We start from the raw sequence: 50,683 nt of genomic DNA on the forward strand, positions 1-50,683 counted from the left end.
TCAAATCATTGCCCTAGTCCAAAACCAATTTCTTTGTAATAGAAATCTCTTTTTTTAGGAACATACTTCTCTAATCGATTCTCTGCTTTAATCTCATCTAAAAACTTTTGTTCTTTAAGGTCTTTGTCATTATCTTCTTTAGCTATTTTAAAAGTGATTTTGTCAAAAGTGAACAAGTTAGGGTCATAAGTTTTCCTAGTCTCTGTTTGAGTTTTAGTATCTTGTTGGTTAGTGATGTTCTTAGGTGTTGGATTAGGTTGAGAGATTGGAATTGGTTGATTTTTTCTTGCTAATAAAGAGCAAGACGCTGCTGTTATTGTTGTAGTTGAAATTACTGTTGTTAGTAGTAAACTACTAATTAATATTTTTCTAGCCTTTGTCATAATCATTTATAAGTTATCTATTCTTATAAATATTAAACCACAAACCAAACAACATCTAATTAATCAATACTATATTATTGTTTATTTCTAGAATAAATATTTAAGAAGTTAAGGCATCTGTTAATCAATTATTTGTTTAACAATTTGGACAGTAGGTCATCGCACAAACTCCTTCCTTTATTACTAACAATATCATTGTTTTAAACATGATTTATTTAGAAACACTAAACAAACAAGGCCCTAACTAACTAACTAACTAACTAGAATCAAAAAACTAATGATCAAAGATCATTAGTTCTACTCATTTTCTCTTTATCTCTAATAGTCTTATTAATAATTAATCTTTAAAATAATTTAATAGTAAATAAATACTACTAAGTTTGCCAACTCCATTAGGAGTTGTTATATAGTTAATATTTTTATTAGCTATATAAGTGTTTATATCAAATGATCCAACTAAAGAGTTATTATAATGAACTGTTGTTCCATCTATTAAATAACTATTATCTTTAAGATCTTTAAAACTAAAGACATTAGCTTGATTAATAGTACTTATTACTACATCATAAGCTTTAAGTTTAGTGTTGATGTTATTTGTTTTAGAATCAAACAAATATACATCATACTGATTATTAACTAAGTAGTTATAAATATATAATCCATAAGTTGTTGATTTACCAATTACTACTATTTTTAAATCTTTATTTAAATTAATTAGTTTAACTAAATCAACAACTATTGATCCAGCTATTGGTAAATAGTTAGATAAGTGTTTAGTTTGATCACTATATAAAGCTGCTTCTAGATCAATATCAAATGATAGATATTGGTTTAAATTAAGTTGTTTATAATAACTAGATAATGGGTGTTCAAAATATAAGAAATGATGATTAGTTTTAATATCATTAAATTGATCAACTAACTCTTTTATTGAATAATCATTAAGATCTCTTATGATTAATTCAATATTAAATTGTTTAGTTAATCGTTGTTTAGATCTTAAAAAGATACTGTCTTTAAAGATTGATCTACTATCATAATAAACATATATTATTCGTTTAGTTTTTTTAGTTTTAGCTAAGTTTATTAGTTCATTAGATTTAGATCAATATAGTTGATCTAAGATTGATTGTAAACTTGTTTTCATTAATACAAACAAAAAACCAGAAATTAATCCTGGTTTTATTTAATAGTTTTATTTAGCAACTTTTACAGTTGCATACTTAATTACTTTATCTTGGTATTTAAAACCAGTTTCAACAACTTCTACAATTGTTAAACTATTATAGATTGGTGAATCAACTAATTCAACTGCTTCCATACAACTATCATCAATTAATGAACCAACTGTTGGAATAATCTTGCTAATTTCTAAATCAGCTAATCCATCGATCATTTGATTAGCAATCATTCTAAATCCTAAAATAAAAGCATTTAGTTTTTCATCATCATATTGATTATCAACTATTTTAGAGAAATGATTAATAGCTACTAATAAAGCATCAAATTTTTGAGAGAAGATTTTATAAACAGCATCGACTACTTTTTGGTTGTGATTTTGTTCAAGCTCATTTAGTTTTTGGTTTAATAATTCTTTTGCTTGATTAGCTTTAGCTTGAACTTGGTTAATAAAATCATCATTAAGTTTGTTAATTTGTTGTTCAAGTTGAGCAACTTTAAAAACCAGTTGTTGATTAATTTGTTTTTGTTTATTAAGTTCGATTTCTAAAGGATTGATTTCTTTTTGTTCTTGCTCTGTATTAGTTTGATCAACAACTTGGTTTTGTGTTTGCTGTTCATTAGCTTGTTGGTTTTGATCTTGCTTTTTGTTCTTGTTTTTGCTCATCCTATTTAATCTCCTTTAATAATGTATTTCTGTGTTCTTCAACTTCGTGATTAGTTTTCTTAGTTAACTCTTTTAAGAAAGCTTTTTCTTGTTCAGTTAAATTAACTGGTTTAGCATAGTTGATTGTTGTATAGAAGTCGCCCCGTTTTTTAAGTAAACGGTTGTTTTTAGATTCAATACCTGCTCCTGAAATCTTAAATCGTTTTCCAACTGGTGTGTTTGGTGGGATAATAATTGTTTTAATACCATTAGTTGTAACAACTTCAACAGTTCCCCCAATAATTGCTAAGATGGGGTCAATAATTGTTTCTGAGTAAATATCAAGTCCATGACGTTCAAAGTAACGAGAACGTTCGATTTGGATGTGTAAATATAAATCAGTCCGTTGTCCTTTAATTACATTTCCTTTATTTTTAACAACTAATACTTCACCATCATCAACTCCGCTTGCAATCTCAACGGTCAATTCAACACTTTCAACCATCAATTTCTTAGCTTTACAAGTCTCACACTTAGATTTAAAACTCTTACCTTCACCTTTACATGAACTACAAGCTTTTTCTTGTTTCATTTCACCAAATGGTGTTCGTACAATTTTAACTTTTCTACCACGTCCTTGACATGAAGTACAAATAATAACATCATTTGGATCTTTACTTCCAACTCCATTACAAGCAGTACAGTCAACATGACGGTTGAACTTAATCTTTTTAGAACATCCTTTAACTGATTCAATAAAGCTAATTCTTAAACCTAGATTAATATCATCAACATTACTTTGAGCTTGATTAGCAAACCCTGCTCCACCATTGAAGAATGATCCAAAGATATCATCAAACATTGAACCAAAACCATCAAACCCACCAAAACCAGCACCATTTTGGAATTGGTTAAAATCAGAGTGTCCAAATTGGTCATAATGAGCACGCTTGTTAGCATCGCTTAATACTTCATATGCTTCATTGATTTCTTTGAATTTCTCTTCAGCATCAGCTCCCTTATTTTTATCTGGGTGATATTCTTTAGCTAGTTTTCGAAAAGCTGATTTAATTTCAGCATCAGTTGCATTTTTACTAACTCCTAATACTTCATAATAGTCACGTTTAGCCATTATAAACCTCCATTAAACACAATGGTTAAATTATATAATAAAATAAAAAAGTTAGCAATCTCTTTAAATGATTGCTAATAAATAATATAAATAAATGAACTAATAATTAGTTTTAAATTACTAAGTTAACAATTTTATTAATAACAACAACTTGTTTTTTAATTGGTTGGTTGTTAATAATGTTTTTAATTACTTCATCTTCTAATACAAGTTTTAGTAATTGTTCTTGATCTAAGTCTCTTTGTACATTAATTGTATGTTTTAGTTTACCATTAATTTGGATTGGGATAGTAACTGTATCTAGTTGAAGTTTAGATTCATCATAAGATGGGAAAGTAGCTAAACAAACTGATGTATTATGGTTAATACTATATAATTCTTCAGCTAAATGGGGACTAAAACAAGATAATAAAATTAAGAAGTTATCTAATAGTTCATAGTTAACTACTTTATGTTTATACATAACATTAATAAATACCATCATTTCAGAAATAGCAATATTTAAAGCATATTCCTTCATTGCTTTTTTGTAGTTATGAATTAGTTTATGGTATGCATATATAATTTCTTGATCTAATTGATCAACATTATCAACTACTTTTAGATCATTTAAGTTCATATATAATCGATGAACTCGATCTAATCATTTACGCATTCCATCAATCCCATCATTATTTCATGGTAATGTGGCAGTAATTGGTCCCATAAAGACCATATATAAACGTAAAGCATCTGCTCCATGGCTTTGTACTAAATCATCAGGATTAATCACATTTCCTTTTGATTTAGACATCTTTTCATTATTTGCAGCTAAAATCATTCCCTGATTGATTACTTTAAAGAATGGTTCTTTATTAGGAACAGCTTTAATATCATATAAGAATTGATATCAGAAGCGAGAATATAATAAGTGTAAAACAGCGTGTTCTTGTCCACCAATATATAAATCAACTGGCATTCATCGACTAAATCGATCATAAGCTTCAGCTGAATTAAGGGGTGTGTATGTTCCATCTCTGTTTTTTAAAATATAAGCTAGAAAATATCAAGATGAACCAGCTCATTGGGGCATTGTATTAGTTTCACGACGATATTTCTTATTATCAATCATTGCATATAATCACTCAGTTGCATTTGCAAGAGGTGATTCCCCAGTTCCTGATGGTTTAAAATCATCTAGATCTGGTAGTTGTACTGGTAAATCTTCTATGATTGCAATTTCATTTTGTTCATTAAATAATACTGGGAATGGTTCACCTCAGTATCGTTGACGACTAAAGATCCAGTTTCTTAGTTTATAGTTTTGTGTTACTTTTCCTAAGTTATTTTCAACTATATAAGCACTTAATTTAGCAATACTATCAGCTATATTTAAACCATTAATTAATTCTGAATTAATGTGTTTACCATCATTTAAATAAGGTAAAGGTTGATTCGTTTGTATAATACTTTTAATAGCTAAATTATATTTGCTTGCAAAAGCAAAATCACGCTCATCATGTGCAGGTGCTCCCATTACTATTCCTGTTGCAAAAGACATTAGTACATAATCACTAATTCATACAGGAATTAATTCTTTAGTAAATGGGTTAATCACATAACTTCCAGAGAAAACTCCAGTTTTATCAACTTTAGCGATTCGATCTAAATCACTACTTAGTTTAGCTTTAGAAACATATTGTTCAACAGCTTCTTTATATTCTTGTTTAGTTAAAGAAGCTACTAATGGGTGTTCAGGACTTATAACTAAATATGAAACTGCATAAATCGTATCAATTCTAGTTGTAAAAACAGTTAAGTTAAGATCTTGATCAGCAACTTTAAAATCTAAATTAACTCCTTCAGATTTACCAATTCAATTAGTTTGTAATAATTTAATTGATTCAGGAAAATCAATATCATTTAATCCTTCTAATAATTTATCAGCATAATCAACAATTTTAAGGACTCATTGTTTCATTGGTTTTTTAACAACTGGGTGTGAACCTCGTTCACTAACTCGATTCCCATTTGCATCAACTAACACTTCTTCATTACTTAAAACTGTCCCTAATTTTTCACACCAGTTAACATCAATTTCTTGAATCTCAGCTAAATTGTGTTTATATAGTTGTACAAAGATCCATTGTGTTCATTTATAAAAATCAGGACTTGTTGTATCTACTTCTTTTTTATAATCATAATCAAACCCAACACTTTGTAGTTGTTTTCTAAAAACTTCAATGTTTTTTTGGGTAAATTCATTAGGATGATTGTTTGTATCTAAGGCATACTGTTCAGCTGGTAAACCAAAAGCATCTCACCCCATTGGGTGAAGTACATTATATCCATTTAAACGATGATAACGTGAAATTACATCAGTTGGTACATAACCTTTTAAATGACCAACATGGATTCCTTTCCCACTTGGATATGGGAACATATCTAAAATATAGAATTTTGGTTTATTATGATCATCTACAAATGCAAAAGTATCGTTTTCTTTTCAATACTTTTGTCATTTCTTTTCGATTTTATTATGGTTATACATATTCTCATCCTTTAAGTTATTATCTTTGGTTTAAATAGCTCTCTAAGATTACAACTGCACTCATCTTATCTTTTATCTTTTTAATCTTAGCAGCTTTAAGATTACAATCTTTAAGTCGTTGTGTTGCAATCCTTGTACTAAAGCGTTCATCCATATATACTATTTTTAGATCAGTAAAGTGTTCTTTTAGTAATGAATAAAAAGCTTCAATATATAGTGTTCGTTCATTTTTAGAACCATCATATACATTAGTTGGATATCCAAGTATGATTGTATCAACTTGATTTTGATATTGATTTAATCAATATTTGATTCTTTCAATTACTGAAATTGTATTTAACTCTTCATAAGTGAAGTTTTCAAGTCCTGATGCAATAATTCCTAATTCATCTGAAATTGCAAAACCACAAGTTTTAGTGCCTAAATCTAAACCAAGTTTACGCATTAAATTTTAAATTCCTTACTAATTGCTAAGAATTGATCAAGAGCATTGTTTGAAGAACAACCCCCTTGTACAAAATATGGTTTTCCCCCACCTTTTGTGTTTTCTACTACATTTAAGTTTTTAGCTCAACTGTTTAAATTAATGTTGTTATTTTTAGCAAATTGTTCATTAGTTGCTAATAAGTATTGAACCTTAGCTTCATCGACAACATTAAAACTAATAAAGACTGTACTTAAGTTTTCATTAATTAATTCGGATAAAGCATTAAAGATAATTTTATTATCTTCATTCTTAAATGTTTGAATCCGGATCTGATCAGTTGATTGATTAAATGCTTTTTTAATTGCTAATAAGCTATTTTTAGCTTCTTGTTTATCTTGTTCTAATTTTAGTTTTAATAATTCTTCTTTAAGATTATTAAACTGATCAGTTAATTGATCTAATTGATCAATATTGATTTCATCTTGATTAATAAATTGATTATATTGATCTAAAACAGAACTATTAGTTAGATCAATTAACTGACTTAATTTAGTTAGTTCATGTTTAAAGTTAGTTTGTTGATCAATAGCATACTTATTAAGGTTTTCATTTCTTGTGATCATTGTGATCCGTCAAGATCCTGATCCTTTTGAACTAAAATCAATAATTTTAACTCGTTCTATATCTTCTGTATTATGAACGTGTGTTCCCCCACACAACTCTAAAGTTGGTCCAATGCTCATAACACGCAACTTACCTTTAATTTCTTTATATTTTTCACCAAAAAAAGCCATTGCCCCCATTTCTTTAGCTTCTTTTAAGCTTAAGTGCAATTCTTTTGCTTCATGGTGTTCAGCTACAATTTGATTCATTGCGTTTTCAACTTCAATGATCTTCTCTTTAGTTAAGGGTTCATGGTGTGTAAAATCAAACGTAACCTTATAAGGGTATTTAGCAGCCCCTTCTTGTTTAATATCTTGACTAATTACTTTTCTTAAACAATATTGTAATAAGTGTTCAGCTGAATGGTTAGCTGTAATATTGATTCGATCTTGTTTATTAATTTCTAAACGAACAATTTGATCTAAAGCTAATTTAGCTTCAATAGTATGGTGAACATGTTGAAGATTAGGTGCTTTAATTACATCATCAACAAAATATTTTTCATTATCAGCAATGATATAACCTGTATCATTGACCTGTCCCCCAGATGTTGCATAAAAACAGGTTTGATCAAAGACAACATATCCATCTTCATATTCAAGTTGATCAACTTCATTAAAGTTTTGATCATATAACTTAATTACTTTAGCTTGATCAATACTAAAAGTGTGATAGTAGAATTTAGATTCTAAATCAAGTTTAAGTAAACTTTCATTTTGTTGTTCAAGAGCAGTAATTGATGTGTTTTTGTTTTTTGAAATCAATTGGTGTTGTTTAAACATTTCTTCAAATGCTTCTAGATCAATTTCAATATTTTTAGCTTTAGCTAATTCTTTAATTAATTCAATTGGAAATCCATAAGTATCAACTAATTTAAAAGTAATGTTTTTATCTAAACTATTATTTTTAGTATTAGCTTCAAAGACACTTAATCCTTGTTTAAGTGTTTTCTCAAATAAATTAATTTCCTTATTTAAGATTAGTTTAACTTTATCAATGATTTTTGTTCTTAAATAAGAATAAAAATCACCCATTGATAAAACAACCCCATCGATTGCCGCATTAACTCAAGCTGGATCATTAATTTCTAGTTTTTTAGCTAAAACAGCAGCTCTTCTTATTAATCTTCTTAAGATATAGCCCCGTTCTTTATTACTAGGTACAGCTCCATCTGCAATAGCAAACACTGCAGCTCTAAAGTGATCTGCTATTACTTTATATGCAAAGTTAATTTCACTTTGTTTTTGATCTTTATTAAAGTAGTTATTAATATCGTATTTAAAAGTAGAGAATTGTTCAGTTGCATGAATAATTGTTTGGAAATTATCAGCATCAAAGTTAGTAGGAACATCTTGAGAAATAGAAGCTATTCTTTCAAGTCCTGCTCCTGTATCAATGTTTTTACGCTTAAGTTCAGTGTAATTACCTTTACCATCATTATTAAATTGAGAAAAAACAATGTTTCAGATTTCAACAAACCGATCGTTTTCAATATCTTCTAAAATTAGTTTTTCACCAATCTTTAAAGGATCGTATTTTTCACCCCGATCATAGTGAATCTCTGTACAAGGTCCACAAGGTCCAGAACCAATATCTCAGAAGTTACGATCTCTTCCACATCTTAGAATTCGTTCATCTTTAATGTTATATTTTTTTCAATAACTAATTGTTTCTTCATCATCTTCATAAACAGTGAATCATAATTTATTAATATCAATTTCTAATTCTTTAACTAAAAACTCATAAGCTAGATCAACTGCTTTTTCTTTGAAATAATCACCAATTGAAAAATTACCTAACATTTCAAATAATGTATGGTGTCGACTTGTTTGACCAACATTAAAGATATCATTAGTTCTTATTGCTTTTTGTGAGTTAACTAATCGGTTAGCTGGTGGATTTTCTTTTCCTGAGAAATAGTCTTTAAGAGTAGCTACACCTGAGTTAATTCACAAAATCGATGGGTCATTTTCAGGAATCAATGAAGCTGGTTCAATAAACATATGATCATGTTTTTTAAAGAACTCAATTCATTTATTACGAATCTGACTTGTGCTAAGTTTTAACATAGATTCTCCTTTTATTCAATAACTTTAATAATGATTGGTAAAACTGTTTTTGGTTTTTGGTTATAAACTAAATTATTATAGAATCGTTCACATACTGATTCATTGATTGGATCAGAAGCATATAATGTTGCTATATGATCTCCAACTTTTAGATAATCATTTGTTTTTTTATGTAAATAAATTCCTGCATGATAGTCAAGTTGATCTGTTTTTGTTTTTCTACCTGCTTTTAGATCAACATTGATCATTCCTAATTCTTTAGTTGAAACAAAATCTAAATATCCTTCTTCTTTAGCATATAAATCAACTTTATATGCTGGATTGAAATAAGTATCATTAAGTAATGAATCAACATCCCCATTCATTCATCGTACTCATTCTACAAACTTATCAAACCCTTTTTTAGAAGCTATTACTTCACTTATTAAAGCTTGTGCTTCTTGTTGATTATTAGCTTTTTTAGTAGCTAATAAAATATCAATTAAGAAAGTGTTAATTAAATTGTATAAATCATCAGATACTTTTTTACCTAATAAGTAATCAACACTTTCTTTAACTTCAATAGCATTACCAATTGCTTGCCCTAGTGGTTGATCCATATTTGTTAAATGAATTATTGTTTTTCGATTAAATTGTTTAGATAATTGAATCATTTTATTAGCTAATTGTTCACCTTGTTGTACAGTTTTACAAAAAGCTCCATCCCCAACTTTAATATCTAAGAAGATATAGTCTGTGATTAATGCTAATTTCTTAGACATAATGCTTCCAGCAATTAAATCAAAAACATCAGAAGTTCCTGTTACATCACGTAAAGCATAAATCTCTTTATCAGCTACTACCATACTATCACTTTGCCCAGTTAACAGTAAATGTGTTTGCTCTAGTTGTTGTTTGTAAGTATTTAAATCAAAGTCCAAGTTTAATTTAAGGGATTCTAATTTATCAATCGTTCCCCCAGTATGACCAAGTCCTCGTCCACTCATCTTACCAACACATAATCCAAGTGCTGCTAGTAATGGTGTCATAATGATTGATACCTTATCACCAACACCCCCTGAAGAGTGCTTATCAACTACAATTTCATTTTCTAATCTTAAATCAATTGTTGTTCCTGATTCAATCATTGCTTTAGTAGCAAAGTATTGTTCTTGATCATTATATCCATTAAAGTTAACAGCCATTAAAAAAGCTGCCATTTGGTAGTCTTTAATTTCTTTATTTACAAATCCTTCATAAACATATTTAATTTCTTGTTCACTTAAAGGTTGGTTATTTTTCTTTTTAGTAATAATTTCAACAATATTTAACACAATAGCTAATTTCCTTATTGCATACGTATCTAATATTTTAACAAAGTTAAGATTAAATGCCAAAACTAAAACTATAAACAACGGTTATATTTTTGATTTCTTATGATTAAAACTAAGTCTATGGATTTGTGTAATCCCATATTGTTCTATTGCATTAAAATGGTTTTTGGTTCCATATCCAACATTCTTAGCAAATCCATAAGATGGATATAGTTGATCATATTCAACCATTAATTGATCTCTAAAATCTTTTGCTACAATACTAGCTGCTGCAATACTAAAACTAGTTTGATCACCCTTGATAATTTCTTTTTGATTAAGATCTAAATCAACTTGTAGTGCATCAATTAATAATAAATCGATATTAACTGTCTCTAAAACTTGTTCAACTGCTTTTAGCATTGCTAATTTTGTTGCATTCAGGATATTGATTTGATCAATTGTTTGTGAATCAACAACTCCAATTCCATAAGCAACACAGTTTTGTTTAATTAAATTTGCTAAACTACGATAATGTTTTTTAGCTACTTTTTTAGAATCATTAACTAAAGGATCATAAAATCCTTTTTTAAGGATTAAACAACAAGCAACAACCGGTCCTGCTAAAGCTCCTCTTCCTACTTCATCAACCCCAGCAATATATCTAATTTGATCATTATAAAGAGCTTGATCATACTCATAAAGTGAGATGTTATTTTGCTTAGGTTTTATTACTTTAGTTTTTGTTTTGTTGCTTTTGTTCATAGTTTTTAGGTTTTATATTTCTTTTTAATGTTAAAATTGTATTATTAATTTATAAATAAAAATAAATTGATTTAAATCAACAAACATTTAGAATTAGTATCAATTTTAGTAGGAGATAGAAAATGGCATTTGACAGAAAACATGATCCCCAAGTAAAAGAATTATTAGAATTAAGAAAAGTTGCTAATCAAGTTAATTTACTAAAACAACGTCTTAATGATATCGAACACAAGCAATGATGCGACTATCATGCTGCATTATATGATGCTAATACTAATGACAATGTCAAGGAATACAACTACATCGAACAAGAAATCTTAAAACCAAATGTAGTTTTAGATTTAGAAGTTAATACTTCAGACAAACCTCAAGTAATTGAAAAGATTGTAGAAGTTGAGAAGATAGTAGAAGTTGAAAAACCAGTTTATGTAGAAAAAGTGGTTGAAGTTGAAAAACTTGTAGAAGTAGAAAAACCTGTTTATGTTGAAAAAGTAGTAGAGGTTGAAAAACGTGTTGAAGTAGAGAAACCAGTTTATCAAGAAAAGATTGTTGAAGTTGAAAAAGTGGTTGAAGTTGAAAAACAACAAGATCCAATTATTGTTGTTCAAGAACCACCAGCTCCAGTTAGAAAGAAATCTGAAGGTAAATATGTTCGTTATCGTAAACTTCGTAATGAAGGAATGAGTGAAGCTGGTTGAAAAATGTTTAACCTTGTAAAACAAACACAAGCAAACAAGGATGAAGCTGAAAAGAAGTTCGAGCAAATGCAAGCTGAACGTGAACGAATTCGAGAACAAAAACGTCTTGAAAAAGAACTTAAAGCTAAGAAATAAAATTGAACCTAATAACAAAAGCAAAACATTAAACTGTGTTTTGCTTTTAGTTTTAAATTTAAGAAGAGTAGGTATTTATGCAAATTAAAATCAAAGATATTTATAGTCAATGTTCATCACTTTATGAACAAGAATTAACTATTAAAGCATGAGTTAAATCAAATCGTGATTCTAAAAAACTAGGTTTTTTAGTACTTAATGATGGAAGTTGTTTTAATAATTTACAAGTTGTTTATAAGCAGGATTTAATTAGTAATTATAATGAAGTAGCAAGTGCGCGTATGTGAACAGCACTTGAAGTTAAAGGTATTTTAAAAAGTACACCAAATGCTAAACAAGCATTTGAATTAGTAGCTAATCAAATTACTATTCTTAAAGCAAGTGATGAAGACTTCTTAATTGCTAATAATGACTTAAGTCTTGAAGTATTAAGAACTAATGCTCACTTAAGAGTTCGAACTAATTTATTTCACAGTATTATGAAAGTTCGTTCAACTTTAGCTCAAGCCATTCATGAATATATGATGAACCATGATTTCTTATGAGTAGCAGCTCCGCTTTTTACAGGGAATGATGCTGAAGGGGCTGGAGAAACATTTAGTTTAGAAAAAATTGATAATGAACACTTCTTCTCTAAACCAACCCATTTAACCGTAACTGGACAACTACAAGCTGAAGCATATGCTCAAGCTTTTGGTAATGTTTATACTTTTGGTCCAACTTTTAGAGCTGAAAAAAGTCATACAAATCGTCATTTAGCAGAATTCTGAATGATGGAACCAGAAATGGCATTTACAAACCTATCACAAATGCAAGATCACATTGAAGATATGATTAAATATGTAATCAATAAAACTTTAACTATTAATAAAGTTGAACTTGATTTCTTAGCTTCTAAATATGATGCTAATTTAATCCAAAAACTAGAAAGTGTAGTTAATTCTGATTTTAAACGAGTTGAATACAGACAAGCGATCTCTATTTTAGAAGAAGCTGTAAAAAATGGCTATGAATTTGAAAACAATACAATTGCTTTTGGAATGGATTTAGCAAGTGAACATGAACGATATTTATGTGAAAACCATTACAAAAGCCCTGTGTTCTTACAAAACTACCCTAAAGACATTAAAGCTTTTTATATGAAACTTAATGATGATCAACAAACAGTTGCTTCAACTGATTTATTAGTTCCAGGTATTGGTGAATTAGTTGGTGGTTCACAACGTGAAGCTTGTTATGATAAATTATTAAACCGAATCAATGAATTACATTTACCATTAAGTAATCTACAATGATATTTAGACTTACGTCGTTATGGTTATTATATGTCTTCAGGTTATGGACTTGGATTTGAACGTTTAGTAATGTATGTAACAGGGGTTAATAACATTAAAGATACAATTCCATTCCCAAGAAGCCATGGGCAAATCGAATTCTAATTATTATGTCTTTATCAATTCAAACTAATGAAAACAAAACAATTAAAAAACTAATTGATCCTAAGATCCAAAAGAAATGAAAATATGTTCCTAACATCATTACATCATTTCGCATCATTTTAGCTTTTTTAGTAGTTATTTTACTTTTAGTTAATTTATATGTTGCAATCCCTGGCAACTTTCCAGGATATGCTTATTTTTTTAGTGTTAAAAATAACCAAAATATTTTCATTAACCAAATGTATATAGGGATTACACATTTTCGAATGTGAGCTGGTATTTTATTCATAGTTGCTGCATTCTCAGACTTTTTAGATGGTTATATTGCACGAAAATATCAAGTTGTTTCAGCTTTTGGTAAAATCTTTGATCCAATAGCTGATAAATTATTAGTAAATGGGGTATTAGTTTGTTTAGCTGTTGATCAAACTACTTTTGTTTACTTAGTAGTTTTAAATATTTTTAGAGATATTTTTGTTGATGGATTAAGAATGTATGCAAGTGCTCATAAACAAATTATTCCAGCTAATTGATTAGGTAAAATCAAAACCGTAATTTTGTTTGCAAGTATCATCTCTTTACTTTTTTGTTATGATCCATTACATACATCAAACATTAGAATTACATATACTTATGGAATTAATGCTAGTTTATATTTAGCTACATTAATTAGTTTAATATCTGGAATTATCTACTTTAGTTTATATTACAAACAATATCTAAAAAGAAAAAAGAATCAAGAAGATGAAAAAACAACTAAGTATTAATCAAACCCAAAAAGCGATTGTTGCTATTAAAAACCATTTCCAAGCTAACTTAGCTCATGAACTTAATTTATATCGAGTTAGTGCTCCTTTGTTTGTTGATCAACAACTAGGAATTAATGATCAATTAGATCATAAACAAGCACCTGTTAGTTTTTATGTCCCTAAACTAAATAAAACACTTGAAATTGTCCAATCATTAGCTAAATGAAAACGTTTAGCTTTAGTTAAGTATGAGTTTGAAACTTATGAAGGACTTTATACTGATATGAATGCCATTCGTGCACATGATGATGTTGATAGTAAGCATTCAATCTATGTAGACCAATGGGATTGAGAACTATTAATTAATGATACAGATCGTAATCTAGCTTTTTTGTTTTCAATTGTTAAAAAGATCTACCAAGCTCTTAAATCAACCTATTTAGCTATTAAGTTACAATTTAATCTAGATTATGATCTATTAAATGAAGATATTGTGTTTATAAGTTCACAAGAACTAGAAGATCTATATCCACATCTAGATCCAGATCAAAGAGAATATGAATTTGCTAAAATCCATAAAGCAATTTTTATATATCAAGTTGGATATCCACTTAAATCAAATTTAATCCAATCAAGCAGATCACCAGAATATGATGATTGATTATTAAATGGAGATCTTGTCGTATATCATCCAATTAATGATTTTGCTCTTGAACTCTCATCAATGGGAATTAGAGTTAATAAAGAAAGTTTTATTAAGCAAACTAAGTTTGCTAACATTGATCCTAATACCCATTCTGATTTATATTATGATTTAATGTTAAATGATCAACTACCATCAACTATTGGGGGAGGAATTGGTCAAAGTCGTTTATGTATGTTCTTGTTACAATGTGAACACATTGGTCAAGTCCAAGTATCTGTTTGAGATGATGATACAATTAATCAATCTAAGAAGCAGAAGATCTATTTATTATAATTCAATAGAAGGAGATAAAATATGAACCAAATCAAAACATTAATTAATGGACAATTCATTAATACTAAAAATAGTTTAGAAGTGTACAACCCAGCTAACAATGAACTATTAGCACTAGTTCCTAATATTGATGATGAAGCACAAATCAATGATATTTTTAAACAAGCACATAATGCTTATTTAAAATATAAAGATAGTTCAATAGAAGATAGAGTTGCTTTATTAGAAAAGTTTGCTAGCTTAATTGAATCTAATAAAGAAGAGTTAGCAACAATTATTATGAATGAAGTTGCTAAGGGATATAAAGATAGTTTAGTAGAAGTTGAACGAAGTGTTGAATATATGCGTGCAACTAATGTTGAATACTTAAAACTAATTAAAAATCCAACTGTGTTTGATCAATCAATTCATGGAGTTAAAAATAAAGTAGCAACTTATTATCGTTTACCAGTTGGTGTAGTTTTAGCTATTTCTCCTTTTAATTATCCAATTAACTTATTAATTTCAAAACTTGCTCCTGCTCTTGTAGCTGGAAATAGTGTTGTTTATAAACCATCAACACAAGGAGCAATGATTGGTATTAAATTAGCTGAACTAGCACATCAAGCTGGATATGCACCTGGAGTAATTAATTGTTTAACAACAGATGCTCGTAAATATGGTGATTTATTAGTAACTAATCAATATGTGAAAGCATTAAGTTTTACAGGTGGACCTAAAGTAGGAAATAGAATGGCTCAGATCACATCTAAAATCTCTTTAGTGCTTGAATTAGGGGGAAAAGATCCTGCTCTTGTATTAGATGATGCTGATTTAGAATTAGCAGCTAATGAAATTGTTAAAGGGGCGTTTAGTTATAGTGGTCAACGTTGTACAGCAATTAAACGAGTCTTTGTATCATCTAAAAACCATGATCAACTACTAACTTTAATTAATCAAAAAGTAAATCAACTAACTGTTGGTTTACCAAAAGATAATCCAACTATTGTTCCTTTAATTAATAACAATACTGTTAAATATAATATTGATTTATTAGAAGATGCTAAAAGTAAAGGGGCAGTTTGATGTCAAGAACTAAAAGTAGATCACAGCCATAATCTACTTTATCCAATGGTTGTTGATCAAGTAAATGAACAGATGCGAATTGCTTGAGAAGAACCATTTGGCCCAATTCTTCCAATTATTGTATATGATCATTTAGATCAAGCATTAGAATTAATTAATCGATCTGAATATGGACTTCAAGCTAGTGTTTTCACATCTAATTTAGATAATATTGAACAATTAGCATTACAAATTGAATCTGGTACAATTAATATCAACCGTTCAAGTTCAAGGGGTCCTGATATTCTTCCTTTCTTTGGAGTTAAAGACTCAGGTTTTGGAATCCAAGGAATAGTTGATGCTATCTTATCAATGACAACAATAAAGGGTGTTGTAATTAATAAATAGGAGTTAATATGCTTAAAAAGAATCAAATTAAAAAAATGTTATTAATTACATCAACTAGTTTAGTTTCGCTTGGAATCGTAGTTAGTGCAGTTGCTTGTTCACAACGTTCAATTGATCCAGTTACATATCAACTCTATAAAACTAAAGATCAACAACTAGTTGAAATTGTTTTTAAATCAGATCAAAAGCTCTCTGAAAAAGAATTAGCAAACACTAGTTTTGATTTTCAACAAACAAGTCCACAACTAAAAACAAGAGCTAGTTTTAAACCAACTAAAGTGGTTTTAGATTCAGTTAATAATCAGATCAAAATTACTTTTGATCTAAAACTAGCTTTTGAACCAAATCAAGCTTTTTTAGTAGTTCCTTCTAAGTATTTTAAAAGTTTTCAATTACTAATTACTGAACTACAAATTAAAGCAGCTAAAACAATCTAAAATCAGTAAAATAACTAATTTTATTAATTAATTTAATCATTCTATAATAGGTTTTTAATTATCATATTGTTAAATATTTTAATTATTAAACCCTATTTTTAAAAATCAATTTAAAAGCTATTAAATTTATTGACAATATAAAAATCTTTGCTAAAATATTACACCTAATTAATAATATTTAGATCATTTATTAATATATAAAATGAAATATTTTAGTATATAATACTAAATATAATTCAACTAAAGGATCTTTATGAAACTAGTACATAAACTTGCAATCGGAATTGCAGTCAGTTCAGCAATTGCAGCTACAGCAATTGCTTTAGGTATCACATTTGGTGGTAATGGGTTAGATATTAAAGATTCTGTTCGTGGAGTCATTTATAAAACTGAACAAGTTGAAAAAATCGAAGATAATAAGCAATCTCCAAAACCAGATAATACTGAAAAAGAAGATCAAAAAGTTCCTGAAATCAAAGCTCCTGAAGTGATTCAAGATCCAAAAGAACAACCTAAACCAGAAAAACCAAAAGAAGAACTAAAAGAATCAGAACCAGCCCCTGCTCCTGAACCAGTGCCTCAACCAGCCCCAGAGCCTGCACCTGCTCCAGCTCCTGAACCTGAGCCGCAAAAAGATGAAACTTTAAAACCAAATGTTGCCGAAGAACCTGTTGAACCACTTCAACTACCACCAGTTGAAGAAAAAGAGTCTGAAGCAATTCCTGAACTTGAAGGTTTAAAAGTAAAATATAGACAACAGCAACAACCAAAACGTGTATATTTTAAATCATGAGAAAAAGCAGGGATTACAAACCCAAAGGGTGCAGATTGATATAAAGCAGTTATAGTTCCTGAAGTTTTAGGCTTAGAATTCACTGAAGCTGTTAGAAAAGCTAATGTTGAAAATGTTAAAAAAGGATTGAGTACATATCATTTTCCAAAAAGTTTAAGTGATAGTGTAAAAGAATTAAGTGATGATAATTTAGAAGCTTTTGCTAATAATAACCCTGATCATTGAAAGCGAGTTTTTGAGCGATGAAAACCATTATTTGATAATGGCGATAAAGTTCTTGATTTTTTAACAGATGAAGGAAAAGCAAAATATCCTGAAATTAAAAAATTATCTGGAGCACCAAAATATTTAAGACTTCTTCAATATCTTGATATGTCTAAATTTACAGTACTAACTCCTGAAGCTGAAAAAAATATTAAAGAAGGGTTTATTATTGATCCTAGAAACTTATATGTTGATGAAAATGGTCGTCTATCATCAAATACATATAGTCCATTACCAGGGCATAATAAAGTAACTTCTCGTCTTGAACGTGATAACGAACAATACCGTACTTTTGGACATAAAACTCCTTTTAATCGTCCGCCAAGTTCTGTTGGAACTGGTGATTATTATGGTTGAAAAAAATCTTACGTTACTACCCAATATAGTAAATATGGTGCAGATGAAAGGGATGGAGTTACTTTTTGAAAGTATGAGCGTGAAGAAAAATCAGATAAATATAGAAATGAAGGTATTGTATTAGAAATTAATTTTGCTAATAAATCAGGATATCAAAAATCTGTTAAACTTTTAAGAGATCTAAAAAAAGATAATGTTCAAATTACAGGTTATCGTTTTAAAAATATGGGTTCTACAGATTCAAACCAACGTTTCAAAGATATATTAAGTGAACTACCTAACAAAATACAAATGTTAGAACTATTCTTTGAAACGACTAACACTTCTGCTATGCTAGCTCTTGAAAATAAAGAAATCGCTGAACTTTCTTTATATACTTCAATAAATCCATTACTTGAAGATTGATCATTTAACCCTTATTCAGTTCGTAAAACTACTTGAATCAACACTAATGATTACAATGTTTCAAAAGACTTTGCAAGAGATGTTAAAAAGTATAGTCGGATTGTATTTGATGCAATTGCATTTGATCAAAGTGATATATACGAAAATAAAACTAAATGGGAAGATAAAATGGAGAGAATCAACTGAGGATTACAGATGGTTTATACTGTAAGAAACAATGAACCATTCTTCCAAGGTGCAATGGGACAAGGTAATCGACCTGATCATAATGAAAAAGGAAACAGTTACCCAATTGGTCTTGATTTGAGTCGTACAAAACTTACTTCACTTCGTGGTCTATTCTTTGAAGATGTTAAAAAGCAAAATGGATTACGCAAACTTAAACGTTTAAAACTATTCAATGATAAAGCTGCATTTGCAATTGATGTTGAAGACTTAAACGAAGCACAATTCAATCATGTTTTAGATATTCCTGGTTCAATGTATCCACCAACTAAAATTACATTCTCAAACGGTACACAAACTACAAGTATTAGAGTTACATCTAAGTCTGGTAAAGATATCAACGCTAATGGAATTGATAATCTAAAGGTATTACGTGATTATGGTAGAGAAAGCTTTACTGCTAAAACTGCTACTAAGATCTATGTAGATCCAAAATTAAAAACATTAGCTGATAAACTTAAATCTTATGGTTTTAATGTTGAATTACAATCTGAAGGCGACGCTTTAGATATCACATAATACTAATAAACAACCTAGTTAATACTAGGTTTTTATTATCCCTTATTCTTTAAAACTACTCTTATTGACTAATCCATAATCAACAAAATAGATTATTTTACTAGCACAAATATCATCAATTACAAAGAATAAAATACCATTTTTAAAACCTTTAATTTAAAGGTATGTATACCAAATTGCAAATTATATTTTTGTTATAATTTTTTCGTTATATATCGGCTAATATAACTACTATATAACATTAATCATCATAGGGCTTTTACTATCACCATAGATACTACTATTTCCTTTTCTCTATCTCCTTGAGTTATTTTATTAAAACTCTTTAGTTTGTCCTTCTAATAGTTTTCTCTTAATTCAATCTATTGGTATTAACTAATTAATAAAAGATAATTAGTTAAATTTAAAAAATATTAAAAAAGCTTCTACTCTTTTCCTACACCATAAAACAAAAATAAGTATCATAAATAAACAGTTCCTATGAGTTAATACAACACCGCAAATGCGGTGTTTTTTCATTGTTTGTCTAACTAGAAACAAAAAAACTAATAACCTTTTGATTGGTTATTAGTTTAGGTGGTTTATGATTGTTTGTTTTCTGGGTTAATTTTGACTGTATAAACTTTATCTTTCATTAGTTTATTTCTAATATCAGTTCTTAGATTACCATCAAAGTTGTTTTTGTAATCTCCAAAACCTTCCATTAGAGCGATTGCATTAGCATAAGCATTTACATCTTTAGAAAGTAAATAGTTAATACCTATTAAATTGAAGTGAGAATCAATAGCTACTGAACCTGATGAACCAGGACCTAATAGATTTTGTCTTTTATCATATGGAGCATATGTATAAAGGTGTGAATGTTGAACTAAAACATTCTTCGGCATACCATGTTCGTTTTCTATAAATGGCTTTTCATAGTTTTTTCATTTTTCTTTATGAGAGTTTCAATCCTTATTTTCTTCAGCTTTGTATTTTGTTCATAATGATTGGTAGTTATTTTCATCAACAAACCGGTTCATAGCATTAACAACACCACCAGTTGATTTGTTATATTTAAAACTGAAAGAACGAGATCCTTGATCTCATTTTGGTTGGAAGTATTCGTCCACATGAACTGGATAACCACCATAAAATTGAGTTTTTATTGGACTAAATTTCTCATCTTTTCCAACACCAATATGTCAATCTTTTTCCTTTTCAGTTCCTACTACTTCAGCAAGTGCTGGTAATATTTGCCCTAGATGTTCTTTTCGTATTTTAAGTCTTAAAAGTACAAAGTCTGCTCCAGCATTTTTAGTACTTCCATATCTTGTTACAGTATCATATTTATCAAAATATTTTTCACCAACAGTAACATTCTTACCCATGATTCCTGAAACTTCATATCTTGGAGTATAATAAACCCCATCTAAATATTGATTATATGCACTAAAAACTCTAAAGAAATTGCCCCTATCATCAGTTTTAATATCTCGATTTGGCATTGGTAGGTTTGTTTCGCCTCTAGTAGCTTCAAAATGCACAAGTCTTTTTGCATCTTGACTTACTTGTAATACACCATTGACTATAGGTGATCTTGATGAATCATAAAAACCACCGTTTCATTGTTTTGATTTTTCTGTTTCTTTGTTCACATCAAAATAAAGTGATTTATCAAATTGTTTTCTAAAACCAAAAACGTGAATATTAGTTGCTACTAACAATTCGTAATATCCTTCTTTTTCAGCTTCTTTATTAATAACACGATCCATTACTCACATTGTACCGTGTTCATGATCAGCTTTAAGTTTGCTTAAATGTGGAAAGAAATCATTATATTCATAACCAATTCTCCCAATCTTAATCATAAAACTATGATCATAGATATACTTATAAAAATCAGCATCTTTTTTAAGAGTATCTGTATTAGTTGTATCAATTGATAAAAGATATCTACTTTTATCAGATGTGCTAACCAATAAATCAAAAGTTCCTTCTTTATCATTAAAGTTAGCTCTTAATGATGATATATCTTGAAGCTTTAATAAACCTGAAGCTGATTTTAAATCCATATAGAAAAACAGTTGACTTAAATTTGATGGTAAATAACCAAATGGATTTTTAGAAACTATATCATTAAAATCAACAGAATGTGTAGTAGCACCAATCTTTTCATTTTCAGCAAAGTTAGCTAAATACTTTTGTTTCATCATTCCATCATATGAAAGACTATCATTATAAAAAGCAATCTTTTCTTCATCATTTTTACCAAAATGACCAAACATACCAATGTCTCTAGTATTTTCTTGGAACTGTTTAATTAAATTTGGATCATATCCTTGACGAAAATTAATCGGTTGATTATTTGAACCATGATATAAGAATTGGTTCATTTTTGCAACAGCTTGTTTGTATGAATTTGTTTGTTGAATAATTTGATGAGTGTTGTTTGATTTTAAAAAATCATAAGTCAGACTATGCTGATCACCACCTGTAGTTATTGGATTAATAATTGGTTGATCAGGTTGTGTATTTTTATCTGGGTTTGATGGTTGATTCTGATTTGTTTTATGTGCTTGATTAGTACTATTATCTGGTTTAGGATTACTTTGAACTAATGGATTTTTATTAGTTTCATCAGGTTTTTGTTTTTGGTTATCTAATTCATTTTGTTGCTTTGGTGTTACTTCTTTATTTTTAGAACTATCTTTAGATACATTGTTATTCTTAGATCCATTTGAAGTTGATGAATCATTTATTTGATTATTTGATCCATCTTTAGTTTTATTTGATGAATCATTACTCTTAAGATCTTCACTTTTCTTTGATCTATCATTTTCAACTTGATTACTACTCTTTTTAAATCCACTAAAAGATTGTTGTTTGAAAATAAAATCAGTAGCATCTTTGATGCTAGTTATTTTAACTTTAACTAATAAAGTATTATCATCAACTTTAGTTAATGATTGAACACTTGCTTTAACTTGTTGTTGATCAAATTCTAATTTAATATCTTTTATAGTAACCTTATTAATTTCTAATTGATTTAAATTAGGAATTAATATTCTAACTTGTTGACTTAATTCATTAATAGTAGGATCATTCTTCTTTTGATTATTAGTACAAGAAGCTATTATTAAGGGTAAAGTAATAAGAGTAGGAAATAGTAATAACTTAATCTTTGTTCTCTTTTTCATAATTAAATAACCATTATGTTCATATACATTAAGAAATAATTATAAAACTAAATAAATTAGATTAATTAAAATTATTAACCTAGATTAGATATATCTATATTATCTAGATAATAATATCAACTTATGTTAGTTTGTTGAGATTAGTATAAGGTTAAATAGAAAAATACCCTGTTTACATTGGTTAGTAAAAGGGGTATTTTTGGTTTTTATATTGTGATTAATAAGTTTGTAATAACGGCTTATTAAGAGAATTTGTATAATGAATTGTTATAAGTTTTAGGTACGAATGTTAATTTCTTACCTTCTAGATTAGCAAGTCAAGTTTTCTTACCATCAAATATTTCTATAGTATCGATAGTGTATTGCTTTTCATCAGTAAGTGCAAATGGTTTGATGACTTCGATTTCATCTTTAGTATCAAAATAAACACCAGGCGTTGTAAATTTAAATACAAGGTTAGTTTTAGGTTCAGTAGAGCTTTTTAGCGTAATTGTAGCTGTTGGCACATTAGCTATTTCTTTAATGAATTTATCTTCACCAGTGATATATAAGTGTAATTGTTTTACTTTTATTTCTTTTCCTTGGTGTTGTGTAGTAGTGTTTTCAAATTGTAAATGTTTTACCTTGAACTTGCTTAATTGAATTTCTCTATTTTTTTCTTTGGCAGCATTTAATGCTTCGTCAACTTTGTTAGCTTCCTTAGGATCAGCTACGGCGTCAACTTTACTGTTGTATTCTTTGATTTGTTCAGCAGATAGGTGTTCTAGTTTACCAATCTCTTGTTTAGCATCATCTTTCTTAACTTTTAACTGTTTTAAGGCTTCTTCTTTAGCTCTAGTTAATACTTCATCAACTTTAGTGATCTCATTAGGATTTTTGATAGCATCAACTTCATCTTTGAATTTTTGAATGTCTTCAGATGAAAGTGAGATTAACTTACCAATTTCATCCTTAGTTTCATTTTTCTTAGTTTCTAGATCTTCTAAAGCTTTTTTATCAGCAGCTTTTTTATCAGCAGCTTTTTGTTCAGCTGCTTTTAATACATCATCAACTTTAGCAATATCTTTAGGATCATCAATAGCATCAACTTCATCTTTGAATTTCTGAATTTCATCAGCGGATAAAGAAGCTAGTTTAGCAATTTTGTCCTTAACATCTTTTTTCTTAGCATCTAATTCTTTATTTTTAGCATTGTCAGTTGATTCGCCGTTTTGTGAACCATTAGTTTCTGCATCAGTTTTTCCTTCTTTTCCAGTTTCTGCGTTAGCACCAGGATTGCCTTGCTTACCTGCTTCTGTACCATTTCCAGCACCTGGATTATCACCTTGCATAGCTTCTTTATCGTTTTTAGAAGTTGATCCACCATTAGAATTTTGTTTGCCTTGATTGTCAGGATTTTCAGGTTTAGTACTTTCAGTTGTACTTCCTTTATCTTTATTAGATCCTGCACCTGGATTAGTTACCTGAGGATTTTGTGGAGTTGATGGTTGAGTTGTCCCTTTGGTAGTATTATCTGAACCACCTGATGAATTTGTAGTTCCACCAGTTTCTGAGCCTTGTTTAGTATCATTTGTTGTGCTTCCACTACCTTGTTTTGAAGAATCGGTTCCACCATTTTGTGGCTGTTCTACTTTCTTTTCAGTAGGTTTAGCTGGTTTCGCTTTCGTTGGTGCACAAGCTGCAACTACCCCTATAACACTAACCCCTGCCATAATAGCACCAACTGATAAAGCTAGTGCTTTTTTGTTTTTGAATTTACTCATATTTATAAATCCTTTGATAGTAAATTATGTCTAAAATTCCTTTTATCAAAGCTTGGATTTATTTGAAATATGAACCAATTCTATAATTTTTATTTTCGTTGCAAAAAAAAAAAAAAAGGCACTTTCTGCCTTAATGTACCAGTAATAGGTATTTTATAATATGTTTGTTTAGTTATAGGATAATTTAGTAAAAATATAAAGTAAACCTTGGTGTGCTCTTAAAACCCCAAACCAATTTATATAACCAATTTACTTTAACGTTAAACAAAAACACAACTATAGTTCCTATAATTGTGTTATTCATTCATTTAACTATTTTTTTCTGTTTCTTTAGCTTTATCATTAACATCTATTTCTAAATCAGCAAATGTTAAAGTATGATCTGAAATCCAGTTCATTACTTTAGCATAATATTCATGATTAGCTTCATTAGTTGGTGATCAACTTTTAATAATTTGTTCTATTTGATTATTAGTTAATTGTTTATTACCTTTTTTATAATAATGATTAAGAGCTGCTCTTATTCATTGTTCATTAATAATTGATTGATCAAATAAAACAGATCATAAATTAAATTTAGAAGCATTAATTACTTTAGAATCGGTTTTAGCAAACATCTTATCATATGGTTGAGATCATCTATTATAATTTTTTCCAAGAGATGTTCTATTTTCTCTACTTTCAGCAAGTAAAGAAGTATATCCATCATTAATTAATTTAGCAAAAATAGCTTTTTCATTATTAAGTTTAATATTAGTATCACCTAAAAAGAATAGATCATTATTAGCTCCATCTTTTTCATCAACAAACTTCATTACTTCAGCTACTTGGTAAGCTTCATTTAATTCTCTAGTTCCTTGTTCAGTTTTAATAGGATCTTGTTTGTATTCAAAGTCTTGTTTTTCTTCTTGTTTATATACTTCTTTTGGTTGACCAGGACTATCAAGATGTGATGCTACCATACTAAAGTCAAACTTATCATCTAAAGTAGCAAATGTTAAACCAAAAGGTGGTCTTGCATAAGCAATCTTTTGATTATTAGTAGCTTTATTTTTAAAATGTTGATCAAATAAAATATCAGCATTAACATCGTTTTTGTAATAAATACCATCATTAGTTGGTTTTAGTTTAGTAGTATCATAAATAAAAGCTACTCGTTCAGCTTGGGTTTCATTACCAGCTGAACTTAAATCTTCACTTAATCTAAAGCTTCATTTGTTTTTGTTTTCATCTAATTCATATTGATTCATTAACTTAACAATATCAGCTACTGGTTTTTCTATTTTTTCTTTAGTTTTATCACTTCTTTTTTTAGCATTGATTTCAGTTAGTGCTATTACATCGATCTTATTAGCTAAAATGATTTTAGCAAGGGCTTCTGATTTAAAATCATTAGTTCCACCTTGATTAAGTACATTTCAATGAGCAAACCTTATATAGTTCTCTTGTTTGTTAACTGTTGTAGTAGGAACATTAGATACTAAATTATTAGTACTTTCGGCTTGGTTAGAGTTATTTGTTTGATTAGTATTATTGTTATTGTTATTGTTATTGTTTTGATTTGTACCTTGGTTATTGTTATGGTTTGATTGTTGATCTTGAGTTGTTGTTGTTGTTGTTGTTGTTGTTGTTGTTGTTGTTGTTGAATTAGGTGTATTAGATAATTCAACAACTATGTTATTAATTTCATTAGCTTGCTTAGAGTTTTTAGTTTCATATACTAAAACTTTATTTAATGAATATTGTTTGTTTTGATCTAAATTTGAAAAGATTGCATTAGTTTGGTTATTAACTACTCTTGCTTTGTTTGATAAATATAAAGAATTATCATTAGCTTTTAATTGAACTACTACATATTGATTATTAACATTTTGAATGTTTAATACTAATTTAGCTTTGTTTTTATTAAAGCTTAATTGGTTATTAACTACACTAATGTTATAGTTCTGTTTTGAAACAACATCTTTTAAATTAAAACAAGAAACAGAAGCTGCAGTTGATAAAGTAACAGCTGATGTTGCTACTAAACTACTTAGTATTATTTTAAAAATTGATTTTTTAATTTTCATAATTTGCCACCCTTAGTCAATTAATAATTCTACTTGTTTTAGGAAGGTTATTTTTAATTAGTTTATTAATTGGTTTTAATTTTTTAGTTTAGCTTTTTTGTTATAATTTAGTTTATGGGGGTGTCACGGTTTCGACGGGACATGGCGGTTATAGTTGCAAGTGGGGTCTGCCCCTTATAGCTTCGAGGCATAATAAATGCTAAAAATACAAAAACTAATGAAGCATCTCTAAACCCAGTGTTTATGGCTTCAGCTATTAACAATCAAGCTCAATACGCTTACGCTTTTTAGTTAGATTTTAATAGTTTACTCTTCACTTAGTTATCGCTATTAGTGACTATTTGAGGATCATCGTATAATAGCTTTATTTAATTGGTTTTTTATTGGTTAACAATTAAGTAAATATTTATAACTAATAGCTTATTATTATAGGTTGTTTTATTACTTGATAATAAGCTAATTGAATAAAACTAAACTTGTAGACGCTATAGTTTAAGTGTTGCGGAAAGGGGTTCGACTCCCCTCATCTCCACCATCATGAACAAAAGCTTTATACACTGTGCAATTCAGTGGTTCATGTAAAGAATAAACTAATCATTAATTAACTTTTAGTTAGCTTATAAACTAAGCAACTAAGGGTTATTTTTTTGTTTCTTATTATTTAATTTTAGGTTTTAAATTTATTAAAAAATAAATTATCTAATTAAAATCCGCTTTATTTTTTATTTATAAACTAGTATAAAAATGATATAAATAAATGTAAAAAACTTCTATGTGAAATATTTTTATAAAGGACAAAACTATGACAAAATTAAATAAAAAGGCACTATTCTTTTCTTTAGCTGCAATAGCAGCTGGAGCTGGAGTAGTTGCAATTGCAGCTTCTTGTGCTAAATCAGCAGAAGATAAAGAAAAAGATAAACTTATTAGTGATTTTAAAGCATTCATGAAAGCGTCAGCTAATGGTAATAAAGAACTTGAAAAAGTTTATGAACCAATTATAAAGAATTTTGAAAATGATCTAAACAAAGCGTTCAATGCTGCTAAGACCCCTGAAGAAAAAAGAGCAGCACTTGCTCTTTTAAGATTAACTTTTGAACAAATTAAAAGTACAACACAAAAACAAAAATAGTCTAATCGCTTTTGTATAAATAGCATTAGTATAATTAAATCAACAAACCGCACTAAGCGGTTTTTGTTTTCTTAATAAGTTATAAGTAAAGTTAATTTTTAGATTAAGTAAACTATTTAAAACCTTATAACATTTATAATTATTATATTGTGATTATTAGTGTACTCTTAAAAGGGATTTAAAGATGGAAAATATATTAGAGTTGATTAAGAATGAGAAGGTGGAATGGAAGAGATTAGGGGAAGTTTGTGAAATAAAAAAGGGACAACAATTAAATAAAAATCTATTAAATAATGATGAAATGTACCCAGCATAAAATGGTGGTAAAACTTTTTCAGGAAGAACTAACAAATATAATGTAGAAGCTAACACAATCATCATTAGTCAAGGCGGAGCATCAGCAGGTTTTGTTAATTTCATAACTGAAAGATTTTGAGCTAATGCTCATTGTTTTTATTTATTAGATTATGAAATAGTTAATAATAAATTTCTATATCATTGATTAAAATTAAATGAAGATTATTTAATGTCTGTGCAGTATAGTGCAGGAATACCTGCATTAAGTAAAGAAGTTATAAGTAATATTCTTGTCCCTGTTCTGTCTTTAGAAGTACAAGAAAAAATTGCAGAAATACTTGATCAATTGACAGAACATGTTGCCGTATTACAAAATGAATTACTACTAAGAAATAAACAATATAACTACTACAGAAACTCTCTTCTTAGTGAAGAATACTTAATTAAGAAGACACTAGAACTTTGTGGAGAAGATGTAGAAGTTGAGTATAAAATTATTGCTGATCTTTGTGATATAAAAAAGGGTGAACAGTTTAATAAAAACAATTAAATGATGATGAAATGTATCCAGCATATAATGGTGGTAAAACTTTTTCAGGAAGAACTAACAAATATAATGTAGAAGCGAATACAATCATCATTAGTCAAGGCGGAGCATCAGCAGGATATGTAAATTTCATAACCGAAAGATTTTGAGCTAATGCTCATTGTTATTATTTAATACCCAATCAATCTGTAAATAATAGATTTTTATATCATTTTTTAAAACTTAAACAAGATTATCTAATGGCTGCTCAATATGGTGCTGGAATACCATCCTTAAGTAAAGATACAATATGAAATATTTCTATTTCAATACCGCCCCTAAGAGTTCAAAACCATATTGCTTCAATTCTTGATCAATTTGATACATTAACCAACAACCTATCAGAAGGTCTTCCTAAAGAAATAGAACTTCGTCAAAAACAATACGAATACTATAGAGATCTTCTTTTATCATTTGATCAAACTAAAAACTAATCCATTCAATTAACCCTACATTCACTATACTAAACTAATCCTTCCTACTTAAGTATAAAAACAAAAAACCCGAACGAATAATGTAAATTAATGTTTACATTTTCATCAGGCTTTTTATTAACTCTAAAGCTTTTTATAAATATCTTCTAATCTTATTTAGTTTCAGTTCTAAATCAAGATGGGTATGATTTATAAGCATTTTTAAGTTTTGGTTTAAGATCTTCTAGTTCTTGTTTATGTTCTTTAATTAATTCTTTAAGAGCTTTAATACTATTTTGTGTTTGTTCTTTTAAATCATCTTTTTGACTTCAATGCACGCAAGCTTTTTGTTGATCATCAACTGAACAACAAGTATCAAATTCACTTTCACAAGCACATCCATAAAGACGTGCTAGATGATCTAAAATAGGATATCATTTTTGAGCGTGAGTATTTGGAATCTGGTGTGGATAGTTAGGGTAGTTAGTGTTCATATAAACAGCATGTTTATAAACTAACTCTCTAAAAGCGTGAACATGTTCACACTCATCCAGATCAATATGATTAGATGCTTGAACAAAATATAATAAATGGTTTGGATAATATTTATTATTTAGACAAGAATATTTATCTCCACAATCATTCTTATATTGTTGAATAATACCATCTAAATAACATAAATCACCACAGATTGGATAATTACATTCTTGATTTAATTGATGGTGGTGTGCTATATTTGGTGCACAACATAAATGTTGTTCATCAATTTGTTCTTCATTAGTTTCTAATTGTTCTAAATCTTGTTGTTGATTAATATCACTACCTTCTTTTAGATCTAATTTAGTTAGATCTTCAAGTTCAGCTGCAGTTGATGTTAGAAAATTGTTTTCTGCATAATAAGTATTAACTTCTTCTACTTGATTTTGTTTAGAAGAACACTCTGAGCTTTTAATATCAAATTTAGCTAATTCTTCATTTAGTTGTTTAATAATTCTTGTTGTACTAAAACCACAAATTTTACAGCGTAAGAATTGTTTAATTAACTTTGTTGAACCATTATCGTGTAAATGGTAAATTGTTGGATCTGTTTGATTATGTTTGTGAGTTTTGTTCATAATTTAATGATTCTTGTTCACTTTAAATAACTATTTATCAACTATATTATAAATAATTTAGCATTAATATTAAAGAGTTATTTGTTCATTATTTAATATGCTTTAGCAAAAACAGTTAATTTATTAGTAACTTTGTTAGTTATGATACAAACTCCTTCTTGTTTTGTATCATAAATACATCTTGTTGAAGCATTTGTTAAAGCTTTGATCTTTTCATCATCAGCTTCGCAACCATCAAAGAAAGCAAGAGCTACTTTATTATTAGCTATTGTTTGTTGTAATTCTTCTAATGAATTAACTTTAACTAATTGTTGGTCTAATCGATCTTTAGCTAATTGATAGATATTGTTTTTAATATCAACTAACGTTGTTTTTAAATATTGATCTAATTGATCTAGATCACACACTGTTTTAGTTTTAAGATCTCGTCGATAAATCATTACTTGGTTGTTGTTATATTCATTAGCTGCAACAATAATACTAATTGGAGTACCATTGATTTCATTTTCAGCTAATTTAAAACCAACTCCTTTATCTGAAGTATCTAGATTGCATCGATAAGTATTAGATAATTGATTATATAAATCATTAGCTAAATCTAATAGGTGTGGGTTTTTGTTAGCAAATAAGGTACAGATTGAAATTTGTACTGGGGCAATAGCTGGGGGAAGAACTAAGCCCATATCATCAGCATGAACCATAATTAAAGCACCAAGAGCACGCGTTGAAATTCCTGCAGACATTTGATGCACATAATCTAGTTCATTGTTTTTGTTTTGGTATTTAATCCCATAAGCTTTAGCAAAGAATTGCCCTAAGTAGTGTGAAGTTCCAGATTGTAAAGCAACACCATCTTGCATAATTGCTTCAATTGTATAAGTTAAATCAGCTCCAGCAAATCGTTCTCAGCTTGTTTTAACTCCTTTTAGAACAGGAATACATAAAAACTCTTTAAAGAAGTGTTCATATAAATCTAAAATCTGAACAGTAAACTCTTCTGCTTCTTTTTGGTTAGAAAAAATAGCATGTAATTCTTGTCAATGGAATTCTGAGTTTCTTAAAAATGGTCTTGTTGTTTTTTCAGCTCTCATTACAGAACATCATTGGTTATTTTTAATTGGTAAATCATTATAACTATTAACTATTGTTTTAAAGTAGTTACAAAATAAAATTTCACTTGTTGGTCTTATTACATATGGACTTTCAAGTTTTTTATCACCAATATGTGTTACTGTAAATAATTCTGGAGCAAACCCTTCAATATGATCTTTTTCTTTTAAGAATTCTGTATATGGAATTAATGTTGGCATTGCTAAGTTTCTTACATTAAGCTTATAAAATGCTTTATCTAATTCATTACGGATATTTTCTCAAATTGCTCAAGCATTAGGAGCAAAAACCATTGATCCTTTAATATCTGTATATTGCATTAATTTAGCATGAGAGACAATATCTGTATACCATTGAGCAAAATCAACTGATCGTGGTGTGATTTTATCTAATCTTTTATTGTTGTTCATATTCTATCCTATTGATCCTGTCATATCTAACTTTAATAATCGATTAAGTTCAGCAGCATACTCCATTGGTAGTTCATCTGTAAACTCTTTTAAGAAACCAAAGACAATTAATTCTTCAGCTACTTCTGCACTTATTCCTTTTGAAGTTAAATAAAATAATTGTTCAGCATTAATTTTAGTAATTGTTGCTTCATGTGAAATTGATGAAGATGAGTTAAGTACTAACTCTAAAGGGAAAGTATCACTTCGTGCTGTTTCATTTAATAATAATGTATCACATTCAACTTTAGAAATACTATTATGTGCTTCTTTACTTATTTTAACTAAACCCCGATATCTACTATCTCCAGTTCCATATCCAACTGCTTTTGAAACTATTTGTGATTTAGTATGTGGCGCTAAATGAATCATTTTAGCTCCTGCATCTTGAACTACTCCACTTTTAGCTACTGCAATACTAATACATTCACTTGAAGCATATGGTTCAGCTAAAATTGAACAAGGATATTTCATATTAACTTTTGAACCGATGTTTCCATCGATTCAAGCCATATTTCCATTTTGTTGTACATATGCTCGTTTAGTTACTAGATTAAGAACATTATCACTTCAGTTTTGAATGGTTGTATATCGGCAAGTTGAATTTTTACCAACAAAGATTTCAACCACAGCAGCATGTAAGTTATCTGATGAATAAATAGGTGCAGTACATCCTTCAATGTAGTGAAGGGATGAATTATCATCAACAATAATTAATGTTCGTTCAAACTGTGCCATTGATTGAGAATTAATCCGAAAATATGATTGCAGTGGTTTTTTGATGTGTGTATTCTTAGGAACATAAATAAATGTTCCTCCTGATCAAACTGCGGTATTAAGAGCTGCGTATTTATTATCAGATGCTGGTACTAATTTCCCAAAATACTTCTTAAATAAATCTGGATATTTTTTAGCAGCTGTTTCAGGATCACAAAAAATAACCCCTTGGTCTTCTAATTCTTTAATAATTGATCCATAAACAACATCTGAATCATATTGTGTATGCACCCCATTTAAAAACTTAGCTTCAGCTTCAGGAATATTAAGAGCACTAAATGTATCCTTAATCTTTTGTGGTACATCATCTCATGATTTTTTAATCCCATCAACGACAGAGATGAAATAGTAGTATTGATCAAAATCAATGAAGTTTAGATCAACTCCTCATGTTGGATTTTTCTTTTGTTTAAATACTTCATAAGCTTCAAGCCGGCTATCTAGAAGTCATTGATCTTCTTTTTTATAGTTAGAGATTGCTTTTATAACATCAACTGATAACCCTTTGGCTGTACTAAATCGTTCTTTAACATCATCAGAAAACCCATAAGCGTATTCAGTTGCTTTAAATTTATTATCTTCCATCAATTAAACACTCCTTTAAGGTTTTGATCCCAATTGTTGCACACTTGATTCGATTTGGTTGGTTTTTAACATTATAAAAAGCAATTAATTCATTTAAATGATCTTCACTATATTGATCTCCACTTACCATCTTTAAATAATTATCAATGATATTTAAAGCTTGATCAATCGAACTATTAAGTACACTACTACAAATAATATCAGTTGATGAAGTTGCTATAGCACATCCTGTGCCACTAAAATAAACTTCTTTAATCATTTCATTTTCTAATATTAAATGAATTGTTATATCATCAATACAAGATTCTGTTTTATTATGTTTAGTTAAGTGGTTAGCTAATTGTTCTATTTGTTGTTGATTAAGCTTATATTTAGGTCGTTCATAGTGTTCCATAATAATAGAACGTAACACTAATGGATCTTTAGATAATGCCATTTAATTCATCTCCTGGTTTATATTCCTTAATTGCTTTAACTAATTTATCAACATCACTCTTATCATTATAAAGATAAAAAGAAGCTCTGATTGCACATTCAATACCAATAATATGATTAATTACCTTAGCACATGATAAACCACTTCTTACAATAATGTTTTTATTTCCTAAATAGTTAGCAAAGTCTTGACAAAAAACATTTTTATAACTAAATGCAATTGATGTAGAAGAGTCATCTTGATTAAAAATTTCTATGTTTTCTATGGTTTTTAGTTGTTCTGTTGCATATTTAACTAATTCTAGTTCATGATTTCTTATTGCTTCATAGCCAATATCTAATAAGAAATCAACACAAGCTTTAAAACCATAAATCCCAGCAACATGGGGTGTTCCCCCTTCAAAACGCATTAAATTATCAAATAATTCATACTTTTCTAAATTAATACTAAAGTTCATTCCACCCCCATATTTTAAGGGTTCTAATTTAGTAATTAATGATTCTTTAATATAAGCTAAACCAATCCCTGTTGGTCCAAAAATCTTATGAGCTGAACATACTACAAAATCACAATTGGTTTTGATTACATCAATCGGTCGGTGTTGAATTGATTGTGTTGCATCAACACAAACTAAAATCTGTTGATTATATTCTTTAACTATTTTAGTAATAGCTACTTCATCTAAAATATTACCAACTAAATTACCCCCAGAAGCAAAACTAACAATTTTAGTTTTAGCTGATAAAGCATTTTTAAAATCTTCTAAAGTAGGATAATGATTAAGTTGATTAGCAAAAACAATCTTGATTCCAATCTCTTCTCTTAGTTTATATCAAGGAAGTAGATTTGAAGCGTGTTCAGAATAAGTTAGAATGATTTCATCATCTTTTTTTAATCATTTCTTTAAACCATTAGCAATTAGATTTAAAGATTCAGTTGCACCTGATGTAAAAACTATTTCTTGGATTGATTTAGCATTAATTAACTTAGCTAAGCTTTTTCGTGCATTCTCTACTACAAGGTGTGATTTATATGCAAATGTTGAATCACTATTATGAGGATTTGTACAATCATATAAATAATATTGATTAATGGCATCAATCACAACTTGTGGTTTGTGAGTTGTTGCTCCTGAATCTAAATAAACAATATCAGGATTATTTTTAAATCAAGGAAATAAATGTTTATAAGATTTCATTGTCTTTAAAATTTAGCAAAGATACTATTAATAATATCTGCATACTTATCCTTTATTTGATCATCAAAATTAGCAAATACTTCATTAAAGAAAGATTCTAGAATTAATCTAATTGATGCATAGTGTGAAATCCCACGAGATTGTAAATAAAATAAGATGTCTTGTGAAATACTACCAACTTTAAGTGAATGCCCTGCTTTTACATCATTACTATTAATGATTAAATTTGGTTCACCAATCACTTTTGCTTCATCAAATAAACTAGCATTGATGTTTTGATAAACCCCATTACCTCTTGTGTTTTTACCAATTGTTCCATTTAATTGAATTGCTGTTGTTGATTCATTAAAACCAATAACTCGAACATTATTCTCACATTCAGCATAATGTTGATCAAACATTAAATGGGTTGTTAGTTTCTTTTTGTATTGATCAAAGTTTAAGATTAAAACATGAATCAGTGATTTTGAATTTGCTTTTAAATTAACTTTAAGATTGATTTCTGAATCCCCTGGAAATAAATCAATCATATAAATTTCTTGTTCTAGTTCATCTTCTAAAGGATTAATATCAATTTCTAAATCTTTATTGTGTTCTAGAACAATTAATTGTTTATTCTTTGAAGTTTGCTCCACAACTCATTAATCCTTTTTTAAATTCAAAATCAGTTTCACTATCTTCAATTACTTTAATTCCTAATTCTTGTTCAACTCACTTATAACCTTGGTTTTGGATTTTTTCAGCTAATTCATAACCACCAACTTGAGCAATTTGTCCATTAATGATCATTACTACTTTAGTTGGTTTTAAGATTTTAAATAATCGGTTGTTGTGTGAAACATATACAATTGCTTTTTTGTCTTTGATCTTTAATAAAACATTAGCAATTGCATTTAGTGCATCAATATCAAGTCCTGAATCAATTTCATCTAAAAGAATAAAATCTGGATCAAGAGCTAACATTTGTAAGATTTCATTCTTTTTTCGCTCTCCCCCAGAGAATCCATCATTTAATGATCGTTTTAAAAGGGCAGGATCTAAAGCTAAACTTTTCATATGTTCTGATAATTCTTGATATAAATCAAAAACATTAACAGTTTTTTGTTCTCTTTTAGTAGCAACAATCGTTCTTAAAAAATCTAACATTCCAAGTCCATGAATTTCAATTGGATGTTGGTTTGCTAAATAAATTCCTTTATTAGCAATTTCATTAGTTTCTAAACCAAGAATTGATTGATCATCAACTAAAATATCACCATTTATAACCTCTGTTAAGTAATGGTTCATAATCGCTTTAAAAAGCGTTGATTTACCATGTCCATTAGGACCCATGATCGCTACTACTTCATTTGTATTTATTTCTAAGTTAAAATTTTTTAGAATTAACTTTCCTTCTATTTGGACATCTAAGTTTTTAATTGTTAGCTTTTCCAAGACCTAGCACCTTCCTATTTTATGTAGAATATTTACTATTTTATAACTCTTAATTATAGTATAATTATCAAATTGATACATTACAAAATTAGTTAATAAATTGATTTAGGATTTAAAATATATAAAATAGTATAAGGATTTGTTATATGAAATTAAAGAAACTTTTTTCAGTATTAGGTTTAAGCACATTAGCTGCTTCTAGTTTAGTAGCAGTTGCTGTTGCTTGTAATAATACAACTAAAACTAATTCAAGCACTTTTAGTAAAATCGTTAATGTTAACAATGGAATGTTTTTAACAAATGATATTACTACTAAACAAGCTCTTAAAATGGCTTTAGCTTCTGATTTAGGAGTTAATGAATTAAATAAAGCAATTGCTAAACAAGCAATATATTTTTGAGCTAAAACAAATCAAAATCCTAAAATTTCAAAACAAGTAACTGATCGTGAACTAGAATTAGATAATGAACTAAAAAGACACCAAACTAATGTTAACAATCGATTCGGTAAGGATGCAAATGCTGTTCTTCAAGATGGATTATTTGATCCAAACGGAGGAACTGCAGCATCTTGAAAACAAATCAATGCATACAACCATACTTATAATCTATTTACAACTGAATTATTTGAACACTTTAATCAATTAATTAGTATCAATAATAACAATCAATTAGTTTTAGCAACTGATTTAAGTGCAGAAGCTTTATTACAAAAAAATGAAATTGTTAAAAGCACTAATGCAGGGGATAGAAACAAGATTGTTTTAGATACATCTAATCCATTAACTAAAAAGTATGCTCATTTCTTTAACTTCTTAGTTGATGATTATATAGCTAACAAATTACCTTTACCAACATTTAATTTTGAATTTAAATATGATAGTTTAGCTACTCAATCAATTTATAACAAGAAGTTATTTACAAATATTCCAACTAACAATCAAGCAAGTAATGCTTATCCATTCTTTTTAGATGCATCAACTGATGCTACTAAATTAAATACAACATCACACTATGTTAATGTTGTTAAATTAATTAATGAAAACAAACATTTAGATGCTAATGGTTTTGTTAATGTTGATATTAAAGAAAACAATAATGTGGCTATTAATCAACAAACACTTTTATTAGATCAAATTAAAGCTCGTGAAGTATTACCAACAACTAATTTAGCTCAATTAGGTGCTTATATGTTGTTGTTTAATACACTTGAAACTAATTTCAAAATGATCGATAAGCTTGATGAAACAAATCCATTACTAAACTTTGTATTGAAGAGTGAAAAGGCAACTACTGCACCAACTACTCCAGCTGCTCCTTCTAGTCCATCTACACCAAGTGGTTCAACTAGTCAAGCTAGTCCGTCATCTCCATCATCACCAGCACCAGCACCAGCTGCCCCTGCTGGTTCTCAAACAAATTCATCATCAACAACTAAACCAGTCTCATCTAGTGAAACAGTTACTGAACAAAATCAATCTGGTTATGTTAATTTATTTTACCCACTTAAATTAGGTGATAATGATGCATTTACTGGGTATTTAAAAGATACTATTGCAGTTAATCAAGTAGTTTATGTTAAAGATAGAAACATCTTATTAGCTAGAACAGATAAAGGTGTTCAAATTATTGGTTTAAATAATTTCAAAACGTTAAAAGAAGCTGCAGCTAAAGGTTTTAGTAGTTTAGTTAATGAACTTAAGAATCATTTCTTATACCAAGGTGCATTATACAATGCTACTAATAAACCAACACCAAGTGCAAAAGCTAAAGGTCATAACATTAAACCAGAACTTGAAACTTATTTTAAAGCTAATCAAGATCGAATCATTGCATCTTATTTAGCAAAACATAACAACGATCAAAACAATTTATTCTCAGCTTCAAAAGAAGCAATTAACTTAAATGATCAATTAATTAAAATCATTAATCTTAATAATGAAATTAGTTCAGTAAAATCACTTCAAGAACATGAACTAGCTCTTAAAGGTAAAGTAATTAATTACAATAAAGCAACTAATTTAAATGTTGATCCAAAAGCATTCTATAATGCTGGAATTAATGTTCCAATTAATCTTACTCAAACTAAAGAAGAGAATAAAAACCCTTATTATTCATTACTTAGAACATTTGTATCAAAAACATCAAACAAAACTTTACAACAACTAAATACTGAATTTAATTCAGCAATTGATAGTTATGTTGATCCACTTAACTTTGAACAATTAGTTAAAGTTTATGAAAACAGCCAAGTTGTATCATTAGATAACTACATTCTAAACCAAGTCCTTAATAACTTCATTAGTTCTAACCAATTTGAAGCCTTATTAAGAGCATCAATTTACAAGAAGTTTTTAACTCCTTACTTTGATTTAAATACATTCCATCTAAAAGCTGATAATGAAGCTGCTAAATTATTTAATCAAGCAATTGATACTTCAATTAAATTGCCTTTAATTAATGCTAACTTATCTGCAGATTTACTTAAAGATAGTTCTAATCTTGATAATGTAGTTAATCAAATCACTCAATACTGAAACGAATCTTATTTACTTAATGGATCATATGCTAATCAAGAATTAAGATTAAAAGATTACACTAAATACATCAACAGCTTAGAAGCTTTAGTTGTTTTAGCTTGATTAATCAATCACAACAATAATCAATTTACATATGATAATTTAATTTCATACCTAAAGCTTCTAACTGCTAACAACCAAGTTATCTTCTTAGCTTGAAAAGGTATTGAAAACAGTTTAGCTAATCCACAATTTGGTAATGATCCTAAACAAGATTTAAGTTTTAAGAAATACCAGCTAAGTACTAGTAACCCACTTAATGTTTACACTTTAAACAAAAATGATGTTTATGAAGTACAAAATAATGAAATTAAACTTAAAGAAGATTTCTTAAAAAATGTTACTTTAAATGATGCAGCTACTTATTGAAACTTTACAGTTGATCAAAACAAACAACAATATATGAACTTCTTAGGTTTAATTACTAAAGAAAACCAAAAAACTAAAGTTGGACCTGATTTTGATAAAGTAAGTTTATATGATAAATTAGTTTACACTAATAAACCAAACAGTAAAGGAGCTGGAGCTTTATATGGTTTTGGTTCAAAAGCTAAACTAAAAGCTCTTGTTAATAGTTTTGTTTCTTATAACGAATACAAGCAATTAGCTAAAGAATTGTTTGCTCTTAATTTTGATGGAACAGCTAATATTAAATTTGATCAAATAGTTAAAAATGAACGAAAAGTAATTAGTGGTTCACAAACTACTAATCAAGCTACAACAACTAGTTTAGCTTTAAATGAACTAAAAGAGATTATGAATGCAGGAATTGATGCATTACCAAATGAAGCGTTTAGTCGTTTAGAGTTTAGTTATGTTTACAACAAACTAAACCCAAAAGCTTCAGCTACAATAACTAAAGCTAATAGTAATATCAAACAAACTTTAGCTATTACTCAAATCAATCAAGATGATGTACTTAAAATTAAAAACAACAATAATCAACTAAATCCAGCTTTATTAGCTAATAACCAATTCTTTAAAATGGCTTTAGATCTAGCAATTAGTGATCAAGCATTAAACATTAAAGCTTTAGCTAGTTTACCAGAAACAAACAAAACAGTAATCTTTGATAAACGAGTTGCTAATAATATCCAAAAAGTAGCTCCATTAATAACTTTTAATAAGAATTAAAAATGAACAAACAAATCACTATTCTTCCTTCAATTCTAGCATTTGATAAAACTCAAACAGCTAGTTTAATCAAAAGCTTTAATGATCATCAACTAAACCATTTCCATTATGATATTATGGATGGAATTTATGTAGAAAATGTTGCTTTTAGTAAACTTGAATATCTTGATCATCTACTAGCTAATAACTGTTTAGTTAATGTCCATTTAATGGTTAATGATCCAACTAAATGAATCGATCAATTAATTAAATATAAACCATATGCGATTAGTTTTCCTTTTGAATTAGTTAATAGTCAATCTTGTTTAGCTTTATTAAACAAGATTAAAGATAGTAACATTAAAGCTGGAATTGCGATTCATCCATCATTTGTTTTAGATGATTATAAACACTTACTAAAAGATGTTGATTATGTTACTTTTATGTCTGTAGTTCCTGGGAAATGTGGTCAAGCTTTTTTAGCTGATACATACACTAAACTAAATGATTTAATAGCTTTTAGAGAATCATCTAATATTAATTTTGAAATTGAATTAGATGGTGGGGTAAATTTTGATGTAATCAAAAATACTCTAAATCAAATTGATTATTATGTATCTGGTTCTTTTGTTGTTAAGTATGTAAATAATCTTGATCAATTTAAACTAGAAATCAATCAAATTATTAAATAATATTAATCTTTAAATTAGCTAACACTTTTTGTGTTGCCTTTTATTATAAAACCGAATTTAGTATAATTACTATTAGCTTAATGTTGATTAGTTAATGAAAGGAGGGTTTATGAAAAAGTTATTTTGTTTAATGAAAAGTATGTTAAAGCTTTTCTTTAAAAACAAAGCTTTGATCACACAACTATCAATTTTAATGATAGTTACAACCCTTGTCATTACAACAGCAACAATTACAATCCAACGTTTAGATAAAGCTCAAAATGATATTAAAAAAGTAAGTTTAACAAGTGATTATGTAGCTGTTGAAAATGATGCCAACAGCATTGTTTTCAATGATCTAGAAATAGTTTATAACAAACTAGCTAATCCAGCTAAAAAGATTGTTAAATTACATGTTTTTAACAAAGCTCGATTAGCTAGAAATAATAATTACATCAAACTTAAACCAACAAATCCTAAATCTCCTTATTACTGACCAATGGGAGTTAATGAAACCCCACTTAATTTAAGTGGAAATGTTGATTGAAATGCGATCAATAACTTACAATTAGAAACTGTTTTCTGATTTAATGATGGTATTCAAACTGCAGCTTGAAGTGCAACAAACTATGAAAACTTTATTTATCAAAACAAAAACAATAAAGTTGAATTCGTTGGTGTTCAAGATCTAGGTTATGCTAAGGTTCTTTTTAATAGTGATGATCTAAGCCCTAATGCTAATAAGGAATATAGTACTTATAGTGTTAATATGGGAATAGTCCAAGCTAATCAACCATTTGCTAAAACCTTTGATTTTAGCAAACATAACTTAAACTTTAGTCTTAATGAAAACTTAAGAAATCCATTCTTAATTAATAATGTTAACTTTAGAACTAATAAGATTCAAGATTCAACAAGTAATCTAAATGATAATAAGAAGTATTTAAACTCTTATGAGTCAGTTTATAAACAATTAACTCAATATATTAGTACAAATACAACATTAGCTGATTATTATGAATTTGACTTATTTGTAGATACTTCAAAACTAACTAATGAATATGCATTATTTGCTACATATTTACAAACTAAACATCATCCAGATCAAATAGCTAAAGAACTAAAAATTGATAACTTAACTACTAAATATAATGATCTATTTAGAAATAAAGTTTATTTACCAACTAAAATTGTTGATGATCCAACTAAGCTTGAAGATGTAATTAGTTCAATCAATAAAGCTAAAACTTTAATGATTAAAAAGATTAAAGATGAAACAAGAGCTTTCTTTAATAATTCAAAAGAACAATCAGCTTACAGTAAACAAGAACAAATCAATTTGTTAAACAAAATTGATAATTACAACAACCAACTATTCTTATTAGATAAACAAAGTAGTGAGTACAGTAAAATCTCAACTGCTAAACGAAATGCTACAATCGAACTTGAACGTAATAAAAATTTAAGATTTTTAGCTGATCAGCTTAAGGATGTTGGGTTCTTGTCAATTTTAGACCAACATGATATTTATTACAAAAAACACCAATCAGCTAATTACACTGATGTTAAAACAAATACTAACTTCATAGCTACAAATATCACTAACCCAACTTATTATCAATCTAAAGTTGTTGATGATAAAACTAAATGAATCAACCAACCAGTTAGTTTAGATGAAAAGTATGCTGATTCACAAAATGCTAATAATAAATATAAACGTCTTTATTTTGATAATGATGATGCAACTAAGATTAGTCGGTTTAAAGAATATTATTTAAATTATTATGAATACTATAATACAATCTGAAAAACCTATGCAGCTAATACTAACAATCAAGTTGAAGGAAACTTAGTTGATAGTCATGATTATACTTCACTATTTAATCCAGCATCAGTTGGAATCTATCAGCTTCATAAATTCTTTGAAGTCTTATTTAATGAAGCTGAATGATTATTAAGTGAACAATATCTAGCTAATAACTATATATTTAGTCTTAATTTATATAGATTGTTATTACCCTTTAAAGATGGAGTTTATCAATATAAACTAACAACAAACTATAAAAACAAAACACCCCTTGTTGCTGTTTATAAAGATTATGATGATAAGAATAATAAGAAATATTATTACTTTGAAGGATATGGAGCAGGTGATCAAGCTTTTATTAATGTAGTTCATAATAAAGATCTACCTAAAAGAATTGAATTAGTTAATATAGTTAATAAATCAGATTTTAATACTGATTATGATCCAAACTCTAAGATTAATGTCGATCAAATTGTATTTAATCAATATGTCCTTAAAACAATTAACTTTAATAAAGGTTATAGTGATTTTAGTACTGCATCAGCTTCTGAATTTATTAATTGATCAGCTACAAATCCAGATGAATACAAATTATTTACTAAAGAACTTAGTCGGTTCTTTAATACATATGCTTTTGTATCACAACAAAGTAACTCATACAGTTTCTATATAGAAGCAAGATTAAAAGAGAATAATATCTTATTTGTTCCTTTTAATATTAATGTAATTAATCGAAGTTCTGATTTAGCTTTTGTAAGTAATTCATACTTAGCAGCAAATAGTGATCCAAAACAAAGTGGATACAAAAAAGTAGCTAACTTAGAAGATTTTAAATTAGCAGCTCAACTACCATATATTAATAGTGATAGTTCAGCTCCTTATATTGATTATTATGATGAAAATAATCAATTAGTAAGAAAAGCTAAAGATTATCGAAGTTGATTAAGATATGTTGTTCCTGAATATAACAAAGTTGATATTAACGGGCAAATCTTCTTTATTATTGGTAATGCTGAATCTTCTGAATTCTTATTCCCAGCATCAAATGTTAATGATATTTTAATTGATCCTAAAAAAACTAGTGTGCTTTATTTAGGGGCATCTGGGTTTGATAAACTAAGAGCAATTGCTCCAAATGTGCCATTAGTTGAATACTACAGTATTAAAGCTAATGCTCACTTATTAGATATTGCTAAACAAGCTAAAATCTTTAATGGTTTAAAATCACAACTTAATGCAAGCAAACAAGGATCAATTTATAAAAAGAGTGATCAAAATCACCCTTTCCCAATTTATAAAAAACGATCTTATTTCTTAGATGATTTAAGAAAGATCATTTTAATTATTGCAATTTCATTAACAGCACTAATTTTGATCTTAGGAATATATTTCATCAGTTCTAGTTTAAGAAATCTAGTAAGCAAAAACCAATCAATGTTTGGGGTATTACAAGCTCAGGGGGTATCAAGAACAAGAATTTGATTAGCCTTTATGCCTTTTTATACTATTCCTTCGCTTTTAGTTTTAGTAATTAGTTATACAGCATCATATTTCTTACAACCACTTGTGATGCGATTGTTTTATTCATACTGATTAGTTCCAATTCCAGCACAATATGTTTCAGTTGGTTGGATCTTTGCAATTCCAATAGCGATGACGATTACACTAGGATTAATCTCATTTTTAATCATCTTTAGAATGCTTGCTAAATCACCATATAATACAATGCGTGGGGATGCTGGATTTAAGATTAATAAAGCTGTTTTAGCTATTAAATCAATCTTTATTAAGTTTGGAGCAATTTCTGTACTTCGAGCAACTTATGTGATTGCTAACTTTATGCGGATGCTAATTTTATTAATCATTGCATCCTCATTCTCCATTATTGCTTCAATCATAGCTACAACCAAAGACACCTTTACTAAATCAGCTAATATAACTAATGAGTTGCGTGAGTATAAATATGCTGTGGATTTATACTCACCAACTGAACAAGGTGGTTTTTATTACATTAGTCAATTTAAAAACCTAGGAGCAAGAAATGAATTCTCTCCATTCCCTAAAATCATTAATGATGTTAATATTAAATTAAAACTTAGATCATTAGCTAATGAACCTGTAATTATTCAATATTTAAATTCTAAAAAAGAACTTGTTTCAATAAATTCAATTATTGATCAAAATGGTAATATCAACTTTAATCCTAATTTATTAGATAAAGATATTTATGAATTTAGTGCTATTTATTGAAAACAAAAAAATAATCAATTAATTAAGATTATTAATAAGAATCAAATAGCTAATGATCTTAAGATCATTGATTTAAAAAATAAAGGGCAATTCTTATTTAAAAACAAAAAACAATATTTAGTTTTTAATAAACAAGATTTTGCTAATCTTGATCAACTAGTAGCTATTTATCAAAGTAAAGATAAGATTCATCAAATTAAAGCATCTGTTGATGATCAACTTGTTTATTTTGATTTATCTTCACTTCCAAAAAGTGAATTTGATTGAGAAATAGTTTCAATCAACAATAGTTCAAACACTATTCTTAAAGCTGATCAAATAAACATCCATACTAAAGTATTTAATAACAATAAAAATGGTTCATTTGTTTATAACTTATATAGTAGAGATTTAATTGTTTACTTTAATTTAAAAGATCCTAAATACTTTAATCAACAAGTTAATTTAGTTTATGGCTTTAATGGAATCGAAGAAAAAACAATAACTTCACAAGTTGATAGTTCTGGTTTTGTTAGTTTTGATTTAAATAATTTACCAATTATTTATAATAATGCAGATCAAGCTGTTGTTTATTTCATTAAACGCTTAGCTTTAAATGATAGTAATAAAACAATTATTTATGATTCTAATAGTAATGAGTTTAATAATAGTATTAGCATCTTAGATAATACTAAGTATGCTAATAAGAATAAAAATAATCAACAACTAATAAGTTTTGATTATTTAACTAAAAACAGACCACTTAAAGCAGTTATTAAACAAACAAGAATAGTTAATAACAAACCAAGAGTTAATACGATTTATTTATATGGGCATTTAGAAGATAGTTCTACATTAATTATTGATTACAATAGTTTAACACCGAACTATACTTATAAAGTTGAAGAAGTTTATTTACTAAATAGTGAATATAACATCTATTTAGATGATCTTAGTGTAATTGATAAAACAACTAAGAGTTCATTACCTTATTCAACATTACAATATAATAATGCAATGCGTGTCATTAAGAACTTTGGAACAGCAAACCCAGAGTATGGTGATTTATTAGCTAATATTTACTATCCATCAATTTCAACCCAACCTGAAATTATGAACAATGTTAATTTCTTTGATGGCAAGATTATTTCTAAATCATCTTTAGATGGAAATATTGATGTTACTGTTTCAGATAAGAAATTACAATTTAACCCTTGGATTTTTGCTAAAAACTTCTTACCATCAATTGCGATTGCTAAAGCTGAACTTAATGAAGTTAAATTATTAGATGAAGCTTTTAAAACTTTTGGGTACGAAATCATAGATAATAAAAAAGTTGATAAATTATATGATGTACCAACTTTTAATAATGATGGTATTATTAGACAAATTTCATTATGAACAAAAGATGGAAAAGCTCCTAAGAGCTTAGATGATCCAAACAACTTCTTTGTTAAGAAAAATGATCGATGAGAAATTAACACCTTACCTGGGGTTGTTACAAGACAAGGAGCAGCTGAATTCTCTCCTCAATTTGTGCGATTAATTACACAAATCTACACTAATGATAAAACCATTAGAAACCAATATAAATTAGGACTTAAGGTTGTTAATATTGATGATGATAAAATCCAACAACCTTATACATATGTATCTGGTATTATTTCAAACACTAAGAAGTTTGCTAACAGTAATGTTAAATTAATTGGAATTGATTATAATAAAAACAAAAATAGTCCTAATACTATTAATCCTTATCAACAAATTTATTTAATTAATAAAGATAAAGAAAACTTAATTGATTTAATTAAAGATGAAGACATTAATAGTGATGGTACATATAATGTAATCATTAATCAAGTTGTAGCTCAACGCTACAATCTAAAAGTTAATGATGTATTTGATTTAGATATAACAAATCATATGCAACGATTAACTAATGAATTTAATGACCAATCAAAAACTTATAGTGCTAAGTTTAAAGTTGTTGGAATTAGCTATTCATTAGTTAACCAACAAATGGTGATTAATCAAAAAATAGCTAATAAGTTATTAGGGTTTTATGAGTATGCTAAAAGAAAACAGTTTGAGAATGGTTTTAAGATTATTGAAGAACGAATGTTTAATGGGTTCTTTACTAAAGAAGATAAACCATTATTCTTTGATAATTTAATTTCATTCTACGCCCCATCAGGTTTATCTCCTGCTTTATTAACTTGACCAAGAATCAATTTAGCTGATCCAAACTCATTAGCAGGAACTGCAGACTGAATCTTCTTAATTAGTTGAGATAAAATTAATTCAATCTTAAATGGTAGTTTTGATCCAACAATTAAAACTTGACCAGGGTTTAATTTACAAAACTATGCCGCTTTATTAAATAAGATCATAAGAATCTATGGATCTGAAGCTAACTTAGCTTCGTTTAAAGATGTTGATGCTAACATCAAAAATTTAATCTTTGCTAATACAATTGATAGAACTTCATTCTCATTATTATTAATTATTATTCTTTCAATCCTACCAAGCTTAGTGATTATTATTGTTTTAATTGCTTCAACATTAGCAAATGAATCACAACGCTTGATTGCTGTGATGAAGATCTTAGGAATGAGAGATATGAAGAATGTAAACAACTTCATGTTTGTTTATCCAATTGTTTGATTATTAAACATAATCGTAGCAACACCACTTTCATTTGGAATTATTTATTTATATAAATGAGCTGTGTTTAGTGCATTAAACATTGTCCTATTACCAGTTATTCCTTGATGAATCTTTGTAATCAGTTTTGGCTTTGTTGGTTTAGTATTAATTCTTGCTTGATTAAATACATATTATAAGACTACAAAACTAAATCTAACCCAAGCCTTAAATGAAACAAGAACATAATTAAATCTAGTATTTATAACTAATAAAGAAAAAGCAAATAAGAGTTTATTCCTTGTTTGCTTTTTTTATATACATTTTATGTAGCTAAATAGTTATAATAAAAGTGTACTTATGTCGTAGACTTTTTATGAAAGGAATTTTAAATATACTATTAATGACAAGAAAGTTATTTATATGAGTAAATTTAAAAGTAAAAAGGGCTTAATATTAAGTGTTGGAGCAGTTTTAGCTGGTATTAGTTTAACTACTATAGTTGCTTCATGTGCACCACTATAGCTAAAAAGACAACACCAACTCAAAATCAAAAAGTTGAAACAAATAAAGAAGTTTCAACAACAAAAACAACTCAAGATCAACCGCTAATCAAAGACAATCAAGTAAACAAAGAACAAATTCAAGACACTAAACAAACTGAATCAAAAGAGCTAAAAGAATACAAAGAAGCTAAAGAATTTGTAATAAGTAATTATTCTTCATATGTATTAGCTGATGAGAAAACAGTTGATCCTGAAGTTAAAGAATATGGTTTAACATTCCTAAGTGAGAGATTAGCTATATTAGAAAAAGTTAAAGCTAAAATCGATAAGAAAGAATCTTTAGCTGATATGGCTGATGAGCTATCAAAAATCAAGACACTAAAAGAAGATTGAGAAAAAATCCAAAAAGAAAACACTGATGCACTTAAATCTGTAAATCCTGATTACAAGGAAGATGGAGAAGTTCCTGAAAAGGAAAACTGATGAAGTACTGATCCTGATTCAAAAACAGATAAAGCTAAAGGCGATCAAACTCATGGTGGTAAAGCTCAAGGTGATGAACCACTACCAGCAGATCAACCAGCACCACCAGCGGACCAAGCAACACCTCCTGTTTCATCACCTGCACCAGCTAATGTATCAGATGAACAAATAGAAAATGTTATCAAGCTATTCAAACAACAAAATTTTTCATTAAATGGTTCAGTTTTTCTTTTGAAATCATTTAGTAATATAAAAGATAAACAAGAATTATTAAAATTAATTGATTTATATAAGAAATATTTTGATAGTGAGGTTTCTAAATATTTAAACAAGGAAAAATTAGTTAATCCAAACAATGTTGCATATTTAGCTACACTTTATTCTCAATTCAAACAATTTGTTAATTTGTTAACTCAAATAGAGAGATTACATAAAAATGGTAAAACTGCATATTTAGAAGCGGTTGAAGCTGGTGCTAATGAAATTGTAGCTAGTCTTGATGAATCTAAATTCACTCCTGAAAAAGATCCAAAAGGACACAATAAACAAGACGCTTATGATGAAATTAATCAAAAACTTACAATCCTATTTTATGAAAGTCTAAAGAAAGAAACAAAGTAATAAATTCATTAACATTGATACGAACTAAAAAAGAGAGCACAGACTCTCTTTTTCTTTACCTTATAAACACTTCGGCAAAAGATAACCAATCAATTTGCTATCCTATCCTATCCTATCCTATCCTATCTACTCCAATCCATTTCTCACCAAAACATCTAATAATAATTTATAAGTCTCTGAAACATCCTTAACTTCTTGGTTAATAATCTCAAAATTATCAACCTTTTGGTTGTTAATTAAAACTTCTAGTTCTTTAATGTTATAAAGAACATCAAACAGCTTTTCTTCTGTTATTTTATATTGATCTTCTAGTTTTAATTGATCATTAATTTTATAGATTAAATAGTTTAAATAGATTAATGTTATAAAACATAAACAGATATAAGCTTCTATATGATTAATTGTTAATAATGATATTGATTTATTATCTAATAATAGATCAATAGATTTAAAAGTAGAACTATTATTAGATAAGTTAATAATTTCACTAATTTTTAAATTAGATATGTTGGTTACATAAACATAATAACCATCATACTTTTCTTCTTCTCTTATTCTTTGTTTATCTAGTTGATAATAAGAAGTATTATTAACTGGTTTAATAAAAGAATAAGAGTTAAATAGATCAATATCTTTATAAGATACTAATTGGTTTTGATCCATCTTATCAGTAAAGCTATTTATTATAGCTTCTCTGTTTTCTCTATCTTCTAAAGCTTTAGTATCACTATAAGTGATTATTTGATATAAAACAGATCCATTAGCTCTTTTACTGTTATATAGAGATTGAGATTGTTTAATTTTATATCTTATATTGTTTTCAGTTTGATAATCATCTAAACTAAGAACATACTTGCTAAAATCTTTACTTCTTGGTTGCATTTTATAAAAAGTAATGTATTTTCAATTCATTGATTCTAAGAATCTAATGTTTTTGTTAGTACAAATTGATTTGTCTGCAATAATTGTTAAATGATCTTTATTATAGATTTTAGCAACTTCTAATAATAAAGGAATAAAGGTGTCTTTTTTAGAATAAGTAGATGGAAAAATTTTGTAGTATAAAGGGATCTTATTACTATTAGATAAAGTAGCTACAATAAAATCTTTATTGATAGGTGTTCAGTTTTTAAGTGATTTAAATTTATTAGATGATTGGTTTGAATTCTTTTTAGAATAGTTATTTGATACATCAAAGTATAAAATGTTAGTATCTAAATTAGTTTTAGATTCTACAGTTGTGTATATGTTCTTTAAAATAGAATCATTGTTTTTAGTAATATAATCAAGTGAACTATATAATTGATTATTAAATGAATACTCTAATTGATCTTGTTTATTAGTAGTATAACTACTAAAGTTTGAACTCATATTTTTAATAGATTGATCAATTGTTTTAAAAACTACTTGATTAAAAGAGATTGATTCAGATATTTTATAATCATCAAAGATATTAAAATAATTAAATAGTTTCTGTACAACTTCTAACCCTTTATATCTTATAATGGTTTGTTTGTTAATTAGTTTATCCTTTTTTAAAATATTGTCTAATTGTGCTTTAGCTTCTTGTTTTGTTAATGATAATGAGAAGTTAGCAATAATAGCTTTTATTACTTTTAAAGGGTCATCAACATATTGTTTTAAATCTTCAATATAGCCATAACCAAATCTCATAACAAATCCTTTGTTATCTAATTTAGGGATACCAATTGATAAATATTCACCCTTTTTAACTCGTGAAATGGATGTTCTCCATTGTCTTCTTACTTCTGATGCTTTCTTTTTCATGTAAATATTATAGCAATAGTATAAAAACACTTAAAAGCTATAATTTTTAATTGGTTTTTGGTTTATAAATTGATGAAGATGGTAAAGATCTAAAAAATTACTTAACCGGAACATATAAGTCAAAAAGTGCTTTTTTTTTTTTTTTTTGCAAAAGAAGAAAAA

Annotated in this window: 34 protein-coding genes, 1 other RNA gene and 1 pseudogene; 16 read left to right on the plus strand and 20 right to left on the minus strand. The window is 27.8% G+C overall.

All coding sequences use genetic code 4. The annotated features are described in order from the left end of the window. From UDIV_RS01405 to UDIV_RS01445, 9 genes are all read right to left on the minus strand, one after another. Positions 1-383: hypothetical protein (locus UDIV_RS01405; protein WP_156021863.1), on the minus strand; the 383-nt coding region annotated here is incomplete at its 3' end. A gap of 337 nt (positions 384-720) precedes the next feature. Next, positions 721-1,530, minus strand: a complete 810-nt coding sequence (locus UDIV_RS01410) for a Rossmann-fold NAD(P)-binding domain-containing protein (protein ID WP_038102291.1) — start codon at positions 1,528-1,530, stop codon at positions 721-723. Between the two features lie 48 nt (positions 1,531-1,578). Further along, on the minus strand, positions 1,579-2,229 hold the full coding sequence (gene grpE / locus UDIV_RS01415) for a nucleotide exchange factor GrpE (protein WP_038102292.1): 651 nt from the start codon (positions 2,227-2,229) through the stop codon (positions 1,579-1,581). A 1-nt stretch (position 2,230) separates the two neighbouring features. Then, positions 2,231-3,340, minus strand: coding sequence for a molecular chaperone DnaJ (gene dnaJ / locus UDIV_RS01420; protein WP_038102305.1), 1,110 nt, complete (start codon positions 3,338-3,340; stop codon positions 2,231-2,233). A 112-nt stretch (positions 3,341-3,452) separates the two neighbouring features. Continuing rightward, positions 3,453-5,870 (minus strand): leucine--tRNA ligase, encoded by a 2,418-nt coding sequence (gene leuS / locus UDIV_RS01425; RefSeq protein WP_038102307.1) that lies wholly within the window; start codon positions 5,868-5,870, stop codon positions 3,453-3,455. Positions 5,871-5,889: 19 nt separating this feature from the next. Then, the gene (ruvX, locus tag UDIV_RS01430; RefSeq protein ID WP_038102312.1) at positions 5,890-6,315 is read right to left on the minus strand and encodes a Holliday junction resolvase RuvX; all 426 of its coding nucleotides are present in this window, start codon (positions 6,313-6,315) and stop codon (positions 5,890-5,892) included. Beyond that, positions 6,315-9,029 (minus strand): alanine--tRNA ligase, encoded by a 2,715-nt coding sequence (gene alaS / locus UDIV_RS01435; RefSeq protein WP_038102313.1) that lies wholly within the window; start codon positions 9,027-9,029, stop codon positions 6,315-6,317. The genes ruvX and alaS overlap by 1 nt, the downstream gene beginning before the upstream one ends. Positions 9,030-9,040: 11 nt before the next feature. Continuing rightward, positions 9,041-10,342 (minus strand): thymidine phosphorylase, encoded by a 1,302-nt coding sequence (locus UDIV_RS01440; protein ID WP_051749400.1) that lies wholly within the window; start codon positions 10,340-10,342, stop codon positions 9,041-9,043. Between the two features lie 84 nt (positions 10,343-10,426). Continuing rightward, positions 10,427-11,086, minus strand: a complete 660-nt coding sequence (locus tag UDIV_RS01445) for a ribonuclease HII (RefSeq protein WP_038102315.1) — start codon at positions 11,084-11,086, stop codon at positions 10,427-10,429. 122 nt (positions 11,087-11,208) lie between these two features. Between UDIV_RS01445 and UDIV_RS04505 the strand changes: the two genes are divergently transcribed. The 7 genes from UDIV_RS04505 (at position 11,209) to UDIV_RS01480 (ending at position 19,538) form a co-directional block, all read left to right on the plus strand. Next, entirely contained in the window at positions 11,209-11,919 is a 711-nt protein-coding gene (locus UDIV_RS04505; RefSeq protein ID WP_038102316.1) for a hypothetical protein, read from the plus strand. A gap of 77 nt (positions 11,920-11,996) precedes the next feature. Beyond that, positions 11,997-13,358: an asparagine--tRNA ligase gene (asnS, locus tag UDIV_RS01455; protein ID WP_038102317.1), complete on the plus strand. Its 1,362-nt coding sequence runs from the start codon at positions 11,997-11,999 to the stop codon at positions 13,356-13,358. 5 nt (positions 13,359-13,363) lie between these two features. Beyond that, a complete protein-coding gene (gene pgsA, locus UDIV_RS01460) occupies positions 13,364-14,125 on the plus strand; it encodes a CDP-diacylglycerol--glycerol-3-phosphate 3-phosphatidyltransferase (protein ID WP_081847801.1) in 762 nt (253 codons plus the stop codon). Then, entirely contained in the window at positions 14,103-15,086 is a 984-nt protein-coding gene (locus UDIV_RS01465; RefSeq protein ID WP_038102318.1) for an aspartate--ammonia ligase, read from the plus strand. The genes pgsA and UDIV_RS01465 overlap by 23 nt, the downstream gene beginning before the upstream one ends. A gap of 21 nt (positions 15,087-15,107) precedes the next feature. Then, on the plus strand, positions 15,108-16,538 hold the full coding sequence (locus UDIV_RS01470) for an NADP-dependent glyceraldehyde-3-phosphate dehydrogenase (protein ID WP_038102319.1): 1,431 nt from the start codon (positions 15,108-15,110) through the stop codon (positions 16,536-16,538). An 8-nt stretch (positions 16,539-16,546) separates the two neighbouring features. Beyond that, positions 16,547-16,975, plus strand: a complete 429-nt coding sequence (locus UDIV_RS01475; RefSeq protein WP_038102320.1) for a hypothetical protein — start codon at positions 16,547-16,549, stop codon at positions 16,973-16,975. Between the two features lie 253 nt (positions 16,976-17,228). Then, the gene (locus UDIV_RS01480) at positions 17,229-19,538 is read left to right on the plus strand and encodes a putative immunoglobulin-blocking virulence protein (protein ID WP_051749402.1); all 2,310 of its coding nucleotides are present in this window, start codon (positions 17,229-17,231) and stop codon (positions 19,536-19,538) included. Positions 19,539-20,119: 581 nt separating this feature from the next. Here the strand turns inward: UDIV_RS01480 and UDIV_RS01485 are convergent. From UDIV_RS01485 to UDIV_RS01495, 3 genes are all read right to left on the minus strand, one after another. Then, a complete protein-coding gene (locus UDIV_RS01485) occupies positions 20,120-22,717 on the minus strand; it encodes an MAG2960 family serine endopeptidase lipoprotein (protein WP_051749403.1) in 2,598 nt (865 codons plus the stop codon). Between the two features lie 242 nt (positions 22,718-22,959). Next, a complete protein-coding gene (locus UDIV_RS01490; protein WP_038102321.1) occupies positions 22,960-24,480 on the minus strand; it encodes a GA module-containing protein in 1,521 nt (506 codons plus the stop codon). Between the two features lie 308 nt (positions 24,481-24,788). Then, positions 24,789-26,549, minus strand: a complete 1,761-nt coding sequence (locus UDIV_RS01495; RefSeq protein WP_051749405.1) for an endonuclease/exonuclease/phosphatase family protein — start codon at positions 26,547-26,549, stop codon at positions 24,789-24,791. A 116-nt stretch (positions 26,550-26,665) separates the two neighbouring features. Here UDIV_RS01495 and ssrA point away from each other — a divergent pair. The 5 genes and pseudogenes from ssrA (at position 26,666) to UDIV_RS01510 (ending at position 28,998) form a co-directional block, all read left to right on the plus strand. Next, positions 26,666-27,084, plus strand: a transfer-messenger RNA (tmRNA) gene (gene ssrA, locus UDIV_RS04270). Between the two features lie 267 nt (positions 27,085-27,351). Then, positions 27,352-27,681, plus strand: a complete 330-nt coding sequence (locus UDIV_RS01500; protein WP_038102323.1) for a Vmc-like lipoprotein signal peptide domain-containing protein — start codon at positions 27,352-27,354, stop codon at positions 27,679-27,681. Between the two features lie 184 nt (positions 27,682-27,865). Continuing rightward, positions 27,866-27,997: a restriction endonuclease subunit S gene (locus UDIV_RS04375; RefSeq protein WP_156021864.1), complete on the plus strand. Its 132-nt coding sequence runs from the start codon at positions 27,866-27,868 to the stop codon at positions 27,995-27,997. Between the two features lie 21 nt (positions 27,998-28,018). Further along, positions 28,019-28,528: pseudogene (locus UDIV_RS04200) on the plus strand (restriction endonuclease subunit S); the annotation flags it as partial. An 11-nt stretch (positions 28,529-28,539) separates the two neighbouring features. After that, positions 28,540-28,998, plus strand: coding sequence for a restriction endonuclease subunit S (locus UDIV_RS01510; protein ID WP_051749409.1), 459 nt, complete (start codon positions 28,540-28,542; stop codon positions 28,996-28,998). 152 nt (positions 28,999-29,150) lie between these two features. Here the strand turns inward: UDIV_RS01510 and UDIV_RS01515 are convergent, their stop codons facing one another. The 7 genes from UDIV_RS01515 to sufC all read right to left on the minus strand — a co-directional run bounded on the left by UDIV_RS01515 (position 29,151) and on the right by sufC (position 36,081). Further along, positions 29,151-30,092 carry a hypothetical protein gene (locus tag UDIV_RS01515; RefSeq protein WP_038102326.1) on the minus strand — a complete coding sequence of 314 codons (942 nt, stop codon included), beginning with the start codon at positions 30,090-30,092 and terminating at the stop codon, positions 29,151-29,153. 92 nt (positions 30,093-30,184) lie between these two features. Then, positions 30,185-31,612 carry a proline--tRNA ligase gene (gene proS, locus UDIV_RS01520; RefSeq protein ID WP_038102329.1) on the minus strand — a complete coding sequence of 476 codons (1,428 nt, stop codon included), beginning with the start codon at positions 31,610-31,612 and terminating at the stop codon, positions 30,185-30,187. Between the two features lie 3 nt (positions 31,613-31,615). After that, complete coding sequence (gene sufB / locus UDIV_RS01525; RefSeq protein WP_038102332.1) at positions 31,616-33,013, minus strand: Fe-S cluster assembly protein SufB; 1,398 nt, start codon at positions 33,011-33,013, stop codon at positions 31,616-31,618. Beyond that, positions 33,003-33,449 (minus strand): Fe-S cluster assembly sulfur transfer protein SufU, encoded by a 447-nt coding sequence (sufU, locus tag UDIV_RS01530; RefSeq protein ID WP_038102338.1) that lies wholly within the window; start codon positions 33,447-33,449, stop codon positions 33,003-33,005. The genes sufB and sufU overlap by 11 nt, the downstream gene beginning before the upstream one ends. Then, the gene (locus UDIV_RS01535) at positions 33,436-34,647 is read right to left on the minus strand and encodes an aminotransferase class V-fold PLP-dependent enzyme (RefSeq protein WP_038102339.1); all 1,212 of its coding nucleotides are present in this window, start codon (positions 34,645-34,647) and stop codon (positions 33,436-33,438) included. The genes sufU and UDIV_RS01535 overlap by 14 nt, the downstream gene beginning before the upstream one ends. A 5-nt stretch (positions 34,648-34,652) precedes the next feature. After that, the gene (locus UDIV_RS01540; RefSeq protein WP_038102340.1) at positions 34,653-35,282 is read right to left on the minus strand and encodes a SufD family Fe-S cluster assembly protein; all 630 of its coding nucleotides are present in this window, start codon (positions 35,280-35,282) and stop codon (positions 34,653-34,655) included. Next, entirely contained in the window at positions 35,260-36,081 is an 822-nt protein-coding gene (gene sufC / locus UDIV_RS01545) for a Fe-S cluster assembly ATPase SufC (RefSeq protein ID WP_038102346.1), read from the minus strand. Before sufC ends, UDIV_RS01540 begins: the two co-directional genes overlap by 23 nt. Positions 36,082-36,227: 146 nt before the next feature. Between sufC and UDIV_RS04510 the strand changes: the two genes are divergently transcribed. The 4 genes from UDIV_RS04510 to UDIV_RS01565 all read left to right on the plus strand — a co-directional run bounded on the left by UDIV_RS04510 (position 36,228) and on the right by UDIV_RS01565 (position 48,733). Next, positions 36,228-39,794, plus strand: coding sequence for a DUF3713 domain-containing protein (locus UDIV_RS04510; protein WP_038102349.1), 3,567 nt, complete (start codon positions 36,228-36,230; stop codon positions 39,792-39,794). A gap of 2 nt (positions 39,795-39,796) precedes the next feature. Next, a complete protein-coding gene (locus UDIV_RS01555) occupies positions 39,797-40,465 on the plus strand; it encodes a ribulose-phosphate 3-epimerase (RefSeq protein ID WP_038102350.1) in 669 nt (222 codons plus the stop codon). A gap of 109 nt (positions 40,466-40,574) precedes the next feature. Continuing rightward, complete coding sequence (locus tag UDIV_RS01560) at positions 40,575-47,372, plus strand: ABC transporter permease (RefSeq protein WP_038102351.1); 6,798 nt, start codon at positions 40,575-40,577, stop codon at positions 47,370-47,372. Positions 47,373-47,632: 260 nt separating this feature from the next. Beyond that, on the plus strand, positions 47,633-48,733 hold the full coding sequence (locus UDIV_RS01565; RefSeq protein WP_038102356.1) for a hypothetical protein: 1,101 nt from the start codon (positions 47,633-47,635) through the stop codon (positions 48,731-48,733). Between the two features lie 126 nt (positions 48,734-48,859). Here UDIV_RS01565 and UDIV_RS01570 read toward each other — a convergent pair whose 3' ends face one another. Next, complete coding sequence (locus UDIV_RS01570) at positions 48,860-50,521, minus strand: IS1634 family transposase (protein ID WP_038102357.1); 1,662 nt, start codon at positions 50,519-50,521, stop codon at positions 48,860-48,862. Positions 50,522-50,683 lie beyond the last annotated feature (162 nt).

This window comes from Ureaplasma diversum NCTC 246, assembly GCF_000731915.1.
In the GTDB taxonomy this organism is placed as follows: Bacteria; Bacillota_I; Bacilli_A; order Mycoplasmatales; family Mycoplasmoidaceae; genus Ureaplasma; species Ureaplasma diversum.